General features: G+C 66.7%; 68 protein-coding genes and 2 tRNA genes (2 of these 70 only partly in view). 40 read left to right on the top strand and 30 right to left on the bottom strand.

What is annotated here, in order from left to right; genetic code table 11:
- The 3 genes in view from OH802_RS04050 to pknB are tightly spaced (each overlapping or abutting the next) and all read left to right on the top strand, a layout consistent with a single transcriptional unit that may run on beyond the window.
- Positions 1–278: the 3' end of a peptidoglycan D,D-transpeptidase FtsI family protein gene (locus OH802_RS04050; protein WP_406025351.1), read on the top strand. It extends 1,189 nt beyond the left edge of the window; only the last 278 of its 1,467 coding nucleotides appear in the window; the start codon falls outside the window, past its left edge; the stop codon is at positions 276–278.
- Positions 275–1,819 (top strand): protein kinase domain-containing protein, encoded by a 1,545-nt coding sequence (locus OH802_RS04055; RefSeq protein WP_406025353.1) that lies wholly within the window; start codon positions 275–277, stop codon positions 1,817–1,819. Before OH802_RS04050 ends, OH802_RS04055 begins: the two co-directional genes overlap by 4 nt.
- Positions 1,812–3,620: a Stk1 family PASTA domain-containing Ser/Thr kinase gene (pknB, locus tag OH802_RS04060; protein ID WP_406025355.1), complete on the top strand. Its 1,809-nt coding sequence runs from the start codon at positions 1,812–1,814 to the stop codon at positions 3,618–3,620. The genes OH802_RS04055 and pknB overlap by 8 nt, the downstream gene beginning before the upstream one ends.
- Positions 3,621–3,758: 138 nt before the next feature.
- Here pknB and OH802_RS04065 read toward each other — a convergent pair whose 3' ends face one another.
- The gene (locus tag OH802_RS04065) at positions 3,759–4,487 is read right to left on the bottom strand and encodes a DUF881 domain-containing protein (protein ID WP_406025357.1); all 729 of its coding nucleotides are present in this window, start codon (positions 4,485–4,487) and stop codon (positions 3,759–3,761) included.
- 103 nt (positions 4,488–4,590) lie between these two features.
- Between OH802_RS04065 and OH802_RS04070 the strand changes: the two genes are divergently transcribed.
- Positions 4,591–5,052: a cell division protein CrgA gene (locus OH802_RS04070; protein WP_355232457.1), complete on the top strand. Its 462-nt coding sequence runs from the start codon at positions 4,591–4,593 to the stop codon at positions 5,050–5,052.
- A 144-nt stretch (positions 5,053–5,196) separates the two neighbouring features.
- Here OH802_RS04070 and OH802_RS04075 read toward each other — a convergent pair whose 3' ends face one another.
- From OH802_RS04075 to OH802_RS04100, 6 genes are all read right to left on the bottom strand, one after another.
- Positions 5,197–6,003 carry a rhomboid family intramembrane serine protease gene (locus OH802_RS04075; RefSeq protein ID WP_406025359.1) on the bottom strand — a complete coding sequence of 269 codons (807 nt, stop codon included), beginning with the start codon at positions 6,001–6,003 and terminating at the stop codon, positions 5,197–5,199.
- Between the two features lie 105 nt (positions 6,004–6,108).
- Positions 6,109–6,618 (bottom strand): peptidylprolyl isomerase, encoded by a 510-nt coding sequence (locus tag OH802_RS04080; protein WP_378816232.1) that lies wholly within the window; start codon positions 6,616–6,618, stop codon positions 6,109–6,111.
- Positions 6,619–6,696: 78 nt separating this feature from the next.
- Complete coding sequence (locus tag OH802_RS04085) at positions 6,697–7,029, bottom strand: DUF3817 domain-containing protein (protein ID WP_406025362.1); 333 nt, start codon at positions 7,027–7,029, stop codon at positions 6,697–6,699.
- On the bottom strand, positions 7,026–7,877 hold the full coding sequence (locus tag OH802_RS04090) for an SURF1 family protein (protein ID WP_406025364.1): 852 nt from the start codon (positions 7,875–7,877) through the stop codon (positions 7,026–7,028). The genes OH802_RS04085 and OH802_RS04090 overlap by 4 nt, the downstream gene beginning before the upstream one ends.
- 22 nt (positions 7,878–7,899) lie before the next feature.
- Positions 7,900–8,802, bottom strand: a complete 903-nt coding sequence (locus OH802_RS04095; RefSeq protein WP_406025366.1) for a hypothetical protein — start codon at positions 8,800–8,802, stop codon at positions 7,900–7,902.
- A 95-nt stretch (positions 8,803–8,897) separates the two neighbouring features.
- Positions 8,898–9,935, bottom strand: coding sequence for a TauD/TfdA family dioxygenase (locus tag OH802_RS04100; RefSeq protein ID WP_406025368.1), 1,038 nt, complete (start codon positions 9,933–9,935; stop codon positions 8,898–8,900).
- 286 nt (positions 9,936–10,221) lie between these two features.
- On the opposite strand from OH802_RS04100, the gene OH802_RS04105 reads away from it, so the two are divergent.
- Positions 10,222–10,593, top strand: coding sequence for a hypothetical protein (locus tag OH802_RS04105; RefSeq protein ID WP_406025370.1), 372 nt, complete (start codon positions 10,222–10,224; stop codon positions 10,591–10,593).
- Between the two features lie 3 nt (positions 10,594–10,596).
- Here OH802_RS04105 and OH802_RS04110 read toward each other — a convergent pair whose 3' ends face one another.
- The gene (locus tag OH802_RS04110) at positions 10,597–11,016 is read right to left on the bottom strand and encodes a MarR family winged helix-turn-helix transcriptional regulator (protein ID WP_406025372.1); all 420 of its coding nucleotides are present in this window, start codon (positions 11,014–11,016) and stop codon (positions 10,597–10,599) included.
- A gap of 169 nt (positions 11,017–11,185) precedes the next feature.
- Between OH802_RS04110 and OH802_RS04115 the strand changes: the two genes are divergently transcribed.
- The 4 genes from OH802_RS04115 to OH802_RS04130 are packed head-to-tail and all read left to right on the top strand — an operon-like array spanning position 11,186 to position 13,099.
- A complete protein-coding gene (locus OH802_RS04115; RefSeq protein ID WP_406025374.1) occupies positions 11,186–11,587 on the top strand; it encodes a DUF1304 family protein in 402 nt (133 codons plus the stop codon).
- 33 nt (positions 11,588–11,620) lie between these two features.
- On the top strand, positions 11,621–12,124 hold the full coding sequence (locus OH802_RS04120; protein ID WP_406025376.1) for a hypothetical protein: 504 nt from the start codon (positions 11,621–11,623) through the stop codon (positions 12,122–12,124).
- Between the two features lie 42 nt (positions 12,125–12,166).
- On the top strand, positions 12,167–12,499 hold the full coding sequence (locus tag OH802_RS04125) for a metalloregulator ArsR/SmtB family transcription factor (protein WP_160026093.1): 333 nt from the start codon (positions 12,167–12,169) through the stop codon (positions 12,497–12,499).
- Between the two features lie 3 nt (positions 12,500–12,502).
- The gene (locus OH802_RS04130) at positions 12,503–13,099 is read left to right on the top strand and encodes an SRPBCC domain-containing protein (protein ID WP_406025378.1); all 597 of its coding nucleotides are present in this window, start codon (positions 12,503–12,505) and stop codon (positions 13,097–13,099) included.
- Positions 13,100–13,112: 13 nt separating this feature from the next.
- On the opposite strand, the gene OH802_RS04135 is transcribed toward OH802_RS04130, so the two are convergent.
- The 6 genes from OH802_RS04135 to OH802_RS04160 form a co-directional block, all read right to left on the bottom strand.
- Complete coding sequence (locus OH802_RS04135) at positions 13,113–13,892, bottom strand: protein phosphatase 2C domain-containing protein (RefSeq protein ID WP_406025380.1); 780 nt, start codon at positions 13,890–13,892, stop codon at positions 13,113–13,115.
- A 406-nt stretch (positions 13,893–14,298) separates the two neighbouring features.
- Complete coding sequence (locus tag OH802_RS04140) at positions 14,299–14,475, bottom strand: hypothetical protein (RefSeq protein WP_406025382.1); 177 nt, start codon at positions 14,473–14,475, stop codon at positions 14,299–14,301.
- Positions 14,476–14,703: 228 nt separating this feature from the next.
- Complete coding sequence (locus OH802_RS04145; RefSeq protein ID WP_406025384.1) at positions 14,704–15,285, bottom strand: DUF2314 domain-containing protein; 582 nt, start codon at positions 15,283–15,285, stop codon at positions 14,704–14,706.
- The gene (locus OH802_RS04150; protein ID WP_406025386.1) at positions 15,285–15,599 is read right to left on the bottom strand and encodes a PadR family transcriptional regulator; all 315 of its coding nucleotides are present in this window, start codon (positions 15,597–15,599) and stop codon (positions 15,285–15,287) included. Before OH802_RS04150 ends, OH802_RS04145 begins: the two co-directional genes overlap by 1 nt.
- 106 nt (positions 15,600–15,705) lie before the next feature.
- Positions 15,706–16,326 (bottom strand): hypothetical protein, encoded by a 621-nt coding sequence (locus tag OH802_RS04155; protein WP_406025388.1) that lies wholly within the window; start codon positions 16,324–16,326, stop codon positions 15,706–15,708.
- A 70-nt stretch (positions 16,327–16,396) separates the two neighbouring features.
- Entirely contained in the window at positions 16,397–16,663 is a 267-nt protein-coding gene (locus OH802_RS04160) for a hypothetical protein (protein ID WP_406025390.1), read from the bottom strand.
- Positions 16,664–16,787: 124 nt separating this feature from the next.
- On the opposite strand from OH802_RS04160, the gene OH802_RS04165 reads away from it, so the two are divergent.
- The 16 genes from OH802_RS04165 (at position 16,788) to xerC (ending at position 26,659) form a co-directional block, all read left to right on the top strand.
- Complete coding sequence (locus OH802_RS04165; RefSeq protein ID WP_406025392.1) at positions 16,788–17,645, top strand: helix-turn-helix domain-containing protein; 858 nt, start codon at positions 16,788–16,790, stop codon at positions 17,643–17,645.
- Positions 17,638–17,853 carry a DUF397 domain-containing protein gene (locus tag OH802_RS04170; protein WP_406025394.1) on the top strand — a complete coding sequence of 72 codons (216 nt, stop codon included), beginning with the start codon at positions 17,638–17,640 and terminating at the stop codon, positions 17,851–17,853. Before OH802_RS04165 ends, OH802_RS04170 begins: the two co-directional genes overlap by 8 nt.
- Positions 17,850–19,073 (top strand): MFS transporter, encoded by a 1,224-nt coding sequence (locus OH802_RS04175; RefSeq protein WP_406025396.1) that lies wholly within the window; start codon positions 17,850–17,852, stop codon positions 19,071–19,073. Before OH802_RS04170 ends, OH802_RS04175 begins: the two co-directional genes overlap by 4 nt.
- A gap of 127 nt (positions 19,074–19,200) precedes the next feature.
- Positions 19,201–19,647 carry a plasmid replication, integration and excision activator gene (locus OH802_RS04180; protein WP_406025398.1) on the top strand — a complete coding sequence of 149 codons (447 nt, stop codon included), beginning with the start codon at positions 19,201–19,203 and terminating at the stop codon, positions 19,645–19,647.
- On the top strand, positions 19,647–20,006 hold the full coding sequence (locus OH802_RS04185; protein ID WP_406025400.1) for a hypothetical protein: 360 nt from the start codon (positions 19,647–19,649) through the stop codon (positions 20,004–20,006). Before OH802_RS04180 ends, OH802_RS04185 begins: the two co-directional genes overlap by 1 nt.
- Positions 20,007–20,011: 5 nt before the next feature.
- Positions 20,012–20,188 (top strand): hypothetical protein, encoded by a 177-nt coding sequence (locus tag OH802_RS04190; RefSeq protein ID WP_176883732.1) that lies wholly within the window; start codon positions 20,012–20,014, stop codon positions 20,186–20,188.
- 115 nt (positions 20,189–20,303) lie between these two features.
- On the top strand, positions 20,304–20,582 hold the full coding sequence (locus tag OH802_RS04195; protein WP_406025402.1) for a hypothetical protein: 279 nt from the start codon (positions 20,304–20,306) through the stop codon (positions 20,580–20,582).
- On the top strand, positions 20,582–20,863 hold the full coding sequence (locus OH802_RS04200; protein WP_406025404.1) for a hypothetical protein: 282 nt from the start codon (positions 20,582–20,584) through the stop codon (positions 20,861–20,863). The genes OH802_RS04195 and OH802_RS04200 overlap by 1 nt, the downstream gene beginning before the upstream one ends.
- On the top strand, positions 20,863–21,138 hold the full coding sequence (locus tag OH802_RS04205) for a hypothetical protein (protein ID WP_406025406.1): 276 nt from the start codon (positions 20,863–20,865) through the stop codon (positions 21,136–21,138). The genes OH802_RS04200 and OH802_RS04205 overlap by 1 nt, the downstream gene beginning before the upstream one ends.
- Complete coding sequence (locus OH802_RS04210; RefSeq protein ID WP_406025408.1) at positions 21,138–21,434, top strand: hypothetical protein; 297 nt, start codon at positions 21,138–21,140, stop codon at positions 21,432–21,434. The genes OH802_RS04205 and OH802_RS04210 overlap by 1 nt, the downstream gene beginning before the upstream one ends.
- Positions 21,434–23,146, top strand: a complete 1,713-nt coding sequence (locus OH802_RS04215) for an FtsK/SpoIIIE domain-containing protein (RefSeq protein ID WP_406025410.1) — start codon at positions 21,434–21,436, stop codon at positions 23,144–23,146. Before OH802_RS04210 ends, OH802_RS04215 begins: the two co-directional genes overlap by 1 nt.
- On the top strand, positions 23,143–23,436 hold the full coding sequence (locus OH802_RS04220; RefSeq protein WP_406025412.1) for a WhiB family transcriptional regulator: 294 nt from the start codon (positions 23,143–23,145) through the stop codon (positions 23,434–23,436). Before OH802_RS04215 ends, OH802_RS04220 begins: the two co-directional genes overlap by 4 nt.
- The gene (locus OH802_RS04225) at positions 23,433–23,627 is read left to right on the top strand and encodes a hypothetical protein (protein ID WP_406025414.1); all 195 of its coding nucleotides are present in this window, start codon (positions 23,433–23,435) and stop codon (positions 23,625–23,627) included. Before OH802_RS04220 ends, OH802_RS04225 begins: the two co-directional genes overlap by 4 nt.
- Positions 23,624–25,237 carry a replication initiator gene (locus tag OH802_RS04230; RefSeq protein ID WP_406025416.1) on the top strand — a complete coding sequence of 538 codons (1,614 nt, stop codon included), beginning with the start codon at positions 23,624–23,626 and terminating at the stop codon, positions 25,235–25,237. The genes OH802_RS04225 and OH802_RS04230 overlap by 4 nt, the downstream gene beginning before the upstream one ends.
- 13 nt (positions 25,238–25,250) lie before the next feature.
- Positions 25,251–25,448 (top strand): helix-turn-helix domain-containing protein, encoded by a 198-nt coding sequence (locus OH802_RS04235; protein WP_406025418.1) that lies wholly within the window; start codon positions 25,251–25,253, stop codon positions 25,446–25,448.
- Entirely contained in the window at positions 25,445–26,659 is a 1,215-nt protein-coding gene (gene xerC, locus OH802_RS04240; protein ID WP_406025420.1) for a tyrosine recombinase XerC, read from the top strand. Before OH802_RS04235 ends, xerC begins: the two co-directional genes overlap by 4 nt.
- A gap of 80 nt (positions 26,660–26,739) precedes the next feature.
- On the opposite strand, the gene OH802_RS04245 is transcribed toward xerC, so the two are convergent.
- The 3 genes from OH802_RS04245 to OH802_RS04255 all read right to left on the bottom strand — a co-directional run bounded on the left by OH802_RS04245 (position 26,740) and on the right by OH802_RS04255 (position 27,978).
- A tRNA-Ala gene (locus tag OH802_RS04245) sits at positions 26,740–26,812 on the bottom strand.
- 17 nt (positions 26,813–26,829) lie between these two features.
- Positions 26,830–26,949 (bottom strand): DLW-39 family protein, encoded by a 120-nt coding sequence (locus tag OH802_RS04250; RefSeq protein WP_008355567.1) that lies wholly within the window; start codon positions 26,947–26,949, stop codon positions 26,830–26,832.
- Positions 26,950–27,030: 81 nt separating this feature from the next.
- Positions 27,031–27,978: a hypothetical protein gene (locus tag OH802_RS04255; protein ID WP_406025422.1), complete on the bottom strand. Its 948-nt coding sequence runs from the start codon at positions 27,976–27,978 to the stop codon at positions 27,031–27,033.
- A gap of 72 nt (positions 27,979–28,050) precedes the next feature.
- On the opposite strand from OH802_RS04255, the gene OH802_RS04260 reads away from it, so the two are divergent.
- Entirely contained in the window at positions 28,051–28,980 is a 930-nt protein-coding gene (locus tag OH802_RS04260; protein WP_406025424.1) for an MBL fold metallo-hydrolase, read from the top strand.
- A 767-nt stretch (positions 28,981–29,747) separates the two neighbouring features.
- Positions 29,748–29,957, top strand: a complete 210-nt coding sequence (locus OH802_RS04265) for a hypothetical protein (protein ID WP_406025426.1) — start codon at positions 29,748–29,750, stop codon at positions 29,955–29,957.
- A 128-nt stretch (positions 29,958–30,085) separates the two neighbouring features.
- On the opposite strand, the gene OH802_RS04270 is transcribed toward OH802_RS04265, so the two are convergent.
- Positions 30,086–30,859 (bottom strand): hypothetical protein, encoded by a 774-nt coding sequence (locus OH802_RS04270; protein WP_406025428.1) that lies wholly within the window; start codon positions 30,857–30,859, stop codon positions 30,086–30,088.
- Between the two features lie 268 nt (positions 30,860–31,127).
- Here OH802_RS04270 and OH802_RS04275 point away from each other — a divergent pair, with 268 nt between their 5' ends.
- Entirely contained in the window at positions 31,128–31,826 is a 699-nt protein-coding gene (locus OH802_RS04275) for a DUF3800 domain-containing protein (protein ID WP_406025430.1), read from the top strand.
- Between the two features lie 179 nt (positions 31,827–32,005).
- Here the strand turns inward: OH802_RS04275 and OH802_RS04280 are convergent, their stop codons facing one another.
- From OH802_RS04280 to OH802_RS04290, 3 genes are all read right to left on the bottom strand, one after another.
- Positions 32,006–32,176, bottom strand: a complete 171-nt coding sequence (locus tag OH802_RS04280) for a hypothetical protein (RefSeq protein WP_406025432.1) — start codon at positions 32,174–32,176, stop codon at positions 32,006–32,008.
- 99 nt (positions 32,177–32,275) lie between these two features.
- Entirely contained in the window at positions 32,276–32,926 is a 651-nt protein-coding gene (locus tag OH802_RS04285) for a YdcF family protein (protein WP_406025434.1), read from the bottom strand.
- 17 nt (positions 32,927–32,943) lie between these two features.
- On the bottom strand, positions 32,944–33,711 hold the full coding sequence (locus OH802_RS04290) for a GntR family transcriptional regulator (RefSeq protein WP_406025436.1): 768 nt from the start codon (positions 33,709–33,711) through the stop codon (positions 32,944–32,946).
- A gap of 164 nt (positions 33,712–33,875) precedes the next feature.
- Here OH802_RS04290 and OH802_RS04295 point away from each other — a divergent pair, with 164 nt between their 5' ends.
- From OH802_RS04295 to OH802_RS04325, 7 genes are all read left to right on the top strand, one after another.
- Positions 33,876–34,343 (top strand): plasmid replication, integration and excision activator, encoded by a 468-nt coding sequence (locus OH802_RS04295; protein ID WP_406025438.1) that lies wholly within the window; start codon positions 33,876–33,878, stop codon positions 34,341–34,343.
- 1 nt (position 34,344) lies between these two features.
- The gene (locus OH802_RS04300) at positions 34,345–34,521 is read left to right on the top strand and encodes a hypothetical protein (RefSeq protein WP_406025440.1); all 177 of its coding nucleotides are present in this window, start codon (positions 34,345–34,347) and stop codon (positions 34,519–34,521) included.
- An 88-nt stretch (positions 34,522–34,609) separates the two neighbouring features.
- Positions 34,610–35,911, top strand: a complete 1,302-nt coding sequence (locus tag OH802_RS04305) for an FtsK/SpoIIIE domain-containing protein (protein WP_406025442.1) — start codon at positions 34,610–34,612, stop codon at positions 35,909–35,911.
- Positions 35,908–36,186: a WhiB family transcriptional regulator gene (locus OH802_RS04310; RefSeq protein ID WP_406025444.1), complete on the top strand. Its 279-nt coding sequence runs from the start codon at positions 35,908–35,910 to the stop codon at positions 36,184–36,186. Before OH802_RS04305 ends, OH802_RS04310 begins: the two co-directional genes overlap by 4 nt.
- An 11-nt stretch (positions 36,187–36,197) precedes the next feature.
- A complete protein-coding gene (locus tag OH802_RS04315; protein WP_406029229.1) occupies positions 36,198–37,805 on the top strand; it encodes a replication initiator in 1,608 nt (535 codons plus the stop codon).
- 12 nt (positions 37,806–37,817) lie between these two features.
- Positions 37,818–38,024 (top strand): helix-turn-helix transcriptional regulator, encoded by a 207-nt coding sequence (locus tag OH802_RS04320; protein WP_406025446.1) that lies wholly within the window; start codon positions 37,818–37,820, stop codon positions 38,022–38,024.
- Complete coding sequence (locus OH802_RS04325) at positions 38,021–39,193, top strand: tyrosine-type recombinase/integrase (RefSeq protein WP_406025448.1); 1,173 nt, start codon at positions 38,021–38,023, stop codon at positions 39,191–39,193. Before OH802_RS04320 ends, OH802_RS04325 begins: the two co-directional genes overlap by 4 nt.
- Positions 39,194–39,207: 14 nt before the next feature.
- Here OH802_RS04325 and OH802_RS04330 read toward each other — a convergent pair.
- Positions 39,208–39,284, bottom strand: a tRNA-Ile gene (locus OH802_RS04330).
- A 155-nt stretch (positions 39,285–39,439) separates the two neighbouring features.
- Between OH802_RS04330 and OH802_RS04335 the strand changes: the two genes are divergently transcribed.
- Positions 39,440–40,027: a type IV toxin-antitoxin system AbiEi family antitoxin domain-containing protein gene (locus OH802_RS04335; RefSeq protein ID WP_406025450.1), complete on the top strand. Its 588-nt coding sequence runs from the start codon at positions 39,440–39,442 to the stop codon at positions 40,025–40,027.
- Between the two features lie 65 nt (positions 40,028–40,092).
- Here the strand turns inward: OH802_RS04335 and OH802_RS04340 are convergent, their stop codons facing one another.
- The 5 genes from OH802_RS04340 to recF form a co-directional block, all read right to left on the bottom strand.
- Positions 40,093–40,647 carry a DUF3566 domain-containing protein gene (locus OH802_RS04340; RefSeq protein WP_406025452.1) on the bottom strand — a complete coding sequence of 185 codons (555 nt, stop codon included), beginning with the start codon at positions 40,645–40,647 and terminating at the stop codon, positions 40,093–40,095.
- Positions 40,647–43,346 carry a DNA gyrase subunit A gene (gene gyrA, locus OH802_RS04345; RefSeq protein WP_406025454.1) on the bottom strand — a complete coding sequence of 900 codons (2,700 nt, stop codon included), beginning with the start codon at positions 43,344–43,346 and terminating at the stop codon, positions 40,647–40,649. The genes OH802_RS04340 and gyrA overlap by 1 nt, the downstream gene beginning before the upstream one ends.
- A 49-nt stretch (positions 43,347–43,395) precedes the next feature.
- The gene (gene gyrB / locus OH802_RS04350) at positions 43,396–45,459 is read right to left on the bottom strand and encodes a DNA topoisomerase (ATP-hydrolyzing) subunit B (RefSeq protein WP_406029231.1); all 2,064 of its coding nucleotides are present in this window, start codon (positions 45,457–45,459) and stop codon (positions 43,396–43,398) included.
- A 356-nt stretch (positions 45,460–45,815) separates the two neighbouring features.
- Positions 45,816–46,388 (bottom strand): DUF721 domain-containing protein, encoded by a 573-nt coding sequence (locus tag OH802_RS04355; RefSeq protein ID WP_406025456.1) that lies wholly within the window; start codon positions 46,386–46,388, stop codon positions 45,816–45,818.
- The gene (gene recF / locus OH802_RS04360; RefSeq protein WP_406025458.1) at positions 46,381–47,532 is read right to left on the bottom strand and encodes a DNA replication/repair protein RecF; all 1,152 of its coding nucleotides are present in this window, start codon (positions 47,530–47,532) and stop codon (positions 46,381–46,383) included. The genes OH802_RS04355 and recF overlap by 8 nt, the downstream gene beginning before the upstream one ends.
- 29 nt (positions 47,533–47,561) lie before the next feature.
- Here recF and OH802_RS04365 point away from each other — a divergent pair, with 29 nt between their 5' ends.
- Positions 47,562–47,984 carry an NINE protein gene (locus OH802_RS04365; RefSeq protein ID WP_350665339.1) on the top strand — a complete coding sequence of 141 codons (423 nt, stop codon included), beginning with the start codon at positions 47,562–47,564 and terminating at the stop codon, positions 47,982–47,984.
- Positions 47,959–48,405 carry a DUF2752 domain-containing protein gene (locus OH802_RS04370; protein WP_406025460.1) on the top strand — a complete coding sequence of 149 codons (447 nt, stop codon included), beginning with the start codon at positions 47,959–47,961 and terminating at the stop codon, positions 48,403–48,405. Before OH802_RS04365 ends, OH802_RS04370 begins: the two co-directional genes overlap by 26 nt.
- A gap of 38 nt (positions 48,406–48,443) precedes the next feature.
- On the opposite strand, the gene gnd is transcribed toward OH802_RS04370, so the two are convergent.
- The 3 genes from gnd to dnaA form a co-directional block, all read right to left on the bottom strand.
- Positions 48,444–49,334, bottom strand: a complete 891-nt coding sequence (gene gnd, locus OH802_RS04375; protein WP_355231285.1) for a phosphogluconate dehydrogenase (NAD(+)-dependent, decarboxylating) — start codon at positions 49,332–49,334, stop codon at positions 48,444–48,446.
- A 72-nt stretch (positions 49,335–49,406) separates the two neighbouring features.
- Positions 49,407–50,546 (bottom strand): DNA polymerase III subunit beta, encoded by a 1,140-nt coding sequence (gene dnaN / locus OH802_RS04380; RefSeq protein ID WP_406025463.1) that lies wholly within the window; start codon positions 50,544–50,546, stop codon positions 49,407–49,409.
- 593 nt (positions 50,547–51,139) lie between these two features.
- Positions 51,140–52,885, bottom strand: coding sequence for a chromosomal replication initiator protein DnaA (dnaA, locus tag OH802_RS04385; protein WP_406025465.1), 1,746 nt, complete (start codon positions 52,883–52,885; stop codon positions 51,140–51,142).
- Positions 52,886–53,369: 484 nt separating this feature from the next.
- Here dnaA and rpmH point away from each other — a divergent pair, with 484 nt between their 5' ends.
- Positions 53,370–53,507, top strand: a complete 138-nt coding sequence (rpmH, locus tag OH802_RS04390; RefSeq protein ID WP_091044043.1) for a 50S ribosomal protein L34 — start codon at positions 53,370–53,372, stop codon at positions 53,505–53,507.
- Between the two features lie 25 nt (positions 53,508–53,532).
- On the top strand, positions 53,533–53,653 hold the 5' portion of the coding sequence (rnpA, locus tag OH802_RS04395; protein WP_406025467.1) for a ribonuclease P protein component. The gene runs 233 nt beyond the window's last position; 121 of the gene's 354 nt are visible here — the first part of the coding sequence; its start codon is at positions 53,533–53,535; its stop codon lies beyond the right edge, outside the window.

The raw sequence follows: 53,653 nt of genomic DNA on the forward strand, positions 1-53,653 counted from the left end.
CCGAGATCCTGACCCAGATGATGGTCAGCACCGTCGACAACGGCACCGCCGAGGCGGCCGCGATCGACGGCGTGAGCGTCGCCGGCAAGACCGGCACCGCCCAGACCACGCCGGACAAGCCGCCGTACGCCTGGTTCACCTCGTTCGCCCCGGCGGAGAACCCGTCCATCGCGGTCGCCGTGATGGTCCAGAAGAGCGGCACCGAACGCAGCGAGATCGCCGGCGGACGGCTGGGCGGCCCAATCGCGAAGGCCATGATGGAGGCAGCGATCTCATGAGTCGTTACGTATTCCACGAGCTCATCGGCACCGGCGGGATGGGCGAGGTGTGGCGAGCGACCGACACGACCCTCAACCGCGAGGTCGCGATCAAGCTCCTCAAGCCCGAGCACGCCGAGGACCCGATCGGCCGCTCCCGTTTCGAGTCCGAGGCGAAGCATGCCGCGGCGCTCCATCACCCCAACGTGGTGGCCGTCTACGACGTCGGCGAGATGCCGACCGCCTCCGGCCTGATGCGGCCGTTCCTCGTGATGGAGCTCGTTGACCACAAGCCGCTCTCGGAGCTCATCCGTGACGGGCGGCCCCTGGCCCCCGAGGTCGTACGCGACCTCCTCGGTCAGGCCGGCGACGCACTGGCCGCCGCGCACCGGGCCGGCATCGTGCACCGTGACGTGAAGCCCGCCAACCTCCTGATCACCCCGCAGCGCAAGGTGAAGGTCACTGACTTCGGCATCGCCCGAGCGCAGGCGTCGACCGGCATCACCGGCACCGGCCAGGTGATGGGCACACCTCAGTACCTCAGCCCCGAGCAGGCGCGTGGCGAGAAGGCCACCCCGGCCTCCGACGTCTACTCCCTCGGTGTGGTCGCCTTCGAGTGCCTGGCCGGCTACCGGCCGTTCCAGAAGGAAACCCCGGTCGCGACCGCGATCGCCCACCTGCACGACCCGGTCCCGCCTCTGCCCGACCATGTCCCGGCCGATCTGGCCGCGATCGTGATGCGGAGCCTGCAGAAGGACCCGACCCTCCGCTACGCCGACGCAGCCGCGTTCACCAGCGCGATGATCGGTCACGGCGCAGCCGACCAGGACGCCGATGCCACCACCGTCGTCGCCGCGGCGCCCGGCGACGCGACCGCGACGTCGGTCATGGACCCGGTGCCCTCGCCCACTCAGAACTACGTCGGCATGCAGGGCGCCGCGGGCGGTCCCGAGGGCCCGCCGCCGCCTCGCTACCAGGACCCGTACGACCGTTACGACGAGGACGACGAGCAGAAGCCCTGGTACAAGAAGCCGTTCAACATCATCGTCATCCTGATGCTCGTGGCCGTCATCGTCGCGATCATCTGGATCATCTCGACCCTCGCAGCAGATCCGAAGACCCCGCCGGCCAACGACACGTCCACCACCCCGTCTGCCTCCACCACTCCCACGCCGTCGGAGGAGCCGGAGGAGGAGCCGAAGGCCGTCGAGATCAACGAGGACGACTACGTCGGCCGCAACGTCGATGAGGTGCGCTCCGAGCTGGACGACCTCGGTCTGAAGGTCAAGGTGGCCGTCCAGGACAACGACGGCAGCAACGAGCCCGACACGGTCGCCGGCCTCGACCCGACCCGCAACCTCTACGAGGGCGACCCGATCACCATCCGCTACTACGGTGAGCGCCCCGTGGTCGAGCAGCCTCCTGCCGAGGAGGAGCCCGACGAGGAAGAGAGCGACGAGGAGGAGCCGACCGACGGCGAGTCCTCCGACTGGGGCATCCCGGAGCTCCCCGGCGACGAGACTGGCGGCGGCGGCAACGGCAACGGGGGCGGCAATGGCTGAGGGAGCTCTCCTGGCCGGTCGCTACGAGGTCGGCGAGCTGCTCGGCCGCGGCGGCATGGCGGAGGTCCGCAAGGGCACCGACCACCGGCTCGGCCGTGTGGTCGCGATAAAGCGCCTGCGGGTCGATCTCGCCAGCGACGCGACCTTCCAGGCCCGTTTCCGGCGCGAGGCGCAGTCCTCGGCCAAGCTCAACCACCCCTCGATCGTGTCGGTCTACGACACCGGCGAGGAGAAGTCCGACGACGGCGTCGCCCAGCCCTACATCGTGATGGAGTACGTCGCCGGCCGCACGCTGCGGGACGTACTTCGTGAGGGTCGCAAGATCCTGCCCGAGCGGGCGCTGGAGATCAGCTCCGACGTACTCAACGCTCTCGACTACAGCCACCGCAACGGGATCATCCACCGCGACATCAAGCCGGGCAACGTCATGCTGACGCCGGCCGGTGACGTGAAGGTGATGGACTTCGGCATCGCCCGGGCGCTCAACGACGCCCAGTCCACGATGACCCAGACCGCGGCCGTGGTCGGCACCGCGCAATACCTGAGCCCCGAGCAGGCCCGTGGCGAGCAGGTCGACGCCCGCTCCGACGTCTACTCGGCCGGCTGCCTCCTCTACGAGCTGCTCACCGGCCGTCCGCCGTTCGTCGGCGACTCTCCGGTCTCGGTGGCCTATCAGCACGTACGCGAGCAGGCCCAGCCTCCCTCGGCCCACGATCCGACGCTGACCCGTGAGCTCGACGCGATCGTGATGAAGTCGCTGGCCAAGCGGGTCGAGGATCGCTACCAGTCCGCGCAGGCGATGCGCACCGACATCGAGCGCTACCTCGCCGGGCGTCCGGTCCAGGCGACCGTGCCGCCGAGCATGGACCAGACCCAGGTCGCCCAGAACCGGGCGGTTGGCCCCTATGGCGGCGACCCCACCAACGGCGGCTACTACCCGCCTCAGGACGACCGGCCCCAGGGCCCGCGCCCTTGGGTGCTCGTCCTGCTCGGCCTGGTCATCATCGGCCTCATCGGGTTGGGTGCCTATTACCTGCCTGCGGCCCTCGGCCCGCAGACCACGCCGGCACCCGACGTCACCGGCCTGACCGAGGAGAAGGCGAGGGCCGAACTGAGCACGGCCAAGCTCAAGGGTGAGGTCAAGCGGGAGGCGAGCGACACCGTCGCCGTCGGCGTCGTGATCTCCCAGGACCCGCCCGCCGGCCAGGACGTCGAGGAGGGCAGCACCGTCACCCTGACGGTCTCCACCGGTCCACCAAACCGGGAGATGCCCAACGTGGTCGGGATGCCGCAGAAGACGGCCAAGGACCTGCTCGAGGGCGATCCCTACAGCTTCACGGTGAAGATCGAGACGGAGGAATCCGACGAGGACAAGGGCACTGTGATCGAGTCCGACCCGGTCGACGGCGAGAGCGTCACCACCGGCAAGTCGACCGTCGTGACCCTCACCGTCTCCAAGGGCCCGAACAAGGTCCCCAACGTCGTCGGCAAGACGGCCGAGCAGGCCGAGGAGATCCTCCGCAACGCAGGCTTCAAGCCCGTACGCAAGGACGAGCCCAACACCGACAAGCCCAAGGACACCGTCGTCGAGCAGACACCGGCCAAGGGCACGCCGCTCGCGCAGGACGGCGAGGTGATCATCTTCGTCTCGACGAAGGAGGAGGCCCTGCCGAGCTGTCAGACCCTCGTGCCCGGGACGGACCCGGCCAACCCGTCGGCCTCGGCCACCCAGACCGCCGAGCCGGGCGACCCGCCGACGTGTGACCCGGCGCTCCCGCCGAGCACCCCGGCGGCGCCGTAGGCCCCGCTGGTCGAGCCCGCGAGCGCAAGCGAGCGGTGTCGAGACCAACACAGTCCAGTCGAGCGCGACAGGTGACTGTGTTGGTCTCGACACGCCTCCGCCTAGCGGCTCCGGCGGCTCGACCAGCGGAGCGGCCTCTCAGTCCTCCTGAGGCAGGGGCTTCGCGTATTTCACGTCGAGCAGGCCGTCGTACGCCGGAGCGGTGAGGTACGTCAGCGGCTTGAGGAACCAGCCGATCTGGACGTTGGGGTCGCGGGCGTCGGCCCGGTAGTTCTGCACGTGGTTGTCGCGGTCGATCGCGGCCTGCAGCCGGTCGGGGTCGCCGACCGCCTCGATGACGTACGGCTGGGGGTAGGGGACGCCGTCGAGTTGCACCGTGCTGCCGGAGCACTTGATGCCGGTGGTGGTGATGATCCGCTTGCCGGCGATGGTGATCGCCTCGGCGCCACCGGCCCAGAGCGCGTTGACGACGGCCTGGATGTCCTGCTGGTGCACGACGAGCGAGTTGGGGTCCTCACCCGTGTAGCTCTCCTGGACCTCCGAGGGCGCGTCACCCAGCACGATCTGCATACCGGGACCGCTGTGGTCGGAGGTGCCGGCGGGGTCGGCCAGCCGCGCCGACTGGTGCTGCAGCTTCTTGACGTCCTTGTCGGAGACCCCGCTGGTGAGCTGGTCCACCTCGCTCTGCAGGTCGGCCAGCTGGGCCTCGAGCCGGTTGTAGCGGAACCGCTCGCCGTCGACGAGCGTCGCCAGGTCCTCGTAGCGGCCCGGACGCAGGTCGGTGCCGTCGGCGTTCACGAAGCTCACCGCGAGGAGGCCGCCACAGAGCAGCACCACGATGGGCGTACCAAGCCTCCAGGAGGTCACGCGGGACCAGCGCTTTGGTTTAGAGGTGGGGTTACCCTGGGTTCCGGAGCTCACGACCATTAGGGTATGCGCAGCAATCACATTTGTCTGAGGAGCATCACCCGTGGCCAAGCTCAAGCTCTCGAAGAAGAGTGATCTCGACCTTCCCAAGGAGCCGATCTTCACTCCCCGCTTCGGGGTCGCCCTGCTGCTGATCGCCCTCGGCATCGGCTGGATCGCCTACTACTACATCGGGGTCCGCCCCAACGAGGTCGGTGGCGACTTCACCGGGCCGAAGCCGGTGCAGAAGCTCGAGGGGTGGAACTACCTGATCGGCTTCGTCCTGCTCTTCCTGGGCCTGGCCGTCGCCGCCCACCCGAAGACCCCGCTGGGCCGCGGCCGCGGCGTCGTGGTCGGCATGCTCGGCTGCTTCGTGATCGGCCTGATCTGGATCTGCGTCTTCTACGTCTTCGCCAACGACCACCTGGACAAGATCTGGGTCTTCAACGACCTGGGTCAGAAGAACCTCCTGGTCGGCATCGGCTTCATGGCGGTGGGCTTCACCTTCGCCACGAAGTGGGAGTGACCCTCTCGTTAGACGACGAAAGCGGCGCAAACCTTTGGTTTGCGCCGCTTTGCGTTACACGGATGTAGTTCTCCACAGGGCCATCCACACCTGTGGATTTGTCCACGCGGTGAAAACGCCCCGAAAACACCTACCGCGAAGGCGTCAGAACACCAGGATCCGTACGCCGATCAGGGCAAGCAATGCCAACGTGAAGGCACCCAGGGCAGCCCATTGCAACGGCGCCTTCCGGTCGGCGCGGAGCGAGGTGTAGATCCACGCGACAACGAGACCGCCGACGAAGCCGCCGACGTGCCCCTGCCAGGAGATGCCGTTGCCGAAGAAGGTGATCCCCGCGTTGATCAGGAGCACCGGCAGCAGCGGGGCGAGCGACTGCCCGGCCCTGACGAAGAGCACCACCAGGACGCCCAGCAGGCCGAAGATCGCGCCGGAGGCGCCGACGGTCGAGCCGGCGGGTGCCGACGCCCAGACCACCAGGGCGGAGCCTGCCAGGCCGGAGATCAGGTAGAAGACCAGGAACCGCAGCCGGCCCACGATCGGCTCGAGGAACGAGCCGAGCATGTAGAGCGACAGCATGTTCACGGCCAGGTGGATGATCGAGACGTGGGTGAACATCGACGTCAGCACCTGCCAGACCGCGCCGTCGTCGACTCCTGGCATCCAGGTGTAGCCACTCGCCCGGCAGACATCGTTCGGCACCGCGAACCCACCATCGGGCGTGAGGCAGTAGCCCTGCAGCCGGATCGCGATGAAGTCGGCGATCCTCGACCCGGATCCACCGGTCAGGATGATGCTCAGCCAGACCAGGACGTTGGCGCCGATGAGCGAGAAGGTCACCGGGAGTGCCCGGAACCCGACCCGCGCGCCGGTGAAGCGCTTGGGCTGGCGTACGGACTTGTGACCCTCACGCAAGCACTCGGGGCACTGGAAGCCGACCGAGGCGGGCGTCATGCAGTCAGGGCAGATGGGCCTGCTGCAGCGCTGACAGCGAATATGCGTCTCACGGTCGGGGTGGCGGTAGCAGACCGGCACCCCGACCGGGGTCGAGTCGGACAACTAGACGATCTCGACCGTCTCGATGACGACAGGCTCGACCGGGCGGTCCATCGCACCCGTCTTGGTGCCGGAGATCGAGTCGACGGCCTTCTTCGACTCCTCGTCGGCGACCTCACCGAAGATGGTGTGCTTGAAGTTCAGCCACGGCGCCTGGCCGGTGGTGATGAAGAACTGCGACCCGTTGGTGCCGGGACCGGCGTTGGCCATCGCGAGCAGGTAGGGCTTGTCGAAGGTGAGCTCGGGGTGCGGCTCGTCCTTGAAGGTGTAGCCCGGGCCGCCCGTACCCGTGCCCAGGGGGCAACCGCCCTGGATCATGAACCCCTCGATGACGCGGTGGAAGCCGAGACCGTCGTAGTAGGGAACGCCGGAGCGGCCGGCGTCGTCCGTGTACTCCTTGGTCCCCGTGGCGAGGCCGACGAAGTTGGCGACCGTCTCCGGAGCATGGTTGGGGAACAAGGTGATCGTGATGTCACCGTGATTGGTGTGGAGGATGGCCTTCTGGTCAGCCATGACCTGCCCTTCCGACATTGGGATTGGTACGGGATGTAACTCCTCGATCCTCCCACAGTGTCGGTCGTGGACCTGAGGTCAGGAGGCCGCGTCAGCGAGCTTCGGAGCGATCCGGGCAGCGACGCGGCGCTCGACCCAGAAGATCAGGCCGGGGATCAGGCCGGCGATCATCATCAGCAGGAACTCGGGGATCGTCCAGCGGGCCTTCTGGGTCAGCAGGAAGGCGACGATCACGTAGATGATGAAGATCCAGCCGTGCGCGACCCACAGCGGCGTCATCGCCTCGCCGAAGGACTGCAGGGCGGTGCCCTCGGGGAGCAGATACTTGAACAGCGAGGAGATCGTGCCGACGAGCAGCAGCACACCCACGACGTACGCAAGCACCTTGTAGGTGCCGAACAGCTTGTTCACGCGTCTGAGCGTACGCGCAGATCCTGAGTGGTTTTCTCAGGGTCTTCTTTGTCATCCTCGTCGGGGCGGGGGCGGAGGGTGTCGCGCACGTAGCGCCACCACACGTAGATCCCGAAGACTCCGAACAGCCACCACTCGATGGCGTAGAGGAGGTTGCGCAGCCCCGTCGTGGCCTCCGGCTCGGGCAGCTGCGGGGCAGGCACGTCGGCGACGTCCGTTGCACCGTCGTTGACCGGCATCGAGCTGGCCGGCCAGTTGTTCTCGACCGGCGAGCGCACCATGTAGGCGCTGTAGAGGTCGTAGCTGGTGCGCGAGATCAGGTCGGAGACATCCAGCTGCGGGAAGACGTTGTCGGACTTGCGGTCGTCGGCGACGTCGGTCCAGTCGCTGGGCTGCAGCCAGCCGGTGACGGTGACGTGGCCGCGCGGCGCGGGCGGTGCGCTGCCGACCTCAGGGGTCCAGCCGCGCACCACGTAGACCGCCGACTCGGTGTCTTCGACGAGCACCGGTGTGACGGCCCAGAAGCCGACCTGAGAGCCTCGCTCCATCCCGTCGATGAAGATGGTCTCCTCGGGCATCCAGATCCCGGAGACGGTCACGGGGCGGCCGATCTGCTCCCAAGGGAAGGCGTCGTTGGGTCCGATCAGGTCGGTGAACGCCTTCGGCTTCGCGTGCACCAGCTCCGCGACCTGGTCCTGCTTGTCCTGCTGGCTCGACTCGTACTGCCACACCCCTAGCAAGACCGCGCCGGTCACGAAGATCACCACCAGCGCATGCGCACCCCACAACCTGGGGGAGAAGATCCCAAGTGGATATGCACTGCGCGGGGGACTGGTCTGGGCGGCCATAGCACTCCCAGAGTACGGCCCCTCAGTCGCAGACCGCGAACGGGACGGGTTCGCTGGTGACCAGGGTGGCCGCGGTCACCGGGTTCGTCACCCGGAACCCGATCCGCCCCGTGGCCGGATCGGCGACACCGTTGGTGAAGACCTTCTTGTACGCCGCGGCCCGATCGCCCAGCTTCAACCGGACGAACAGGTCGTCACGGTCCTCGCCGAGACGCAGGGTGGCCAGCCCGCCGCCGAACTCGACCGAGTAGGCCTCGACCGGCGCCAGCCGGGTCTTCTCCTTCGGCCCACCCTCGGCGCAGCCCTTGACGACGTACGTCGAGGTGGCGGGGCCTCCGGCGACGGCGACCATCACCTCCTGCGCCGCCCAGTTCTCCACGTCCGGGCTTGCGGTGTTCTTGGTGATCAGGTGGGTCTCCGGGTGGAACTTCGCGCCCTTCAGCGGGCCAACGCCCGCCTTGATCGCCGGTCCGGGCTTGACCCGGTCGGCGACCTTGATGACGTACCCGTCCTTGCCGCCGCCGGTGAACCTGGCCTCCCAGATGACATCGGCCGCGCCCCACTTGTAGGTGTCGCGCAGACGCTGGTCGACCCCGCGAAGCACACCACCGCTGACCTGGGCGGCCTCCTTGTCGGCCCGGTTCCACAGGTCGCTCTGGTCCGCGGGGCTAGACCGGCTGGTGACGTCGTCGAGCCCGAAGAGCGACTTCACCTCGTCGTAGTCGGTCACCGCCAGCGTCTTCGCGCCCTCCGGCACGAACGTCATGGCTGCCTCGACGGGGCCCATGGTCGCGGCGTACACGGGGTAGGTGTCCTCCGACGCCGCCGCTTCCGGCTTCTTCGGCGCGCTGTCGTCCCCGCAGCCGACCAGCGCAAGGGCCAGCCCAACGGCCAGCACGCACATGCCCCATCGCCTCACGTTCACCCCAACGAGTATTCCCGATCCCTGTCACGGTGTGCGTCACGAAATAGATGGAGGCCGCAGGCGGAACGCGCCTGCGGCCTCCTTGATCCCGAGCGTCAGCGACCAGCGCCTGTGAGCTCAAGGGATGCGGGAAGAGGCTCGAGCACCGGGTCGATGATCCGCGAGGAGGCCTCGGACCGAGCGACCCGACTGCGGCGCAGGTCCTTGACGGTCGTGAGGCGGCGGAGCCAACGGTCGGTGCCGTCGTAGCGAGCCGTGAAGGGCTTACGGCCGTGCAGAGCACGGTGGTTGTCGACGATGAGGATCTCGCCGGGGGCCAGCGCGACGTCCTCGACGTTCGCGGAGAGCTCCATGATGAGCAGCTGGAGCGCCCGGTCGGCCTCGACGTCACCCGGCAGAGCCGCCATGTAGGGCGGGTCGAGCCGGACATCGGGAGCCTGGGGCGAGCCGGAGAGAACAGCGGTCGGCGCGGCGAGCAGCTCGCGCTCGTTGACGCCGGCCTCGCGGAGGTTGCGCAGGTGCTCGTCGTCGGGGTGGATGACGTAGCGCGGCTCGAACAGCGGAGCGTACTCAGGGCCGGTCACGTCGATCGAGCTGATGCCGACCGCGGTGGTCGGGATCATGTCCTCGTTGCGCAGCGAGATCAGCCCGAGGTGATCGCAGCGAAGGTTGCTGAACGCGTCCTCGATGTGCAGGTCGAGCACGACGTCGCTGCTGTGCCCGGTCTGCAGGCTCTCCTGCTTCTGGATCGGGAGGATGTTGTTGACCAGCTGGCCACCCTGCAGCGAGGACCAGGAGACGGCGTCGCCGAGCTGGGCCATGATCAGGGCGAGCCAGAAGTCGGCCATGTGCGGCGCCTGGGCGTCGGGGTGGTTCCAGTGCGGCGGCGTCGGTCCGGCGGTCACCGGGAGCCCGCTGACCACCAGGGCGTCGGTCGCATCGCCGTAGCGGAACGCGCGGATCGCCTTGGCGACGCTGTCGGGAAGCTCGCCGCCGAGGAACGGCGCGGTCTCGAGGAACTCCGAGGAGACCGGGCTCCCGAACCGGGCGAGCAAGGACTGCGACAGCTCGGCTGCGGCCTGCGACTCTGCTGGGGTCATCTCGACCCGGGTGACTACGGACTCTGCGCCCACGACATTGACCTCTCGGACTTTGCGGTGGAGGGGTTCGTCAGAAGCGTTTTCTGGCGCCCGCACCAAAGGGTTTCCTAAGTTCGAGACCACTTTGTTCCGCCGTACGGAATTCAAACGAGTGATAGGTCCAAATATCGAGACGATAGGTATTAGGCCCCTTGCGCAATCGCTGTGAACCTGTTTAGGGAATGTATCTACCTTGCGGTCTACCAGTTACCGGGATTTGCCCGTCTGGCGCGGGTTTGGAAGCCCTACGCAGCCCATCCGGACCTCTATTCTGACCCCCATGACAGCGACGAATCCGCCGGGACCACCTCCGAGGACAACGGCGGGATTCGGCGGCTCGACGGCCGACCAGGTGCTGACCGTCGTCCTGATCTTGCTCGGTGTCGGTGGATGCGCCATGGGGAGTTTCTTCGGCCTGTTCTCCATCATGGCCAGCGACGGATGCTCCGAGACCTGCAACGACACGATGATCAACATCGGCGTCGCGGTGATGGTCTTCACCCCGTGGATCTGCTGGCTGGTCTTCGGCATCTGGGGGATCGTCCGCCTGGCCCGCGGGAAGCTCGCCGTCCTGGTCGTGGTCGCCGGAGGCGTACTCGCGGTCGCCCTCTACGTCCTCGGGCTCTTCCTCCTGCTGGCCACCATCGGCTGAGCATCACTGATACGGATCGACGAGCTCGCGCAGCGAGGTGAGCGCCTCCCGCAGGGCTGACGCCAGGCGGGGGCCGAGGTGGTCGTTCCACTCCTGCTCGACGCTCATCACCACCTCACGAGCGCGGTCAGCGGCATCCTGCCCCGCTGCCGTGAACCTGATCAGGCGCGCCCGGCCGTCGACCGGGTCCGGGACCCGCTCGACGAGCCCCTTGCTCTCCAGCGCCGCGACCAGCACGCTCGCGGTCTGCTTGGTGACCTGGGCCTGCTCGGCCAGGTCGACCAGGCGCGAGCCGTCCTCGGCGATCCGCTGGGCCAGCCGGGCCTGCGCGACGGTGATGTCGTAGCCGGCGTCCCGCATCGCGGAGATGACCCGTTCGTCCATCGCCCGATAGGCGATGAGCATGAGCGTTGCGACGTCCATCGAACCCCTTGACACTGTGCGGCACCCTGGTCAATATAGTCAGTAAGACTGACTATATCGCTCTCCGGTGTCCAGACACAGCCGTCTGTTCACGGGGCTCCGCCGGACGCGTGTTGCTTCCACGATTCTCCACAGCCTCACCCGCCGAGGCCCGTCCCGAGCAGGTCCCATGAACGCAGTCGCGCAGCTCAGTGCCGGCATCTCCGCCCTGATCCTCATCGCCGTCTTTCCCTTCGAGGCATTCTTCATCCACCGCCCCGAGGTCCAGCGGTTCCTCGGGATCGAGCCGAACGGCATCCGCAACGTCCACCTGTGGTCCTTCTGCATCGGCGCCCGCAACGCCCTCGCCGGCGTCGGCACGCTCGCCGGTCTCTGGATGGTGAACTTCGGCGACGAGTCCACCGGTGTCACCGTCGTGGTCGTGACCTCCATCTACATGCTGCTCGCGTCGTTGTTCATGGGGATCGCCGACGCCCTCGGATACTGGCTCCCACGCGGCGGCAGCGTCAGAGGCACCATCGCGTCCGCCGTCCTGCCCGCGGTCGCGCTGATCGCGATCGCAGTTGGATAGCGGGATGCACTCCCGCCCACTACGCTCCGACCCATGGGTGCAGCGGTCATCTCGGGACTCTTCGCGGTGGCACTCGCGTGCCTCGCCTGGATATTCAAGAACGGCAGTCGCCGAGCCCGTCTCCTCAGCCGGATCGAGCGATACATCCAGCTGCTCAAAGACCTTCCCGAGGGACATCCGGCGCGTGTTCACCTGGACGCGGCGCTCGCCGCCGATACCGAGCAGCTGCTTGCCCTGACGGAACGGAAGGCACCCGCGGCTGCTCAGGGCCTCCAGGAGCCTTGGCTCCGCCCCTCTTCGCGGCCGGCCGTGACGCCCGGCTCCGCCTACCCGGGCGGCGCTCCCGACGGAGATGAACGGGACGACATCGACTGGATGGGCGACGAGCAGGAGCGCCGGATCTCACCTCCCGCTTCCCTCACCCAACCGCCCCGGCCCGCTCTGCTGTCCGGACACGGGTCGACCGTTCTGTGGGTGCTCGCGGCCCTGTCCGCCGTTGCGACGGTCGGCCTGGTGGTCAACGATCTGCTGTCCTAACATGCCTTGACAGGCATATTCCCCTCAAGGCATATTTGAGGCGTGCCCACCCGAGACGTCTTCAGCGTGATCGCCGACCCGACCCGTCGGCAGATCCTCGACCTGCTCTGTCAGCGCGAGATGGGGGTGGGTGAGCTGGTGGAGACCCTCGGGCTCGCCCAGCCCAACGTGTCCAAGCACCTGCGGACACTGGGTGAGGCGGATCTGGTTCACGTACGCATCGACGGACCGCGCCGTCACTACCGGCTGCGTCCCGAGCGGCTCCGCGAGCTGGAGGAGTGGCTGGCGCCGTACCGCCGGATGTGGGCCGACCGTCTCGATGCGCTCGAGCGTCACCTGGACCAGCTCGACGACCCTGACCACAAGGAGGACTGAAAGATGACCACGACGACCGGACCCATGGGCGAGGTGCTTCTCGAAGGCGAGCGGAGGGGTCTTCGCTACGTACGCCTGCTCCGCCACTCACCCGAGAAGGTGTGGCGGGCCCTGACTGAGACGGACGGCCTGCGGCACTGGTTCCCGACCGACATCGTCGGTGAGCGTACTGCCGGGGCGCGACTGAGCCTTCCGTTCTGGCCCGAGGGCCTGGAGTTGGCGAGCACCACCGAGGCGATCGAGGAGATGGGCGTCGACCCGGACAGCTACGTCTCGGAAGGGGAGCTGCGGGTCTGGGACCCGCCTCGGACCTTCGAGTTCACCTGGGGGATGGACGGTCGCGAGGACCTGACCGACCTGCTCCGCTTCGACCTCGAGCCCACCGACGACGGCACTCGCCTCACCTTCACGACCTGGCTCGGCAGCCCCACCGGCAACACGGACACCGCCGTCGGTTGGCACGTCTGCCTGGACGAGCTCGCCGACCTCCTCGACACGGGCCCGTCGCCCATGACCGAGGAGGCCTCCGCCCGCGTCGTCCAGCACGTCAAGGACCGCACCGACGAGCTGCGACCGACGTACGCCGCCCTGCTTTCGTAGCCCGACGCAGGCGTCAGGGGATCTCGCTGTCGACGAGGTGACACAGCACGGCGGTCGCATCGTCGTGCCGCTTCCCCCGAAACTCGGCCGTGGCGGCCTCGTCGGCTTCCCGCGTACGCCGCACCAGCTCCTCCGGACCGAGGTCGAGGATGGCGAAGAGCTCGGCCCACGTCCGGCCATGCCTCTCGACGAGCGTCGCGGCACCGTCGGTCAGTACAGCGACGGAATGGACCGAGCGCGAGCCGAGGTCGACGCTGCCGGTGACAGCCTGTCGCGCGGCCTCCGGCTTGGTGCTGGCGACCCAGAACCCCTCAGCGGTGTTGCGAACTGCGCCGAACCCGGCGACCGAGTAGTCGTCGAGGTGGTCGAGCCGGTCGTCCGTGATCGGGAGGATGCTGCCGTCGGTCATCCGGAACACAACCGACGAGTCCGCCAGGACCAGATAGTCCGCGCGCTCGCCACGGAGGCGGAGGAGCGCGACCGTCGAGGACGGACTGTTCGGGTCGTCGAGATCGCAGGTGCCGGCATGAGCCTCGCAGACTCGACGGATCGCACCCTCGAGGATGTTCACCAGGCTGGCGTCGCCAGGAGCGATGAGTCCTTCGGCCAGATGGAGGCCGAGATGACGCACCAGCCACGGCACGTCGTGGATGCATCCGTTCTCGAGCCCGGGGACCGGTGTCGCACCGTCGAGCACGATGACGAAGTCCTGCCCGGCGAGCACGAAGTCTTCGTTGACCTGATGAGTCGGTGAGGTCTCGGTGTAGACCTCGCTGCTGAGACGGATGCTCACTCAGCGGCCTCGAATCCTGGTGGAGCATAGGGGACTCGAACCCCTAACCCCCTGCTTGCAAACGACAATGCCACCGAACAATCGTTCGACTCGCAGGCGGCCGAACGTCCGTGTTCGTCCATCGTTGATGGCGCTGATTGTCGAACGTTGTCAGGCAGTTTGTCAGGCACGAGCGTCTGTCCGTATCGCGGGGGCGGAGCGCAACCCTGTCCGGCACTTGGCCCCCTTGGCGGGGGTCTGGGGGCTTGCCCCCACGCTGCCCAACGTACTAGAGCCTAGAAGCGTCGCGGGGAGTGTCGCCACCGGCAGCAGCGCCCACCTCCCCCTCGTCGCCGGCATCTTGCCGTGCCTGGCGGCCGTCGTGAGGACTTTCGCCGACGTGTCGGGATCCGTACGCGACCTTGCGTCACGACTTCGGGTCATTCCTCCGGGTCGCGTCTGCGTGTATGACGGCGACAACGATGAAGCCACCACCGCACCACTTCATCCAGTCGAATCCAGGGGTCCCGAGGTATGCGCCAAGAAGGATGAGCATGGACCCGGCGAAGACGAGGAGCCAGTCGAGCAGCTGGAAGCGTGGCATGGGCGAGGACATTAGCGGGTCGGAGCTACCGCGGGAGTGTGAATGAGAGCGCTTGGTCTACGGACTGGGCGCTCTTCTCGTTTTGCCCGGTGCCGGCGGGACGGGGGTGCGCGTAGGGACCGGCCGCCAGGCCGCATGCCCGGAGCGCGGGGGTCCCTGGCCCGCCGGCGGCGGGCCAGCGCGCGGAGCGCGCCTTGAGTCAGTAGAGAAAGTTCTCACGATCCCGGGTCACGCTGCGCTGCCGTCTCCGATCTCCTCCGCTGCGTCGGCCAAGATGCAGTCGATGATGTCGTCGATCTGAAACTTCACGGTGTCGCCGTAGGTGAGGTGCACGAAGATCGGGTCGTTGTCGAGCGTGCCGACGAGGTCCTTGCCGTTGCGCTCGGTGATCGTCACCCACATCCGTTCGCCCGGGAATCGCTTCACCGACCACATGAGTTTCGCTCGGTCGCCAGGGCGAAGCATCTCCTTGAGTTCGTCCTCCGGGACGTCGAAGGTGTCAGGGAACTCATTGTGAAAGTCGAGGCCGGATTCAATCGTGGATCGGTGCCAGATCCAGCGGCCGAAGTACCACTGCACGTTCGGAAACAGTCCCTCCCGCAGCGCCACCTCGAACTGCTCGGCGACCCAGAACGGCCTCTCCCATCGCGGCACGGCGTACAGCTCCGCCTGGAGTTCACGCCTGCGTGGGTCGTCTGGGTGGAGGAGTTTCACGATCGCGGCGAGGAAAAGCCCCGGCGCGAATCCGAAGACAAGGAGAGCGACGGCGAGGGCTCCAAGGGACCCGTTCACGCTGAGTAGCTCCGTCATCACGCGCGACCCACGTTCAGCGACGCGAACCGTGGCTCGCGCTGTGCTCGCCGCACGACAGATCCGAGGTTCGCACGTCCCTCGTCTGTAAGGGTGTAATAACGCCGAGGCGGACGCTTTCTTGCCTTCTCCTGTGACTCCCAGTGATCTTCGATCCAGCCACTGGTCATCATCCGATCCAACTGCGGATACAGCACACCGGATCTGACGCCTGACTTCTTCGACAAGGCATAGCCCCAGAGGCGACCGTCGTCCTCCTGATCCATCTCCAGGATGGCGACCGCAACGAGCACGAGCGCATGGGTAAGCTTCATAGGTCTAATACTACATAGGTAGGGCTGGATACGCAGCAGCCGAGGTGGGAGTACGAAATGAGGGACGCGGCGGACGATCACGCGCGCGCAGGCAAGGGGGTTCCTTTCAACCGCGGCGCAGGCCTTGAACAAGGCGCGACACTCGCGCTCGCGGCGAGGTTCGTAGCGGGCGGCTGGTGCCAAACGTCGTGACTGCACTGAGAACCGTGCCGATCGACTCTTCGATCCGGTGCCTGGCCTCATCGACCTCTTCGGTGGTGAGCCGCTCGTCGACATCCGGCCTGGGCTCGGCCTTCCACTCCAACGTGGTGAGGCCGATCAACTGGACTGAGAGAAGCCGGGAGCGACTAACGAAGTCTTTGCTCTGAGAATTGTCAGGCGCCAGGGCACCAACACGGCCCCTCAGCCAGTCCAGACGAACCCGTACGCCAGCGAGTTCGGCAGCGGCCACCTTCACGCTGGCTTGAGGGGCGGTCGTCAGTTCGATCCACCCAGGGCGAATCCTCTCGTCCGTCGCCTGCAAGATCGCCAGCACGCTGAGTTCGTGGGTCAGCGCATCAACTGCCCTGCGGAGGTCGAACGTCATGAGCTCACCCAGAGCGTGGACGTCATCCTCCCAGCGTTGCTCCCGGCGTTTCTTGGCATCGACCCAGGGCACCACGATGGATTGGAGTACGAACGCACCTGATAGGGCGATCAGCGCGCCGCCGAGGGCAGAGGGATCCATGACCGCGGACGCTAGAAGGTTCGTCACGGAATCCAGACCGCCCTGCGTGGGCGTGCCTAATCTTTGGTAGTCACCGCCACCGGTCGTTCCACACGTTGATGTCGCTCTTCGCTGGCCGAATCTCGTTGATGGGAAGCCAGGCGTGTCGGATCTCTGGTGCGGCGTACGTGGTGTCGACCCAGATCACCCAGGCACGCCACCTGCCCTTGTGCTTCTCCCACTTGAGCACGAGGCCGGGCATGGGTGGCGGGTAGTTCCGGCGTTGGCGATGCACCCAGACGTGCAGCCAGTGCCTGGGCTCGGGCCAGGCGTCGTTCTTGGGAGGGTTGGCCGACACGCCTAAAGTATCGAACACATGTTCGATGAACCCAAACGCGCACACACCCCAGGGCGAACGTTCTGTTGCTGGAAGTAGTGAACCGCTAGGCTGGCTATGCACATATGAATCAGGAGGTGAGTCAGTGACGGACGCGGTGCTTGTGCGCTTAGGGGCAGAGCTTCGGCGGTTTCGCGAAGATGCGGGGCTGTCTGGCTCCGAGGTCGCGCGCGCCCTGGGGTGGTCGCAACCGAAGATCTCCCGGGTGGAGACGGGGCGGTTCGCGGCATCGCTCGAAGAGATCGCAACGCTGCTCGATTACTACGGCTCGCCTGAGGAAGTGCGGGCGGAGCTGCTCGCGACCGTTGCGCGTCGTGAGGGCATGGCCGGAGCGTGGGTGGTTCGGGCCGGTGGGACTCGTCGGCGTCAAGGTGAGATTCAGGCGGTTGAACAGCGGGTGGAGCGGTTGCGGCAGTACCAAGCGGTAATCGTCCCCGGCCTCCTGCAGACACGGGCCTACGCTCGGTCGGTGGCTGAGGCGATGGGCTTCGCCGAGTCGGCAGCGATTGCTGAAAGGCGAATGGCCCGGCAAGAGGCATTCAAGTCGAGCACGCCCGGCCGATACGAGGTTGTTCTCGACGCTCGTGCCTTGATGCGCTGGGCGGGCGGTCGTTCGGTAATGATCGAGCAGCTGCAGAGCCTGATTGATACGGACGTGAACCTGGTTGACCTGCGGATTCTTCCGCTTGGGAGCGACGCGGCCGCGATGACGGTCGGCGGTTTCTTGGTTTATGAGTTCAGCAGTGACAAACCCGCGGTGATCATGCTGGAGTCTCAGACGGCGGATACGTACCTGTCTGACGAGGTCGACGTAACCGCCTACGGGTCAGTCTTCGATCGGCTGCAGCAGGACGCTCTCAGCGTTGAGGCGTCGCGGCAGTATCTAGAGCGGTCCCTTCGTGAGTTGCGGAGCGGACGGGAGATAGGAGCACACGATGGATGAGAAGTGGCAGAACGCGAACTGGCGCAAGAGCACCGGTTCGGACTCGGGCGGCTGTGTCGAGGTCGCCATGGTGGACGGCGCTATCGGCGTTCGCGATACCAAGGCCAATGGTGAGGGGCCGGTCCTCGAGTTCAACGAGCACGAGTGGAAGGCGTTCCTCCAGGGCGTCAGCAACGGCGAGTTCACGATGGATGCTCTGAGCCGGTGACAACGTCGGTGGAGGCTCAGCAGTCGACCAATAGTCCGCGCGGGCTGCGTCGACTGCTGGCCTCTACCGGTGTCTCGATGGTCGGCCAGGGAGCGGTGAGCGCTGCCGTCCCGCTTCTAGCGACAACGCTGACCAACGATCCCTTCTGGGTCTCAGTAGTAGCTGCCTCGACGTACGCGGCCTGGTTCGTTGTCGGCTTGCCAGCTGGCGCACTTGTGGATCGCTGGCCCCGACGGCAAGTGATGGTCGCGGCTGACCTGATCCGGGTTGTTCTGCTCGCCGCCCTGGTGGCTGGCGTGGCACTTGATCTGCTCTCGGTCGGAGCACTGGCCGTGATCGTCTTCTTGATCGCCTGCGCTGGATGCTTCTTCGATCCAGCGGCGCAGGCAGGCATCCCGATCCTCGCTGGGCGCGATCCGGCAACACTCGCCCGGGCCAATGGCCGCTTCTGGACCCTGGACATCCTCGGTCGCTCCCTGCTCGGTCCGCCGCTCGGAAGCGCTCTCTTCGCAGTGGCCGTGATGCTGCCGCTCGGCCTGAACGTACTTACGTTCCTCGCGTCGGCGCTGCTCCTAGTTGGTATTCGCGGTCTTGGTGCGCCAGCGAGCGAGCATCCTGCGGAGCCGGTGCTTCAAGCGGTCAAGACTGGTGGTGTCTACCTGATCAAGCACGCTCAACTGCGGATGCTCACGCTCGGGATGGGTACGTACAACCTGGGCTACAACATCGCGTTCGCGACGTTCGTCCTGTTCGCCACCGAGCATCTGGGACTGAAGCCGGGGGCCTTCGGCGTCCTCCTGGCGATGCTCGCCGTTGGTGGTCTCGTCGGCGGATGGCTCGGTCCACGTCTGCACGTGCGCCTCTCCGTCATGGCGACGTACGCCATCTGCTTGGTGGTGCAGTCGGCGGGCTGGCTGCTGATGCTGGCGACTCCGAGCGTGTGGCTCACCGGCACGCTCCTTGTGGCAGTCGGCCTGGTCTCGACTGTTGTAAGCGTTGTCGGCGGAACTGCCCGCCAAAGCCTCACGCCGGACCACCTCCTTGGCCGCATCACAGCCGGAACGCGAGTCGTCGGCATCGGGTCGGCTGCACTCGGATCACTCATTGGCGGAGGAGTGGCACAGGCTGGCGACCTGACGACGCCGCTTGTCGTGGCTGGTGCGTTCTTGCTGGTCGGAGCCGCATTCTTCGCGGTCGCGGCACTCCGCCGGCCGAGCTGACCACCTAGGGCCTTTCGACCCAAATCGCGCTGTCGCGGGATCAACGCTTGACTCGGACTATTCACTCGTGCATAGTCGTGGTTATGCAGTAGTGAATAGGTCGCTACTCGAACAAGGAGATCAAGCAATGGCGATGCCGCAGAAGATGCAGATGACGACCGAGCAGTTCTTCCCCAACGGCGCGTTCGTGGTGGGAGACGTCACCCCGGTGGCCGACTTCGATGCCCCCGCCCCGGCCAAGGGTCAACCCCGGCCGCAGAAGCGAGACCAGGACACCGGCCTGCTGGTCTGGACGGTCCCGGTCCTGGACACGGACCCGAACGCGAAGAAGCACCAGAAGACCGTCAACGTCAAGATCCTCGACAAGGTCCAGCCGGTCCCCCCGCGTAACGACACCGGGCTGCCGATCATCCCGGTCGAGTTCACCGAGCTCGAGGTGGGCTACTACGTCAAGCGAGAGGGCGACTTCTCCCGCATCGAGTGGACCCTCACCGCTCTGGGGATGACCGAGCCCGGCGCGGGTCGCAAGCCTGCCGCCAACGGTGGCGCTGCTGGGTCGAAGGCGGCTGCCTGATGCGATCGCACGAGGCGGCTTGGGTCGCGGAGCTGCTGATCTTGCTCCCCGAGGTCGACCTGATCGACATCCGTGTCGGGACGCATCGCCTGGAGGTCGGTGACGACTACTACGGCCCACTCAAGGCAGTCGAGCTCCAGGTCCACGCCGAGGGCTGGGAGGCCGCCGAGGCATTGTCTAAGTCGCTCAGCCTGCGGGAAGGGAAGGGCCGCACGTTCGAGGCGACCCAGAGCGAGGGCACCTTTCACGAGCGCGCCTGGCAGGGCTGGGTGACCGAGGGCTCGCGGGAGATGCCGTGCTGGGTCCGGGTCATCGGCGCGGAATACATCCCGGCGATCGCAGACCCGTGGGCCGCGTGATCAGCGTGAGCCTCTACCTCGTGTGGATCGGTGACGGGTCCGACCCGGCGCACCTGGCCGGACTCAACGCCGATCTCACCCTGTGCGGCCAGCCCAACGCGGGAAGCCGCTGGTCATGGGACTACCCCGACCTCTCCACCCCAGTGTGCTCCATCTGTCGCGGCAAGGCGGCAGGCCTGTGAACACGCCCCACATTCGCCCGCTGGCCGTCGCGTTTGGGAAGGCGTGGCGGCTGGCGGGTCCAAACCACAACAGCACTGAGAGCAGCAGCAACCACCGAACCGAAGGGAAAGCGTGATGAGGATCAAGAGCAAGGACCTCGATCTCTGGGCCAAGGCCCTGGGGGTCTCCAACGACGCGGAGGCGATGGCGGCGCTGAAGAAGCACAGCGCCAGCATGCTCGTGATCGCGGCCAGCCTCACCCGGATGCGTCAGCACTTCCTCGACGCGGGTGTGCCCGACCGCAACCCGGTGATGGACGAGATCCTCAAGGCCGCCTCCTACACCCTGGACGCCGGTCTTGCGCTGGGTCAGCTGCGCGGAGCGTTCGCCCGTCACGAGCGGGGGACTGCCTGATGGTGACCTCACGCCGCAAGGACCTCGACGCCTGGGCTCAGATCCTCGGCGTCTCCAACGACGCCGACGCGATGCGGGTCCTCTCGGGCCAGTACGGCCGACTCCTCGTCATCGCTGGCGAGCTGAACGCCTTCCAGAACCGCTACACCCGATCCGGGGCCGTGGGTGGCGACGACATCCTCATCGCCCTCAACGACGCTGCCCGCGACATCCTCGACGCCGCCGACGGGCTCCGCCGACTGCGCCGCTCCTTCGAGCGCCACGAGCGGGGTGTCGCCTGATGAGCAGCCACGGCCGTGGGCTTGATGCCTGGGCTGATGCCCTGGGCACCTACACCGATGACGAAGCCATCACTGCCCTGCAGAGCCTGATCCGGCGTCTTGACGTGGCCTCGAACGAGTTCTCCCATGTGATGGGGACGATGCCGGACAACCTCCCGAACGCCGATGCCCTCAACCACTTCGGGGACCAGGCAGTCTCCGGGATGCGGTTCATCCGCGAGGACATGGCTCGGGCGCTGCGTGGGTTCCGCACTCACGAGCGGGGGAACTCCTGATGTGGGGCATCTACGGCGGTGGCGCTGGCCTCCGCACCGATCTGGACGCCTGGGCCGATGCCCTCGGCGTACGCGGTGACGACGCGGCTCTGGGTGCGCTGCGCCGGGTCTCGACCGACCTCAACGAGGTCACCATGCGCCTGGACCTGGTCCACGCCTCCATCGGCGGTGGGTCGTCGATCTACAGCCTGACCATCGCCGAGAAGGTCCGGACCTCGCGCCGTGCGGCCTCTGAGGCCCTGACCGAAGTCGGTCTCGTCATCGCCGCGTTCAAGCGCCACGAAAGGGGTGCGTGATGGGAAATCTCCTCAAGAAGCTCGGACACAAGTTGCTCATGGCCACGGTTTGGGTGCTGTGGTCGATCGTTCGGCGGCCGGGCCTGGTCCTGCCGCTCGCGTTCCTCGGCGGCTTCATCGCCCTGCTGGTCGAGCTGGCCAATCAGGCAGGCTGGGGCTTCGTCGCTCTCGTTGTGCTCGGCTGCCTGGTCTCGGCCGGGGTGCCGCTGGCGGCCTGGTGGCGCTTCGCCTCCACCTCGTTCACCCGGCTCATGGGTCCGGTCGGCCGCCGTGCTGGCCGCCTCGCTCGCAACTGGGCCTCGCGCTGGTTCTGGTACGGCCTGATGTGGACGTTCTGGATGCAGCGCTGCGGCCTGACAACCAAGGATCGCTCCGGCCGGGTCCTGGCCCCGCGGCTGATCAAGGTCGCCTCCACTCCGGCGATGGACCGGCTCCTGGTGCGCCTCCCGGCTGGGATGGCTCCCAGCGTCCTGGTGGGTGCTGACGAGACCATCGCCAACGCCATGAAAGCCAGTGAGGCGCGGGTCCGTGCCCACAAGCCGGGGATGTGCTGGCTGGAGCTGGAGAAGCGCAACCCGCTGATGAAGACGATCCCGGCCATCCCGATCCCCGAGGACGAGACGGCTCTCGACGTGGCACGGCTCGATGGGCTCCACCTCGGTTACACCGACCAGCTGGAGCCCTGGAATCTCAAGATCCGCGGGAACCACGTCTTCGTCGCTGGTGAGACCGGCTCCGGCAAGGGCTCGGTGATCTGGTCCCTGATCCGCGCGCTCGCTCCGTTCGTCCGCGCCGGGCTGGTGCAGCTGTGGGCCATCGACCCCAAGGGCGGGATGGAGCTGGAGTTCGGCAAGGACATGTTCAAGCGCTACGAGCGCGACAACTACGAGGCCATGGCCAAACTCTTCGAAGACGCCGTCGGGGTCATGGATGACCGCACCATCGACCTGCGCGGCGTGGCTCGCTCCTTCACGGTCTCCCGGGAGACGCCGCTGGTGGTCGTCCTGGTCGACGAGCTCGCTGATGTGACCGAGCTGAACGAGGACCGTCAGATCCAGAACCGGATCGAGACCGCCATGGGCCGGCTGCTGACCAAGGGCCGTGCGCCCGGGTTCTCGGTGGTCGCCTGCTCCCAGATCGTCACCAAGGACGTCGTCCGCTGGCGTGACCTGTTCACGATCAAGATCGCGCTCCGGCTCCAGACCGAAGACCAGGTCGACATGGTCCTCGGCGATGGCGCCCACCAAGCGGGTGCCTACTGCGAAGCGATCCCCGAAGACCTCAAGGGCATCGGCTATGTCCGCCTCGAAGGCCACGCCGAACCCGTCCGGGTCCGCGCCGCCTATGTCACCGATGAGGAGATCCAAGACATGAACAAGCACTACCCCGCCGGCGGAATCGCCCTGGTGCCGACCGGCCGACGCGACCAGCACAAGACCGCCGCCGAGTCCACGACTCTCGACCCGCGCGCTGCCGAGTTCAGCAACCTCATCGGGCTCGCTGAGTCCGACCTGGTCCCCGCCGTCGCGACCGCCAAGAACACCCGTCCCGGCGACAACCGGCCCGCCCGTGGCCCCTCGACCTCCACGCCGCGTACGCGGAAGCCTCGCAAGCCCCGCAACCGCTCTGCAGCCTCCACCGACGTCGTTGCCGGTGAGGTCGTCAGTTCCACCGACTCCACCGACTCGAACGCTACGGAGGTGCTGTCATGAGTACCCCGACGTGGATGGCTGACGCTGCGTGCACCACTCGCGAGGCGCAGGCCCTGCCGTGGACCACCGACACCATCGAGGTTCCCGAGGTCATCGTCGACCTGATGCGGTCCACATGCGACAGCTGCGCTGTCCGTTCCGCCTGCAACTCGTACGCCCTCGAAGAGCGGGTTTCTGGTGGCATGTGGGCCGGATCAGACCGCGCTCCTGAGCCCGTCGACCTGCTCGACCTGCTCGACGCCATCCCCATGACGGCCCCCACGGTCGACCCGATGGCGGTGGCGGCATGAGGACGCTCGCTGGTGATCGCGTGGTGCTCAAGGACGTCGCCGACGGCGAGCTGTGGACTGCCGCCTGTGAGGGGTGCGGCTGGACCTACCCCGACAACATCAAGCACCGGACCGCCTACAAGGGCGACGCTGCCGTAGCCGCACGCCGCCACGCCCGCGAGTGCATCGGTGACCAAGGGACCCTGTGGTGACCGTTTCGACCCTCGATGCTCCGGGCATCCACAGTGACGCATCCTCCTCGACCTCGGCGGGCACTGGCTCGTTTCCGGGGTACGGGGAGGATGCGCCGCTGGATCTGTCCGGCCTCACCCCTGCAGGGCTCCAGGCGGTCACCTCCCGACTCCTCGACAAGACCTTCGACGCCTTCGCCGAGACGGCCGCCGCCGTCAAGAACTGCGCCCACCCGATCCGCCTGACCGGCCGGTCACGGACCTTCGAGCGCTCCCAGGTGAGCGAGCTCCGCGCTGCGCTCTACAAGACCTACGGCCCCGGTGAGGTCGTCCTAGGGGATCACGTCGGCTCGTTCTCCTCCGATGAGGCACCCCTCGGCGTGCTCTACCGGCCCTGCGGCAACCGGCGCGCAGACATCTGCCCGTCCTGCTCCCGGACATACGCCCGCGACACCTTCGCCATGATCGACGCCGGTCTGTCCGGTGGCAAGACCGTCTCCGCCACGGTGGCAAACAACCCACTGCTCTTCGCCACGCTGACCGCGCCATCGTTCGGCAGCCACGTCCACCGCCACGACAAGAACGGCGGGCGGTGCCGTCCCCGCGGTCGTGACAAGGGTGCTCGCTGCCCCCACGGTCGACCCATGTCATGCATGGCGCGCCACGATGACACCGACCCGCGGGTTGGCGCGCCATTCTGTCCCGACTGTCACGACTGGACCACCGCCATCGTGTGGCAGTGGTGGGCACCCGAGCTATGGCGACGCACCACCATAGAACTCAAACGCGCCCTGGCCAAGCGCCTCGACGTACCCGAATCGAGGCTCAAGAACGTCGCCTCGATGCAGTTCGTCAAGGTCGCCGAATACCAAACCCGGGGCCTGGTCCACTTCCACGCCCTGCTCCGCCTCGACGGCCCCGACGGCCCCGGATCCCCGGCACCCCTGGACGGGATCGACCTCGCCCGGCTCCTGGCCGAGACCATCGCCAAGGTCACCTTCGAGGCCCCACCAGTCGACCACACCGGCGTCACCCGCCTGCTCTCCTGGGGCAAGCAAGTCGACATCCGCGTTGTCCGTGACGGCGACCGCACCGACGACCCCGACGCCGCTCTGACACCGGGACAGGTCGCCGGGTACCTGGCCAAGTACGCCAGCAAGGACGTCTCCAGCATCCGCCTCGAGGACACGACACGGCCCCACCTGGCGCGGCTGACCTCGACATGTCACGACATCTTCGAGACCTCCGACGCTCTCTACGGCGGGCAGGACAACCCCTACGAGCTGGTCAAGAAGTGGGCTCACATGCTCGGGTTTCGCGGCCACTTCTCCACGAAGTCGCGGCGCTACTCCATCACCCTCGGCCAGCTGCGCCGGGCTCGTGTCCGCTATCAGCATCTCGTCACCGACGCCCGCCGCAACGGGGAGTCCCTGGAGGAGATCTCCACCGCCGAGATGGAAGCCCGGCTCCTGGCCGACGACGAAGACGAAACCACCCTCGTCATCGGCGAATGGGCCTACCAAGGCACCGGATGGACCAACGCCGGAGACGAAGCACTCGCCCTCGCCGCTGCAGCTCGTGCCCGTGAGTACGACCAGTGGAAGGCCCAGACCAAGAACACCAACCGATGAGAGGAACGAAGTGATGAGTGAGACCGTGGTTGTCCCGGTGCTCTATCGGGTCGAGGAAGCCGCTGAAGCAATGCGCATCAGCCGGTCGGTCGTCTACGAGCTGATCCGTTCGGATCGTCTTCGGACGGTCAAGGTCGGTCGTAGTCGCAGGGTTCCGGTTGATGCCTTGGCTGAGTGTGTCGCGCTGCTTTCCGAGGAGGCTGCGGCATGACCGACGGCGGGGGAGAGAAGAAGTCTCGCCGGGCTCGTGGCGATGGTGGCGTGCGATGGGATGAGACCCGGCAGCGCTACATCGCGGAGAAGACGGTTGGTTTCGACGGACGCGGAAAGCGCATCGTCAAGACCGGCACTGGCACCAGTGAGTCGGCAGCCCTGCGCAAGCTGCGCGAACGCATCCGTGAGTACGAGGCTGGCCTGATGCCTGCTGCTCATCGGGTGACGGTGGCTCAGGTCTGTGAGGACTGGCTGAAGTTCGAGCGCTCGGATGTGGGGGAGAAGACGAAGGAGGGCGACAGCGACAAGTACCGGGTGCACATCAAGCCGCACCTGGGCGGGCGTCGTTTGAAGGACCTTCGGCCCGACGAGGTCGACAAGTGGCTACTCAAGTTGTCGTCAGCTCTGTCGACGTCGACCCTGAAGCAGGTTCGTTCTGTGCTTCGACGCTCGATCAATCGTGCCGTTAAGCGTGGTCTTGCTGAGCGCAACGTGGTTGACCTTTGTCCCGCTCCGAAGGGTCGGACTGGTCGTCCGTCGAAGTCGCTGACTCTCCAACAGGCGTCGGACATCTTGGAGAAGACGCGCAAGCATCACATGCATCCCTACATTGCGGTGTCGCTGCTCGTCGGCGTACGCCCCGAGGAGGTTCGGGCGCTGCGGTGGGACCGTGTGCACCTTGACGAGGACACCCCGTATATCGAGGTGTGGCGCTCGGTGCGGGCGGGTGGAGACACGAAGACGAAGAAGTCGAAGCGGACTCTTGCGGTCTCGGGATACGTCGCGGCGATGTTGGAGAGGCAGCGCCAGGCGCAGGCCAAGGTCCGGGCTCGGGTCGGGGACCATTGGCAGGAGAACGACCTGGTGTTTCCGTCACTCGTGGGCACCGAGCAGGACGCTCATAACGTGCGCCGGATGTTTCGCGATGCTCTTCGCCTGGTCCCCGGGATCGATCCCGACGAGTGGGTGCCCTACGAGCTGCGGCACTCCTTCGTCTCCATCCTGTCTGAGCGAGGGATGCCGGTCGAAGAGATATCGCGCCTCATGGGACACAAGGGAACGGCGGTGACGGAATTGGTCTACCGCCACGAGCTGCGGCCGGTTATTGAGTCCGGAGCCAGCGTCATGGACAGCGTCTTTCCACTCTCCGTCGAGGAAGCCGACGAAGACACCGAGGATGAGGAAGATGACGACAATGACGCGGCGTAGTCAGGCAGTTCGTCAGGATCTGGCCCTTTGGCCGCTGACTTCGACTCGGTCGCTTTCGCGTTTTGCCTGGTCAGAGTGGGTGGAGCATAGGGGACTCGAACCCCTAACCCCCTGCTTGCAAAGCAGGTGCGCTACCAATTGCGCCAATGCCCCGGACGGGTGTCCGTCGGTCAGTTCACCTTGTCGGTCGCCGCGGCCCAGTGACCCTTCTCGGGGTTGGACTGGTCGAGCTTCTTCTTGGCGAGGACGATGCCAGCCGCGGCCAGCAGTACGAGGACGATCTTCTTCATGTCTTCTCCTGCAAGTCGTGGTGAGCATTTGCTGCCCGTTAGACCAGGAAAGCGTACCGGCCCGCCATGAAGCGTACGAAATCAACCAGCCTCGGGGTCTGGGGCAAGGCCCAGGGAGGCGATCGGGGTGCAGGTCATGTGGGTGCTCGCCCACATCCGGCCGGTCAGGATCCCGAACCCGTACGCCGAGGGCCGGCTGTAGGGGAAGGCGCCGGACTCGTAGGTGGTGATGAGCTCGCCCGAGACCTCGACTATCGCCTCGGCCATGTTGGGGAACCTGAACTTGCTCCGCACCGCACCCACGCTGCCGTCGGGCTTCCGCTCGCAGATGAAGATCGTGCTCGGCCGGTGCCGGCCGAACGAGGACGAGAAGACGTACTCGTCGCGGCGCACGACGACCCCTTGGACCTTGGGCGGGGTCTTGGCCGAGATGACCGGCTCGGAGAAGTCCCACTCACCGTTCGCCCCCTTCTCATAGGCGAACAGCGTCTGGTTTCCGAAGCCGCCCACGTAGAGGTGGTTTCCACGGATCCGGCAGTAGGAGCCGGCCGCCACCTTCGCCGGCGCCTCGATCGGCTCGACCTCGGCGCCCTTCGCCGCATCCCGGATGGCCGAGAGCGAGTAGCGGTAGAGCCGGCCGGTGCCGCCGCCGGCACCCTTGGAGACCCAGACGTCGTCACCGTCGATCGCGACCCCGCCGGCGTGCCCGGGACCCGCCTTGCCGTTGTGACCCACGAGCAGCACCTCGGCGGCGGTCTTCCCGCTCTTCAGGTCGACCAGCACCAGCGCCGAACCCTTGTCGTGGGAGTAGTAGCTCTGAGCCAGCATGTTGGTGTCCGGGCCGTAGCCCAGCCCCTGCGGCGTCCAGTCGTCGGTGCCACCGGTGGCGAGCGTGTTGGGGATGAGCGGGCCGACGCGACCACCCAGCCGCTGCCCCCACCTCTCGGTGCGCTTCATCCCGCCCTTGACCCACCGGCGAGTACGTCCCGGGATGGAGTCGAGGTCGAACGGAAGGTCGATCTTCGTCATGACGGTGATATTCGCATGCGGTTCCTACCGCGGTCGGATGGCGTACCGTGCCACGGTCGCTAGGTTCTTCGTGTGACGAGCGACCCCGCTGCTTCCCCTGCCACGCCGACAGCTCGAGAGCTGATCGGCGCTCTGACCGGATTCGGGCGCGGCATGCTGCGTCCGCGCCGCCCGGACGAACGACTTCTCTCCTCGATCACCGACGCCGGCCTGCCCCCGGGTGACCGAACGGTGACGGTCAGCACGATGCCTCAGGTCCCGCGTTCGCTGCCCGCCGGTGGCCTCATCGAAGGCGCGGGCCTCCACCGGCGCGTACGCAATGCGATGACCTGCTTCGTGATCACTCATCCCGAGGCGACGTTCGTCGTCGATCCGTCCTACTGCCGCGATGCCCCCGAACGAGCCCTGAGCGAGCTCCCGGCCATGCTGCGACGCCTGGTCACGCCCCCGGCGGACACCATTGCCACCGTCGACTCACTGCAGACGGCGCTGGTCAAGCCGGACTTCGCCCTCCCGACCCACGCACACTGGGACCACGTCTGCGGCCTCCTGGACCTCCCCGGCCTGCCCGTACGCCTGCGGACCACCGAGCGCGACTGGATCCTCGGCCCGGGTCAGCCTCCTGTCGGCGGCGTTCGCCCGGCGCTGACCGATGGCCGACCCGTGGAGACGTACGACCTCGACGGCCCGCCCGTCGCGACCTTCACCGCCTCCCACGACCTGTTCGGCGACAGCTCCGTCCTGCTCGTCGAGCTCGCCGGCCATACTCCGGGCAGCATCGGCGTCCTCGCCCGAACCCCGTCGGGCTGGGTCCTGATCGCCGGCGACGCCGCCTGGCACTACGACCAGGTCGATCTGATCAGGCAGAAGCCGGCCTTCCCCGGAGACCTCGTCGACGAGGACCGCGACGCCGCCTTCGCCACCCTCCACCGCCTGCACCTGGCTCGCCACCTGATGCGGGTCGTCCCCACCCACGACCACGACGCGTCCAGCCGGCTCTAAAACCAAGAAACCCCTCGTCATCGGCCGATTTCCTGGAGCGGGGGTCGTCTCGATATCGCGGATTGGACACAGCCGCGTGCATCTGTGGCACGTGACTGGTTACCGTGTTCGACACCAACGGAACAGTCAGGGTGACTCCTCCTACGTGGAGAGCGACACCACGAAGTGTGCCGTTGGTGCCGTGGTCTCGGGTACCGACTCGGGGCCGCGGTCTAGTTATCGAGCCTTCGACGGGTGTGCTCGGAGGGCCGGAGAACGACAGCCCCGAAAACGAGGAAGAGGCTCCCGAAGGAGCCTCTGACCTGGTGAAACTGCTGTGCGCTTAGGAGGACTTGAACCTCCGACCCCCACATTATCAGTCAGATTCTCGACGGTGGCCGTGCGCTTCTGCCTCTGCTGCTACGCGGTCCAGCGTCATGGTTCGGCATGGCTCAACAGGTGCCGATTCGATGCGGCGGGGGCATCCTGGGGGCACGTGCGCTTAGTCCGTATCGCGGGGGCGGAGCGTCACCCATTCCGGCATCTGGCCCCCTCGGCGGGGGTCTGGGGGCTTGCCCCCACGCTGCCCAACACCATCGATCATAGAAGCGTCGCGGGGAGTGTCCCCACCGGCAGCCGCCCCCACCTCCCCCTCGTCATCGGCCCACTCCCTGGACCCCCGACCACCTGGGTCTCGCCGGCATCGACGGCATGGCTCGGGGCCGTGCGACGTGAGAACTTTTCCGACTTTCGGTTTAGGACCGGTCGCGTCGGGGTAAGAGGCAGGTATGAGGAAGCCTGTGGTCGAGTTCCCACCGGAGCTGCTGGACGATCCGTCGCTGCCGTTACCGGAGCGGGTGGACCGGATGACGGCTCGGAGCGATCTGGAGTGGGAGGCGTGGCAAGAGGCGTACGGGAACGTGCTCGAGCTGCCGTTCGGGATGCCGGTGTTGCCGGTCGAGGCGGATGAGCCGGGCTGGTCGACGCCTGGAGAGTGAGCGCTTGGTCTACGGACTGGGCGCTCTTCTTCATTTGCGCGGCACGTAGGGGGACCGGCCGCCAGGCCGCACGCCCCCGGAGGCCGCGCTCGCGGCCGGAGGCCGCCTTGAGTCAGTAGAGAAAGTTCTCACGAGGAGGGCGGATCCGGCCAGGGCTTGGCCGTGTTGGGCCGAATCTCCTCGGGGTTCTCTGTGTGCTGCACGACGGTGTCCACAAACGAACTAAATGCATCCGCCTGAACCACGGTTACATCCGTGCCCTCCCAGGACTGACTGACGCGTTTGCCGACATCCGGGGTGACCCTGGGCAGATGTACGCCGACGCTGGGCACTTCGGCGAGATGTATCTCGCCTTCGGCGTCGATCCGGCACGTGACCAACGGGCTGGATGTAACGACGATTGCGTGCCCGAACGTAGTCATGTCTCCGTCCGTTCCGTGTCCGCCGCCAGCCTGCCACCTCTCACCGTGGGGATATGCAGCTCGCATCGCGTTGGCGGCCTGATGCACAGCCTCGTAAGCGTGGTCCTTCGCCTGCTTATCCTCATTGCGCTTTTCAACGATCGCGTAGGCATTCACACCACCGCTGCGCGCGTTGAAGACTGCATTGGCGAGGGCTCTGCACAACTTGCAGGCACGATCTGCAGCGCGACCTGAGATGCCGACCTGCCCTTCGTACGGAGCAGCGCCGCCGAAGAACGCGATCCAGGGGGCGTCAGTCCTCTTGCACTCGATGATCAGCTGCAGCGCATGCTCGGCACGACTGGACGTGTCGTCGTCAAAGAAGAGCGTCGCGGAGACATCTCCTTCGCGTTCCTTGCTCGTCTGCGGATCGATGTAGTGGTAACTCTGCTCAAGGAAGGTGTACCGATGCCGTTTGTACACGACTCGCGCTACTTCCATCTCAAGGGTGTACCCGTTTCGATCGAGGTACTTCCGAACATCATTGAGGAGGTCGCGGCTAGCTGGCACGCTCAGTAGTCAAGCCGTTCGGAGATGGGTTCGCGAGCCTTTTGGCTCACAAGGCGGGCCCCATGCGCCGTTCGCCGCTCCAAGCGTGCATTCTGCTCCCAGCCGACCAGGGCGACGCCGTGCTGCGTTCTCGTCCCTGCTGCCACGAGAGCGGCTAGCGTTCAGGCATAGCACTTGAGATGTACGGAGATTCCCCACTGTGCTGCTGACATACGTCGATGAGTCTTACTCCAAGGATTGGTACTACATCGCTGGATTGGCCGTGCGCCACACGCACGTCCGCTCTCTTGATATGGCACTAAACGCGGTGGTCGCCCGCGCGGTCGACCAATTTGGGGTCGGACACGCCCGTGCGGAACTCCACGGCCACCCTCTCTTTCATGGCGAGGGGGACTGGAGCGGGGTCATGCCTCGGCAGCGGATCGCCATCTACGGATGGGCGTTTGACGCGATCGCGTCTCACGACGTCTGTCTGTTCCTCAGGGGTGTGAACTCGAAGCGCCTCCGGGAGCGATACAGGCACCCCGACGACCCGCACGACGTCTGTCTGCAGCACCTACTCGAGCAGGTCAACAAGTGCGCCCGCAGAACCAATGAAGCGGCTCTCGTCATCTGCGACGAACTCCATGAGCACGATCGAAGGCGCAACAACCTGCGGGATTTCAAGGACTACGGAACTCCTGGGTACCTGAGCTCAACCCTGCCCCGAATCGTCGACACCATTCATTTCGCGCCGTCACACCACAGCCGCCTAATCCAAGCTGCAGACCTCGTCGCCTTTCTGCACCATCGGCGGTCCACTCACACAGAGGTTGACCCACGCGCATCAAAGGCGAACGATCAACTCTGGGCACGCATCAAGCCGGTGATCGAGAATGAGCACACGTGGCACCCCTAGACGCACGAAGGCCCCGCGACTCTGGCGGGGCCTAAGGCTGGGCGGGAGGTTGCACATGAGCAACGTCCACATTGCGTACGCTACCTGAGACGAGCGCCACTCTCTAGGAAATCCGACAGGCAAATTTGTTAAGGATCTCACACCCAATCGTTTGGTTGAGATCTCGGTCAAATTGCCGCCTACCGGTAGCGGTCATTCCACACGTTGATGTCGCTCTTCGCTGGCCGAATCTCGTTGATGGGCAGCCACGCGTGCCGGATCTCTGGCGCGGCGTACGTGGTGTCGACCCAGATCACCCAGGCCCGCCACCGGCCCTTGTGTTTCTCCCACTTGAGCACGAGGCCGGGCATGGGTGGCGGATAGTTCCTCCGTTGGCGATGCACCCAGACGTGTAGCCAGTGCCTGGGCTCGGGCCAGGCGTCGTTCTTAGGAGGGTTGGCCGACACGCCTCATCGTATCGAACGTGCGTTCGATTCAAGCAGTCGGCTGGTGTACCCAGCAGCCACGAGCCGTTCGTACGCCGCATACGCCTCGTCGTCGATCTCCTGCGGAGCGGCGAAGCCCATATCGGCGTAGACCCAGAGCCGTTGCGTGTCTCCGACGAGCATGTCGAGCACGCGACGAGTGCTCCCGATGCTGGCGATGTAGTCAGGCAGCTCCTGCACACGTGCGGAGCAGATCACCTCGAGCTCGGGCCAGATCTTGCGTGCCGTGGCGTACGCCCGACGCTGTTGGTAGGGCCGACTGATCAGGGTTGCGGTACGAGGCGTGATGCCCTCGTCCTCGAGCAGGGCACGCGTGAACGCCAGGTTCTCGCCGGTATTGGTTGCTCGCGCCTCGATCCTGAGGGCCGAGGCGGGAACCCCGAGTTCCTCAGCCCGTTCCGCGAACTCGACGGCTTCACCTCGAGGGAAGTCGTTCACGGTAGTAGGGGCGTTCGCACCAGTGAAGACGATCAGCGGGAACCGCTCTTGGCGGTAGAGATCCGCAGCGTGCTCGGCCACGCCGATGTCATGACCGCCCAGGCCGATCGCGACGTCAGTGTCGCGTGGCTCGTGGTGCATCTGGTGGAACTCCCAAAGGGTCTGGGCGTCCTCCATGAGCGTAGGCATGCCAATCAGTCTGGCATGTCGAATGTGTAACTCCAGGAGAACCTCGAGGCGGCGTACGCCCCGTCGGCGTACTCAACGGCGTACCCATCCTTAGTGCGAGTGATCCTCTCCAGCCGCATGACGGGTTCGCCCGCAGGGAGTTCCATCACTTCGATCTCCTCGGGCGTGGGCATACGCGCATAGAAGGTCTCTGTGACCGAGTGGGGCTCCAAACCTTGGAGAGTGAGCACAGCGAATCCGCCTCCTTGCCCGGCCGGTCCAGGCGTTGGGTCCGTGATCGGGGTGCCCTCTACATCCTCAACTCGGTAGTAGCTCGTGAGCCACGTGGTCGGCTTGCCGTCCTGGCGGACGATCCTTGACCGCGCGTAGACAGACCCCTCCGGATCCACGTCGAGCACCTCGGCAGCACGTGCCGGCGGCTTCACGAGGTCAACTGTCTGGGTCTGGTCGCCTCGCTCGTAGGGCTGCCCACTCGCCTCGCGGTCTGCGATGAACGCCGGGCTGCTGCCGTACTTCCACTTGCTCTTCGCGTACCTCTCCGCGCCCAGGCGCTTCATCGGAGGACGCTCACGCACGACGGTTCCCCGCCGACGTACCGGGGTAACCAGACCTTCGGCCTCCAGGAGACCGACAGCGTTGCGAACGGTTTTGATGTTGACCCCGTACTGCTCGGCCACGTCGGTCTGCTTGGGCAGCGTCGAGCCCGCAGGGAACTCGCCTCGCTCGATCCCTGCTCGCAGTTCGGCCGCTAGTTCGCGGTAGCCGAGGGCCATCTGTCGCTCTCTCTTCTGCTCGGTGACGCCGTCCTTTAAGGGTAGCGCTAAACGCCGCCTGACCTCGAGATTCAGAATAGGGCTGGTTTTAATGTGATAGGAGTGCTACCTTCGTCAATAGAACCCCCTCTATTCGGGAGGGGAACTCACGAAGGAGCAACACCATGGCGATGAAGCAGCGTTTCGCAGTCCAGCACGGCGACGTGTTCCCCCAGGGAGCGTTCCTCAAGGGCGAGGTCGAGCCAGTCCTCGACTTCCAGGCCGGGAAGCGGGCCGATGGGTCGATGCCTCAGCAGCTCGACAAGGACACCGGCCTCCCGGTCTGGCAGGTCGTGATCCTCGACGCCGACGACACGGCCGGGAAGAAGGACACCGCGATCACGGTCAAGTTCGCCGCCAAGCACCAGCCCGTGCCCCCGGCCAACGACACCCCGTTCCCCTGGACCCCGGTGGAGTTCGTCGGGCTCACCGCACTGCCCTACGTCGAGTACACGGGCGGGAAGAACAAGGAGGGCCAGGACCGGACCCGGATCACCTGGTCCTACCGCGCCGAGTCGATGATCAAGCCCGGCGACAACGCCGCACGCAAGCCCGCTGCTGGCGCTGCTCCTGGCTCGAAGGCGGCTGCCTGAGATGAGCCTCTACCTGGTGTGGATCGGTGACGGGTCAGATCCGGCGCACCTTGCCGGACTCAACGCCGACTTCACCCTGTGCGGCCAGCCCAACGCTGGCAGCCGCTGGTCGTGGGACTACCCCGACCTCTCCACTCCGGTGTGCCCCATCTGTCGCGGCAAGGCGGCAGGTCTGTGAGCACACCCCACATTCGCCCGCTGGCCGTCGCGTTTGGGAAGGCGCGGCGGCTGGCGGGATCCAGCAGCACGAACGGAAGGAGTAACCGATGAACGAGACGATCCTCTACAGCCTCGGCGGCCTGGTCGCCCTGGCGGTGGCGGTCCTGGTCGTGATCAAGCCGACCCGCCCCAGCACCCTCGCCGCCCTGGGCTGGCTGGCCTCCATCGCCCGCCGCTCCTGGTGGTGGCTGGTCTTCCGGATCACCTGGAAGGGCGTCGCCCGTGAGGCCGGTCTGTCGAAGCGCCGGACCAAGCGCGTTAAGAAGATGGGCGTAGGTGAGGAGTCCATCGAGAAGTGGCGCGACCCTCGCCTCAAGAGAGTGAAGACCTCCGCGCACTCGGTGACCCTCAAGGTGCGGACCCGCCGTGGCCAGGCCCTGGCCGACCTGGAGGCCTTCGCCCCGAAGTTGGCCGCGACCTACAGTGCGGATGCGTACCGGGTCTACCCGCCCAAGCGTCGGACCGGCTCGACGGTGATGTTCGAGCTGGTGATGCGGGACCTGATCAAGACCCCCAGCACGGCCGGGATGCCGGAGCCCCGGATGCAGACCGAGTCTGTGCGGCTCGGCCGTCGCCAGTCAGGCAAGCCCTTCGACCTGCAGATCGAGCAGCGGCACACGCTCGTGGTGGGTGCTTCCGGCGCCGGTAAGGGCTCGTTCCTGTGGGGCATGGTCGGCTCGCTGGCTCCGGCTATCGCGGTCGATGCGGTGCGGGCTTACGGGATCGACCTCAAGGGCGGCATGGAGCTGACGATGGGTGCCCCGTTGTTCACCAAGATTGCCGTCAAGGGTGAGCAGGCCGTAGCGATGCTGGAGGAGTTCGTCTCCATCGCGGATGCCCGCACCGAGGAAATGCGGGGCGTCTCGCGCAACCACAAGCCCGGCCCGGGGGAGCCGCTCTACCTGCTCGTCATCGATGAGTTGGCCTCGCTCACGGCATACGCCGATCAGAACGTGAAGAAGGAGGCCGAGCGTCTGCTCAAGCGGCTTCTCTCCATCGGCCGCGCGGTCGGTGTCGTCGTCGTGGCCTTCGTGCAGGACCCGCGTAAGGAGGTCATCGACATGCGCGGTCTCTTCACCCAAACCATCGCGCTGCGGCTGCGGTCCGCGATGGAAACCAACATGGTCCTGGGTGACGGGATGGCCCCGTTCGCCCCGGCACACCGCATCCTCAAGGGCGCGCAGGGCACGGCGTGGATCATCGATGAGGACGGCTCGACCGACCGCGTCCGCGCCGACTACTGGTCCGATGAACTCATCCGCCGCGTGGCCTCGCTCTACCCGGCCGACCCCACCGCCGCTCCTGGTGCGATCGCTCCGGAGCCTCCCGTTCTCGGTGGTGCGGCATGAGCACCCCGGCCTGGATGGATCACGCCTTGTGCACGACCCGAGAGAACCGGGGTCTGCCCTGGACAACCGACGCGATCGAAACCCCCACGGTCCTGGTTGAGCTGATGCAGGAGACCTGCGAGGCCTGCCCGGTCCTGCTCGCCTGCGAGGCCTACGCCACCCGCAATGACGTGACCGGTGGTTGGTGGGGCGGCGTCGACCGTGCCCCTGCCCCTGAGGATCTGCTCGACCTCCTCGATGTCGTCCCCGCGGCTCCACTCAGGGGTGCAGCGTGACCGTCTCGACCATGGATGCACCGGGCATCCACAGTGACGCATCGTCCTCGACCTCGGGCTCGTTCCCTGGGTACGGGGAGGATGCGCCGCTGGATCTGTCCGGACTCACCCCGGCCGCTTTCAATGCCGTTGGTGCCCGGCTCCTTGACGGCTCTTTCGACGCCTGGGCCGACACCGCAGCAGCGGTGAAGTACTGCGCTCACCCCATCCGACTCACTGGATCCTCTGAGACCTTCGACGCCCGTAGCGGGGAGCTTGTCGGCACGTTCTCGTCCGCGAATGCCCCGCTCGGGGTGCTCTACCGTCCATGCGGCAACCGCCGCGCCGACGTGTGCCCGGCCTGCTCGAGGACCTACGCCCGCGACACGTACGCGATGATCAACGCTGGCTTGGTCGGCGGCAAGACGATCCCTGCCACGGTGGCAGACAACCCGCTCCTGTTTGTCACTTTCACTGCCCCCTCCTTCGGCCACGTCCACGGACCCCGGCCCAAGAACGGGCAACCGGTTGGCGGCCGCTGTCGGCCACGCTCCGCCAGGGCTGGACAGCCCCTGACCTGCGAACACGGCCGCCCTCTGGGTTGCATGTCAGTCCACGGCCCCGACGACTCCGCCAATGGCGCGCCACTCTGCGCCGAGTGTCACGACACTGACAGCGCGATCGTGTGGCAGTGGCACGCCCCGGAGCTGTGGCGACGCACCACCATCGCGCTCCGGCGTGCCCTGGCGCAGCAGCTCGGTGTCACCGAGACCCGACGCAAGGCCACCAAGAAGACCCCGGTACCTCCGCCATGCCTGGCCGATGTCGCCTCGGTCCAATTCGCCAAGGTCGCCGAATACCAATCCCGGGGACTCGTGCACTTCCACGCCCTCATCCGGCTTGATGGCCCCGACGGTCCCGGATCTCCGGCACCCCTCGACGGCCGCACCCTGGGCCGGCTCCTGGAGCACGCGGCCGGCGACGTCCACCTCGAGGCTCCGCCGGTCGACGACAACGACACTGCACGGGGCCTGTGCTGGGGCAAACAACTCGACGTCCGCGTCGTTCGCGACACCAACCGCACCGACGACCCCGACGGTCCCCTCACCCCCGGCCAGGTCGCCGGATACCTCGCCAAGTACGCCACCAAAGACGCCAACTCGATCCGCGCTGACCGACCCGTCGAGCACATCGCCGATTTCGCCTCGAGGTGTCGACGGCTCGACGCCAGGGCACGCGCTCACTACGGCCCCCACATCGACGCCACCGGCACCCCCGCCAACCCCTACCGGCTGCTCGGGAAGTGGGCTCACATGCTCGGGTTCCGGGGCCACTTCTCCACCAAGTCCCGGCGCTACTCCGTCACCCTGGGCCAACTTCGCAGGGCACGTGCCAAGTATCGCGATCTCGTCGCCACCGCTGAGCAGGACGAAGACGCACGCAAAGCCCTGCTCGACCTCGAGGAGCTCGAGGCGCGGCTCCTTGCCGACGACACCGAAACCACCCTCGTCATCGGCAAGTGGACCTACCAAGGCACCGGGTGGACCAACCCCGGCGACGAAACCCTCGCCCTCGCGGCCGCTGCACGAGCGCGTGAGTACGACCAGTGGAAAGCCCAGACCAAGAACACCAACCGATGAAGGGAAGCAGCGATGAGCGATCAGCAGAGCGGCCTCGAGCCGCTGATGACCATTGACGAGGTGTCCGAGTTCCTGCGGGTCCCGGTCATCACAATCAAGTGGCTCCGTCAGGAAGGCCGGTTCGCTCCGGCTGTGAAGATCGGGCGTCGCCTCTCCTGGCAACGCTCTGCCGTCCTGGCCTGGGTCGCTGAGCAGCAGGAGCAGGAGGTCGCCGCATGAGCGTGCAGCGCTACACCACCAAGAGCGGCAAGGTCCGCTATCGGGCTCGGGTGAAGCATCACGGACGGGAGGTCGCTACCTCGGTCTTCGACCGCAAACGCGATGCTGAGGCCTGGGAGGACGACCAGAAGCGACGCCTTCGCCTGGGGGAGTGGCACGATCCTCGCCGGGGTCAGATCGCGCTCTCGGTGGTCGCCGTCGACTGGCTGGAGTCCCGCAACAGCCTCAAGCGCAAGACGCTCGCTCTCGAAGCAGCGGCCTGGCGCAACCACATCGAGCCGAAGTTCGGCAAGGTCCCGGTCGCCTCGATCACCTCGGCCGACATTGCCACCTGGGTCGGCCGGATGATCGCTGCCGGTGCTGCACAGTCCACCGTCGCTCGTCACCTGGCGGTCTTCCGGGGCCTGCTCGCCTTCGCTGTGCAGGACGGCCGGATCACCAAGAACCCGGCTGAGCGGGTGGCAGCACCCACCTCGGGCAAGGTCCGGCGTGAGGGCCAGTTCCTGACCGGTAAGGAGGTGCTGGCCTTGGCTGCGGCTTGCTCGACCGTGTCCGAGGACGATCCCGACGATGCCCTCGACTATGGCGACCTCGTCAAGGTCCTGGCCTACCTCGGGCCGCGTTGGGGTGAACTCGCTGGGCTCCAGGTCCGAGATCGCCTGAGGGTCCCTGGTCATGGCGTACGCCTGCAACGGGCTGTGCTGTCGAGCATGGAGACCGGCTCGCTCTATGTCGACACGCTCAAGAGCAAGCGGGCTCGGACTGCCCCGCTCGTCGACGAGCTCGTGCCGATCTTCGACCGCTGGTGTGCGGGCAAGGATCCCGATGACTGGATCTTCCACGCCCCTCGCGGTGGCCCGCTGTCTGAGCGGAACTGGAAGCGCTCGGTCGGCTGGGCTGAGGCAATCAAGGAGATCGAGCGTCCCGCCCTTCGGGTTCACGATCTGCGGCACACCTGCGCCTCGCTCTGGCTGGCTGCCGGTGCTGACCCGAAGGTGCTCCAGCGCATCCTGGGGCATGCCTCCGCAGCCATGACGATGGACCTCTACGGCCACCTGGTCGATGACAACCTCTGGTCCTCCGCTGAGAGGCTCGGGGGCACCCTGGGGGCATCTGATGAGAATGACACCCCCGAAAACGAGGAAGAGGCCCCCGATGGGAGCCTCTGACCTGCGGAAACGAGTGGTGCGCTTAGGAGGACTTGAACCTCCGACCCCCACATTATCAGTGTGGTGCTCTAACCGTCTGAGCTATAAGCGCAGGCGCCAACTGGAGGGTGGAAGCCCCTACCAGCAGGCGAGAGGAAACATTACCCGGCCGCTGCCCGGGGCACCAAAACGATGAGACCCCATCGACTCTGGGGAGGTCTGTCCGAACCAGGCTCGGACAGACTTCCCCAGGGTTGGGGTGCCTACATGTCCGACTCGGGGGACCTGCAGGCGACCTTCGCGCGCGAGGATGCGGCCCGGATGCTGGATGCTCAGCGACGCATGCAGGACGGTGTGGCGAGCTATCCCCAGCTCACCGCCGGCGGCCTCAGCCGGATCGACATCGAGAGGGCCGTACGCCGCAACGAGCTCCGCCGGGTGCACCCGCGCGTGTACGTCAACCACAGCGGGCCGCTGACCTGGGAGCAGCGGGCATGGGCCGCGGTGCTGTACGCCCGCCTCAAGGTCGAGGACAACGCCCTCGCGATGGCGAACGAAGCCAGGTCCGAGATCGACGCGATCGCGCGGGTTGCCGAGGTGGCAAGCCGGTCCTATGTCACCGCGGCCACGCTCCAGGCGTCACTGGATCGCGCGCACTCCCTACGTCGCCGCAAGCTCATCCAGGGGTTGGTGGACGACCTCGCGACCGGCACCCACTCGGTGCTCGAGCACGATGGTGCGCTCGGCCACGGATCCTGGCGCGACCAGGCCCGTGACGCCGACCGTACGTTGGACGATCTCGCCGAGCTCGGGACGATGAAGAGCTGCGGCCAAACCTGCCCCCTGAACGAATGAACCTGGGGAGGGTCATCCGAACGGTGTTCGGACAACTCTCCCCAGGTTGCGGGTTCGAGCTGGGCTCAGTTCTCGGTGAGCTCTACTTCCACGCCGCCCAGAAGCGCGGCGGCCATGTTGTAGAGGAACGCGGCGAGGGTGGCGACGGCGGTCATCAGGACGATGTTGACGACCGAGACGACCATGGTGAAGCCCATGATGCGGGGGAGGCCGAGGTAGTCCTGCACGTTCCAGCCGGCGCTGGAGTCACCGACGACGTCCTGGACCGCCTGGTTGATCGAGTCCCACACACCGGCGGCACCGAGCACCGACCAGATCACGAAGACGGCGACGATCACCACGACGCTGAGCGCGATCGAGAGCAGGAAGGCCATCTTCATGACCGACCACGGGTCGATGCGGCTCAGGCTCAGGCGGGCCCGGCGAGCCGAGCCGCTGACCGCATCCCGCTCCGCACCGGCGGGGCCGGAGGTGCGGGCGGTCGAGGCGACCGCCGAGGTGGTACGCCTAGCCGCGTTGGCGACCGTGTCCGTGATCCGATGGGTCACCGGCTGCGCGGTCTCGTTCCGCTCGGTCATCGCGACTCCCCCAGTCGTGCGGTCGGCGGTGCGGTCCGTCATCAGGATTCATCTTCCGTCGTGGTCTCGGACGACGCTCCGTGCTCGTCGTCTCCCCCGATTGTTACATCATCCGCAACCTCTGTCCCGGTGACGATCTCATCGTCGACCTCGCGGGCCTCGACGGAGCGTGCGACGACGGCGACCGAGTCACCCTTCTTGGGCGACACGAACTTGACGCCCTGGGTGGAGCGACCGGTTGCCCTGAAGTCGGCGTTGATCGGGCTGCGTACGACCTGACCGGTCGCGGTGATCGAGAGGATCTCGTCGCCGTCGACCACGATGAACGCACCGACCAGACCGCCGCGGTCGGCGTTGGCCAGGGCCATCGTCTTGATGCCCAGACCGCCGCGGGACTGCAGCCGGTATTCGGAGATCTTCGTGCGCTTCGCGAAACCACCGTCGGTGATGGTGAAGACGAACTGCTCCTTGACCTCGTCCGGCGACTCGGCACCGGAGACAGGAGCCGCGACGTCCGCGGTGTCCTCGTTGGCCTCGGAGAGCCCGGCCGCGATCTCGGCCGCGACGTGCTCGGCCCGGATGACCGACATCGACAGCAGCGAGTCGCTCTCCCGGAACTTCATGCCGGTGACACCCGAGGTCGCCCGGCCCATCGGCCGAAGCTGGTTGTCGTCGGCGCGGAACCGGATCGCCTGGCCCTTGCGGGAGACCAGCAGGATGTCGTCCTCGGAGTTGACCAGCTCGGCGCCGATCAGCTCGTCGTCGTCCTCGCGGAAGTTGATCGCGATGACGCCGGCCTGACGAGGCGAGTTGTAGTCCCCGAGCCGCGTCTTCTTGATCAGACCGGAGCGGGTGGCCAGCACTAGGTAGGGCGCCTGCTCGTAGTCGCGGATCGCGAGCACCTGGGCGATCGACTCGTCCGGCTGGAACGAGAGCAGCCCGGCCACGTGACCGCCCTTGGCGTCACGCGCCGCCTCGGGCAGGTTGTATGCCTTGATCCGGTAGACCCGGCCGGCGGTGGTGAAGAAGAGCAGCCAGTGGTGGTTGGTGGTCGAGATGAAGTGCTCGACCACGTCGTCGCCGCGCAGGGTGGCGCCGCGTACGCCCTTTCCACCGCGCTTCTGGGTGCGGTACTCACCGGCGAGGGTGCGCTTGGCGTAGCCACCGCGGGTGATCGAGACGACCAGCTCCTCATCGGGGATGAGGTCCTCCATGGAGAGGTCGCCGTCGGCCGCGATGATCTGGGTGCGGCGGTCGTCGCCGTACTTCGCGACGATCTCGTCGAGCTCGTCGCCGACGATCTGACGCTGGCGGGCGACGTTGGCGAGGATGTCCTCGAGGTCGGCGATGATGACCTCGAGCTCGGCCAGACGGTCGACGATCTTCTGCCGCTCCAGCGCCGCGAGGCGACGCAGCTGCATGTCGAGGATCGCGTTGGCCTGGACCTCGTCGATCTCGAGCAGCCGGATCAGGCCCTGGCGGGCGTCGTCGACCTCGGGGGAGGAGCGGATCAGCGCGATCACGGCGTCGAGCTGGTCGAGCGCCTTGACCAGGCCGCGCCAGATGTGGGCGTCCTCCTCGGCCTTGCGCAGCCGGAACGCCGTACGCCTCCGGATGACGTCGATCTGGTGCTCGACCCAGTTGGAGATGAACTGGTCGAGGGCCAGGGTGCGCGGCACCCCGTCGACCAGCGCCAGCATGTTGGCGGAGAAGTTGGTCTGCAGCTCGGTGTGCTTGAGCAGGTTGTTGAGTACGACACGGGCGACCGCATCGCGCTTGAGCACGACCACGAGCTGCTGCCCGGTGCGGGAGGAGGTGTTGTCCTTGACGTCCGCGATGCCCTGCACCTTGCCGGTGTCGGCCAGGTCGGCGATCTTCTGGGCGAGGTTGTCCGGGTTCACCATGTAGGGGAGCTCGGTGATCACCAGGTTGGTGCGGCCCTTGGCGTCCTCGTCGACCTCGATGACCGCACGCTGGGTGATCGAGCCGCGGCCGGTGCGGTAGGCCTGCTCGATGCCCTCGCGGCCGACGATCAGCGCGCCGTTGGGGAAGTCGGGGCCCTTGATCCGCTCGAGCAGCGCGTCCTGGAGCTCCTCGCGCGTCGCGTCGGGGTGCTCGAGCGACCACTTGGCGCCAGAAGCGACCTCACGCAGGTTGTGCGGCGGGATGTTGGTCGCCATGCCGACCGCGATGCCGGCCGAGCCGTTGACCAGCAGGTTCGGGAACCGCGCCGGCAGGATTGCCGGCTCCTGGGAGCGGCCGTCGTAGTTGGGCCCGAAGTCGACTGTGTCCTCGGTGATGTCGCGGACCATCTCCAGCGCCAGCGGCGCCATCCGGCACTCGGTGTAACGCATCGCCGCAGCCGGGTCGTTGCCGGGCGAACCGAAGTTGCCCTGGCCGTGGATCAGCGGGTTGCGCATCACCCACGGCTGCGCCAGCCGGACCAGGGTGTCGTAGATCGCGGTGTCACCGTGGGGGTGGTAGTTACCCATTACCTCACCGACGACACGGGCGCACTTGGAGAACCCGCGGTCGGGACGGTAGCCACCGTCGTACATCGCGTAGAGGACGCGCCTGTGGACGGGCTTGAGCCCGTCACGTACGTCAGGCAGCGCCCGACCCACGATGACGGCCATCGCGTAGTCGATGTAGCTCGACTGCATCGAGGCCTGGAGTTCGACGGTCTCGATCCGGCCGCCGGCAGCGGTCTGCCAGGAGCCTTCCGGAGGAGTCTCGGTCACGATTTCACTTTCTGCGTGCGTCTATCGGTATCTAGGGCCTCGGCGAGACTCAGATATCGAGGAATCGGACGTCCTTGGCGTTGCGCTGGATGAAGGAGCGTCGCTCGGCGACGTCCTCACCCATGAGGATGGAGAAGATCTCGTCGGCGTGGGCGGCGTCCTCGAGGGTCACCTGCAGCAGCAGCCGCTGCGAGGGGTCCATCGTGGTCTCCCACAGCTCGTCGGCGTTCATCTCGCCCAGACCCTTGTAGCGCTGGACCGGGTTCTCCTTGGGCAGCTTCTTGCCCTGCTCGATGCCGTCGCGCATGAGGGCGTCGCGCTCGGAGTCGGAGTAGACGAACTCGTGCTCGGCCGGCTTGTTCCAGCGCAGGCGGTAGAGCGGCGGCTGGGCGAGGTAGACGTAGCCCTGCTCGATCAGCGGCTTCATGAACCGGAACAGCAGCGTCAGCAGCAGCGTGTTGATGTGGTGGCCGTCGACGTCGGCGTCGGCCATCATCACGATCTTGTGGTAGCGCAGCCGGTTGATGTCGAAGTCGTCGTGCACGCCGGTGCCCAGCGCGGAGATGATCGACTGGACCTCCTGGTTGGCCAGCACCTTGTCGATCCGGGCCTTCTCGACGTTGAGGATCTTGCCTCGGATCGGGAGGATCGCCTGGATGCGCGGGTCGCGGCCGGACTTGGCCGAACCACCCGCGGAGTCACCCTCGACGACGAAGATCTCGCACTCTTCGGGGTTGGTCGACTGGCAGTCGGCGAGCTTGCCGGGCAGGCCGCCACCGCCGCCGATGCCCTTGCGGTTGCGGGCCAGGTCACGGGCCTTGCGGGCCGCGATCCGGGCCGAGGCCGCGGCCATCGACTTGCGGATGACCTCCTTGCCCTCGGCCGGGTTCTCCTCCAGCCAGGCGCCGAGCCGGTCGTTGACCGCGCCCTGCACGAAGCCCTTGACCTCGGTGTTGCCGAGCTTGTCCTTGGTCTGGCCCTCGAACTGCGGCTCGCTGATCTTGACCGAGATGATCGCGGTGAGACCCTCACGGATGTCGTCACCGGTGAGCCGGTCCTCCTTCTTCTTGATCAGGCCCCACTCCTCGCCCCAACGGTTGATCAGGGTGGTGAGCGCGGCGCGGAAGCCCTCTTCGTGGGTGCCGCCGCCGGGGGTGTTGACCGTGTTGGCGAAGGTGTGGACCGACTCGTTGTAGGAGGACGCCTGCCACTGCATGGCGATCTCGACGCTCATCGGGTTGGACGCCTTCTCGTCCGTCTCGGTCTCGAAGGCGATGATGCTGGATACCGGGGTCTTGCGCTTGTTGAGGTGGTCGACGTAGTCGGCCAGACCGCGCTCGTAGTAGAAGGACTGCTCCAGCACCCGCTCACCGTTGCCGGAGCTGTGCAGCTCGTCGGCGCTGTCGGTGTCGGACTCGATCGTGCCGTCCTCGACGGCCTCGGCGAGGGCGGAGGCCTCCGGACGCTCGTCGCGCAGCTCGATCCGCAGCCCCTTGTTGAGGAACGCGGTCTCGCGGAAGTGGCTCGAGATGGTCTCGAGGTTGTAGTCGGTCGACTCGAAGATGTCGCTCGAGGCGTTCCAGGAGATGGTGGTGCCGGTGCGCTCGCCCTCCTCGAGCTCGCGCACCTCACGCAGGTCGTAGTCGGGTACGCCGCTGGTGAACTCCTGCTCCCACAGGCGGCCCCGGTTCTTGATCTCCATGTGGAGGTTGGTCGAGAGCGCGTTCACCACGGAGGAGCCGACGCCGTGCAGACCGCCGGAGACCTTGTAGCCGCCACCACCGAACTTGCCGCCGGCGTGCAGCACGGTCAGCGCCAGTGTCGCGGCGGGGATCTCCTGGCCGGCCGCGGTGTCGGTCGGGATGCCTCGGCCGTTGTCGGAGACGCTCACCCAGCCGTCCTCACGCAGCGTCACCTTGATGGTGTCGCAGTAGCCGGCGAGCGCCTCGTCGACCGCGTTGTCCACGATCTCCCAGATCAGGTGGTGCAGGCCGCGGGCACCGGTCGAGCCGATGTACATACCCGGTCGTTTGCGGACCGCTTCGAGTCCTTCGAGGACCTGGATGGCAGACGCGTCGTATTCGACTCCGTCTGTGGTCTTGTCGTCCGGCATAGGAGTCGTCTGGTCGGCAGCGGTCACCGGTGCGATCCACCTGTCATTTCGGTCCGGATTCGGACATGGTGTCGGTCGGGCATGCAACGGGCCGATCAGCGCCGGGAAGGTGAAACCTTGGACGATCGACCCAATCCCTATATTACCCCGTAGAACCCCGGATTCCACGCACGCCGCCGTTCCTGAGGGGGAACTGTGATCGAAATGAGCGTCTGTACGTCTCCTGACGGTGTCTCTGCGCCCCCAGCAGGGGGCTCGGTGAGTCCCTATACGTCCTCGGGGCGCTTAGAGCGGCAGATCGCGGCTCACGCGCTGAGCCTCGAACACGTGTTCACGCTCTGCTCTCGGCTGGGCTCTCAGCCGTAGGTGTCGCGGGGCCCGCGGCCATCTCGTACGCCTCGGGGACCCTTCTTCCACGAGGGCAGATGCGGGCCGAGCACCTCGATGACGAGGACGGTTCCGTGACCGAGCTCCTCGTTGAGACGCTTCACCAGGGTGGGTGCCAGCAGCTTGAGCTGGGTGGCCCAGGCGGTGGAATCGGTGCGTACGGAGAGCTTGCCGTCGGCGTACGACTCCGGGGTGGTGTGGTCGGCGATCTCCTCGCCGACGATGTCGGGCCAGCGGGCCATCACGCCATGGACGCGCAGCGAGGTGTCCCAGCCGTGGTCGTTGACCATCCGGCTCACCACCGATTCGATCATCTGGGGGTCGCGGTCATCAGGCCGCGCGCCGGAGACCGTGCCGCGTCGGGTGGCGTTGTCCGGCGTACGCCGCTTCTTGCGCATCCCTGCCTTGGGTGCGGGCATCTTCGCGGTGGCTCGGGTCAGGGAACGGGCCAGGTCGAGGCCGTCGGCGCGCTTCTCCGGTTCCTCTTCTTCTGGGGTGGTGGTCTCGACAGGCTCGACCACCTCGGGGTCCTCGTCACTCATCGCGGGTCACCTCGCCTGCCTTGACGTGGTAGCGCGCACCGGCGAGAGCAGCAGGTACGTCCTCGGGGACCGCCGCGGTGACCAGGACCTGCTCGGCGTCGGCAACCAGCTCGGCCAGCTGGACCCGGCGCTGGCTGTCGAGCTCGGCGAAGACGTCGTCGAGGATCAGGATCGGGTCGTCGCCGTCGGCCCGGAGCAGGTCGTACGCCGCCAACCGGAGCGCCAGCGCGAAGGACCAGGACTCGCCATGGCTGGCGTAGCCCTTGACCGGGAGGCGCTCGGCGCCGGCTCCGTGGCCGAGGAACAGCAGCAGATCGTCGCGGTGGGGGCCGACCAGGCTGATCCCCCGGTCGAGCTCGTCCTTCTGTCGTCTGGCGAGCTCGGACAGGATCGCCTGGCGGAGGGTCTCCACGCTCGGGGTGGTCTCGACAGGCTCGACCACCGATTTATAGGTGATCTCGGCGTCGTCGCGGCTCGCGCCGCGGGCGACCGTCTCATAGGACTTGCCGACGTACGGCCTCAGCGCTTCCACCAGGGCGAGCCGCTGGGCGAGGATCTCGGCGCCGATGGCGGCGAGGTGGTCGTCCCAGACGGCCAAGGTGGCGAGCGCACCCTCGCGGGCGGAGCCGCGCGCGAGGCCGGCGGTCTTCAGCAGCGAGTTGCGCTGCTTGAGGACGCGGTCGTAGTCGCTGCGTACGCCTGCCAGACGGGGTGCGCGCAGGATCATCAGGTCGTCGAGGAAGCGCCGCCGGTCGGAGGGGTCCCCCTTGACGAGGGTCAGGTCCTCGGGGGAGAAGACGACGGTGCGGACCAGGCCGACCAGGTCGCGGGTGCGGGGGAGCGGGCTCTTGTTGATCCGGGCCTTGTTGGCGCGGCCGGCGTTGATCTCGACCTCGAGCGTCGCGGTGCGACCGTCGCGTACGACGGCGGCGCGCACGACCGCCTGCTCGGCGCCGGCCCGGACCAGCGGCGCATCGGTGGCGACCCGGTGGGACTGCAGGCGGGAGAGGTAGTCGATCGCCTCGACCAGGTTGGTCTTGCCCTGGCCGTTTCTCCCGACGAAGGCGGTCACGCCCGCCTCGAGCGGGACCTCGACGCTCGGATAGGAGCGGAAGTCGTGGAGAGAGAGGTGTGAGACGTACATCGGGTTTCCTCTCTCGTTAAGGTGCCTGCATGACCCAGTCTCCCAACCCTTACGGCCCGCCTCCAGGGCAACCCGCCTATAGCGAGCCGGCCGGGCCTTTCTATCTGTCGGTGATGGGCCAGGTCCACGGGCCGTACCCGGTCCAGCAGCTCGCCCAGATGGCCGCCGCGGGCCAGATCAAGGCGGACACCCCGGCCAGCCTCGGCACCGACCAGCAGTGGTTTCCCGTGAAACAGATCCCGGGCGTCTTCTCGAGCCGCGAGTGGCTCGTCACCCTGCTGCTCTCGATCTTCCTGGGGTCGCTCGGCGTCGACAGGTTCTACGTCGGACAGATCGGCCTCGGCGTCCTCAAGCTGATCACCTGTGGTGGCTTCGGAATCTGGACGATCATCGACATCATCCTCGTCATCGTGCGAAAGTTCCCGGATGCCGACGGCAAACCCCTCGCCTGACCTGCATCAGCGCATCGCGGCGGTGAGCTCCACGGAGGTCACCGCCGCCATCGGCGTCTGCGGGATCGTGATCGCGTCGCTCCTGCCGGCCGGCGGCATCGAGGACGGCCCGGTGCTCTGCCCGTTCCGTGCTCTCACCGGGCTTCCCTGCCCCGGCTGCGGTCTGACCCGGTCGTGGGTCTACATGATGCACGGAGACATCGGCTCGTCGCTGGCGAGCAACTGGTTCGGACCGGTGCTCATCCTGGCGATCATCGTCCTGGCCGTCGTCTCTGTGCGCGCCCGGCTGAGCCGGAGACGCCCCGCCGACCTCGACAAGCTGGTGCGAAGCCCGATCATCCTCGGCTTCTTCGCCCTCTTCGTCGCCTACGGCGCCGTACGCCTGATCCTCACCATGACCGGAGCAATCCCCGCCATCTAGGTGGTCGAGCCTGTCGAGACCACCCGCGCAGCGGAAGCTCAGGCCTCCGACTCAGAGATCACCGCGTGCCCACCGAACCCGTTGCGCATCGCGGCGATCGCCTTCATGGCGTGGTCGTCCTCCTGCCGCGACACGAACCGCGCGAACAGCGAGGCCGAGATCGCCGGCATCGGGACGGCGTTCTCGATCGCTGCCTCGACGGTCCAGCGACCCTCGCCCGAGTCGTCGGCGTAGCCCTTGATCTTGTCGAGGTGCTCGTCGGCGCGCAGCTGGTCGACGAGAAGATCGAGAAGCCAGGAACGTACGACGGTGCCGGTGCGCCACGAGGCGAAGATCTCGGGGACGTTGTCGACGATGTCGACCTTGTCGAGAAGCTCCCAGCCCTCGGCGTAGGCCTGCATCATCGCGTACTCGATGCCGTTGTGGACCATCTTGGAGAAGTGGCCGGCGCCGGGCGTGACGCCGCAGTGGACCAGGCCGTCCTCTGTGCCAGTCGGCTTGAGCGCCTCGAAGGCCGGCATCACCTTGGCGGCGTCCTCGTCGGAGCCGCCGTACATCAGCGCGTAGCCGTTCTGCAGACCCCAGACGCCGCCGGAGACACCGCAGTCGACGAAGCCGATGCCGTTCTCGGCGAGGCTCGCGGCGTTCTTGGCGTCATCGGTGTACTTCGAGTTGCCGCCGTCGACCACCAGGTCGCCCTCGCCGAGGAGCTCCTTGAGCTCGGCGATCGTGGAACGCGTCGGGTCGCCGGCCGGCACCATCACCCAGACCACCTTGGGACTGGGCAGTGCCTCGACCAGCTCCGCCAAGCTCGCCACGTCGGCGAGATCGGGGTTGCGGTCGTATCCGACGACGGTGTGACCAGCCTCCCGCAGCCGGGTGCGCATGTTGCCACCCATCTTGCCGAGGCCGACGAGTCCGATGTGCATGCGAGGTTCCTTCAGATCCGGTGGTCGAGCTTGTCGAGACCACCCTACGAGCGAGGTGTGAGCGGGAGATGGTCAGGAGAGCAGGCGACGCGGCATCAGCAGGTAGCGGAACCCCGGCTCCTCGCCACCCTCGGCCGGCTTGCCGCTGATCACCACGGGCTTCGGAGCCTGGGTGAAGGCGAGCTCGACGACCTGCTCGTCGATGGCCTGCAGCCCGTCGAGGAGGAACTGCGGGTTGAACCCGGTGGTCAGCCCCTCGCCCTCCATGGTCGCCTCGATCGACTCGGACGCCTGGGCCTCGTCGCCGGAGCCGGCGTCGAGCGTGAGCACGCCGTCCTCGAAGACCATCTGGACCGCGGTGTTGCGCTCGGCGACCAGGGCCACGCGCTTGACCGACTCGATCAGGGAGGCCTTGTCGACCAGCGCGGTGGTGAGGTGCTCGGCCGGGAAGAGGCTGCGCACCTTCGGGAACTCACCGTCGAGCAGGCGCGTGGTGGTGCGACGTACGCCACCCGCGGCCGCGCCCTCGAAGCCGATGATGCCCTCGCCGGTGCCGGTGGTGGACAGCGCGAGGGTGACCTCGCTGCCGCTGGTCAGCGACTTGGCGGTGTCACCGAGGACCTTCGCCGGCACCAGGGCCGCCAGGCTCTCGTCGGGAGTCGCCGGGTTCCACTCGAGCTCGCGGTGCGAGAGCCGGAAGCGGTCCGTGGCGAGCAGCGAGATCGTGGATCCCTCGATCTCGAGCCGCACGCCGGTCAGCACCGGGAGCATGTCGTCGCGACCGGCGGCGGTCACGGCCTGGGCCACGGCGTGGGCGAACAGCTCCGACTTCACCGTGCCGGCGGCGGTCGGCATCTCCGGCAGGGTCGGGTAGTCCTCGACCGGCATGGTCTGGAGGCTGAACCGCGCGCTCCCGCAGGTGAGCGAGACGCGGGCACCATCGGTGACCATCTCGACCGGCTTGGCCGGAAGGCTGCGGCAGATGTCGGCGAGCAGCTTGCCCGAGACCAGTGCCTTGCCCTCGTCGGCGACCTCGGCCGACAGGGTCGCCCGCGCGGAGGTCTCGTAGTCGAATGTCGAGAGCACCAGGCCCTCGTGACCCGCCTCGATCAGCAGACCTGAGAGCACCGGGGTGCTGGGGCGGACCGGAAGGCTGCGGGCAGCCCAGGCGACGGCATCCGCGAACACGTCGCGGTCGACGCGGAACTTCACGATGACCTGTCCTTCTTCTAACTCGACATCGGGGCGGTTGAGGACATGCGGTCCGGGGAAGGGAGACGACACCGGTTCCGGAACGCCCCCGCGTTGACATGACCTGGAGTACGCATCCTGCCACGGACCGCCGACAACCGGTAAGCGCTCAGCAGTGTCGGGTCTGCACAGGCGTCCTTGTGGACTCCGCTCGCCGAGTGGGTTGTCCCCAGGGAAGGGCGTTCGTGGAATTTCACGGAGGATCCATGGATCTAAATAGTTTCGTACGTCGTAAGAGCATCTGTGGGAAATGTGGATGAGCGGCGTCTTCCCTGGTCATGCCCGGAAATGTGATTCCACAGGGGATGTGGACGCCATGCTGAAATGACGCACGTCACTGTGGGCTGTGGAGAGTTGTGGGCCCGTTCGAGTGTTTTGTGCACAGGCCATCCCCTTTTCCATCCCATTTGAACCGCCGGTTCTCCACAGGTTCCACCCAGCCTGTGGGCTGTGGACAACCTGGGAAATCTCGTCCTGTGGGTTTTAGAAATCCCAAAACGCGAAACGGCCGCCGGCCCGGAAGGGGCGGCGGCCGCGTACGACTGCTGGTTCGGTCAGGCCTGGCGGGCCTGCATCTTGACGCGGTTGGTGAGCTCGGAGACCTGGTTGAAGACGGCCCGGCGCTCGGCGAGCAGCTGGTTGATCTTGCGTTCGGCGTACATGACGGTGGTGTGGTCGCGGCCGCCGAAGTGCTTGCCGATCTTGGGCAGGGAGTCCTCGGTGAGCTCCCGACACAGATACATGGCGATCTGGCGGGCCATGACGAGGTGACGCCCGCGGGAGGGCCCCGTGAGCTCGTCGATCGACAGCCCGAAGTAGGCCGCAGTCTGGGCGATGATCAGGCCGGCGGTGATCTCGGGCTCGCCACCCTCGGGGATCAGGTCCTTGAGCACGATCTCGGCCAGGGTCAGGTCGACGTCCTGCCGGTTGAGGTTGGCGAACGCCGTCACCCGGATCAGCGCACCCTCGAGCTCACGGATGTTGGTCTGGATCTTGCTCGCGATGAACTCGAGCACGTCCGGCGGCGCGGTGAGCCGCTCCATGGCGGCCTTCTTCCGAAGGATCGCGATGCGGGTCTCGATGTCAGGCGGCTGGACGTCGGTGATCAGACCCCACTCGAACCGGTTGCGCAGCCGGTCCTCCAGCGCCTCGAGCCGCTTGGGCGGCCGGTCGGAGGTGAGGACGATCTGCTTGTTGGCGTTGTGGAGCGTGTTGAAGGTGTGGAAGAACTCCTCCTGCGTCTGGGTCTTCCCCTCCAAGAACTGGATGTCGTCGATCAGCAGGACGTCTACATCGCGGTAGCGCCGTTTGAACCGGTCCTGCCGGTCGTCGCGGATCGCGTTGATGAACTCGTTGGTGAACTCCTCCGAGCTGACGTAGCGCACCTTCGCCCCGGAGTAGAGACTCCGCACGTAGTGGCCGATCGCGTGCAGCAGGTGGGTCTTGCCCAGACCCGACTCTCCATAGACGAGCAGCGGGTTGTAGGCCTTGCCCGGCGCCTCGCTGACCGCGACCGCGGCCGCGTGCGGGAATCGGTTGGAGGACCCGATGACGAACGTCTCGAAGGTGTACTTCGGGTTCAGGCGGGTCTCGAGGACGTTGTGGCTCGGCTCGCTCGGCCGCGTGGGCGGACCAGGGACGAGCGGCCGCGGCGGAACCGGCTCCTCGACGGGGGCCACCGGAGGCGCCGGGGGATTTGTCGACATGTCGCCATACCTAGGACGTACGTCGTCGTGAGCCGCGGGCGGAGCCGGCTGCTGAGTGGGCGGCGGAGCGATGGGAGCCTGCGGCGCCGAGTACGCCGCGGGCGCGCCCGGGTCCTCGTGCGGCGCGGTCGCCGGCGGGATGCCGGGGATCAGGCCGGGCGAGTTCGGCGGGTAGACCGACTGGTGCGGGAACGCCGACTGGTTCGGGGCTGCGCTGTTCGAGAATGGCGACTGCTGCTGCAGGGCAGCGGCTGCGGCAGCGTCCGCGGCGGCGATCTCCCGCTCGGAGATCATGATCGCCTGAGTGTCGGGATCCGGCGTGACGTCGAGATCGGGGTTCACGGTGACCGCGATGCGGATCTCCCGATGGAAGATCTCGCCCAGCGACCTCTCGAGGGACCCACGCAGGCGGCCCTCGATCTGGTTGCGGGTGAAGTCGTTGGGGACCTCGACGATCGCGGTCGACCCGTGCAGAGTGAGGGGCTCACTGTCCCGGAGCCAGGCCCGCTGGTTCGGCGGAAGCTCGGCGACCACCTTCGTCCATGCGGACTGGAGATCTGGCTGTGGTTCTGGCGCGAGGCCGGAGTGCTCCACAGGTTCCTGCCTTCCCTGATGGCTCGGGTGGGTGGTCTTTATTGATGCAGCCTGGATTCATGCAGCGGTCCGGTCTACATCCTCCACAGACTTTTCCACAAGCTGTGGAGCATCCCCGAATGTAGGCATCGGAGACCAACCGAGACACGTCGCCGTCCTCGAGAATCCGACCGTTTCGGCAGGTCAGGCGGGAAAACTAGTTCCCTGCGTGGCATCCCCCCGAATGCGGCCGATGCTCCTGACGATGTGCAGGGAAACCTCGGTAGAGGACGAAACTACCGGCTGGCGAGGGTCATGGGCAACCCGTCCTCCACAGGGGGAGGGCAAATCACAGGTCTGTGATAGGGCGCGAGTTTGACCGTGGTTTCGCCGTCCACGTACCGTTACTAGGTCGCCCGTTCCACGGGTGCGTGATTCTTGGTCCTAGTAAGCAGGACAGCCGGAAGAGCGACCGGCCACCACACCACACACTAAGGAAGCACCCGTGAGCAAGCGTACTTACCAGCCGAACAACCGCCGCCGTCACAAGACGCACGGTTTCCGCCTGCGCATGCGCACCCGTGCCGGCCGCGCGATCCTCGCTGCGCGCCGCGGCAAGGGTCGCAAGAGCCTGACCGTCTGAGGCCGCGGCCTCAGCCACCACGCGCGTGTTGCCACGTCGCCACCGACTGGTCGATTCGTCGGGCTTCAAAGAAGCAGTACGACGAGGCAAGCGCGCGGGCTCGAAGAGCCTGGTGGTCCACCTGCTCGTCCCCGGCACCGGCCCAG

Source organism: Nocardioides sp. NBC_00850, from assembly GCF_045207335.1.
In the GTDB taxonomy this organism is placed as follows: domain Bacteria; phylum Actinomycetota; class Actinomycetes; order Propionibacteriales; family Nocardioidaceae; genus Nocardioides.

Coding starts and splice junctions, on each gene's coding strand:
- OH802_RS04055 (WP_406025353.1), top strand. CDS start 275: ATGAGTCGTTACGTATTCCACGAGCTCATCGGCACCGGCGGGATGGGC.
- pknB (WP_406025355.1), top strand. CDS start 1,812: ATGGCTGAGGGAGCTCTCCTGGCCGGTCGCTACGAGGTCGGCGAGCTG.
- OH802_RS04075 (WP_406025359.1), bottom strand. CDS start 6,003: ATGACGCCCGCCTCGGTCGGCTTCCAGTGCCCCGAGTGCTTGCGTGAG.
- OH802_RS04080 (WP_378816232.1), bottom strand. CDS start 6,618: ATGGCTGACCAGAAGGCCATCCTCCACACCAATCACGGTGACATCACG.
- OH802_RS04090 (WP_406025364.1), bottom strand. CDS start 7,877: ATGGCCGCCCAGACCAGTCCCCCGCGCAGTGCATATCCACTTGGGATC.
- OH802_RS04105 (WP_406025370.1), top strand. CDS start 10,222: ATGACAGCGACGAATCCGCCGGGACCACCTCCGAGGACAACGGCGGGA.
- OH802_RS04110 (WP_406025372.1), bottom strand. CDS start 11,016: ATGGACGTCGCAACGCTCATGCTCATCGCCTATCGGGCGATGGACGAA.
- OH802_RS04115 (WP_406025374.1), top strand. CDS start 11,186: ATGAACGCAGTCGCGCAGCTCAGTGCCGGCATCTCCGCCCTGATCCTC.
- OH802_RS04120 (WP_406025376.1), top strand. CDS start 11,621: ATGGGTGCAGCGGTCATCTCGGGACTCTTCGCGGTGGCACTCGCGTGC.
- OH802_RS04130 (WP_406025378.1), top strand. CDS start 12,503: ATGACCACGACGACCGGACCCATGGGCGAGGTGCTTCTCGAAGGCGAG.
- OH802_RS04140 (WP_406025382.1), bottom strand. CDS start 14,475: ATGCCACGCTTCCAGCTGCTCGACTGGCTCCTCGTCTTCGCCGGGTCC.
- OH802_RS04145 (WP_406025384.1), bottom strand. CDS start 15,285: ATGACGGAGCTACTCAGCGTGAACGGGTCCCTTGGAGCCCTCGCCGTC.
- OH802_RS04150 (WP_406025386.1), bottom strand. CDS start 15,599: ATGAAGCTTACCCATGCGCTCGTGCTCGTTGCGGTCGCCATCCTGGAG.
- OH802_RS04155 (WP_406025388.1), bottom strand. CDS start 16,326: ATGGATCCCTCTGCCCTCGGCGGCGCGCTGATCGCCCTATCAGGTGCG.
- OH802_RS04170 (WP_406025394.1), top strand. CDS start 17,638: ATGGATGAGAAGTGGCAGAACGCGAACTGGCGCAAGAGCACCGGTTCG.
- OH802_RS04180 (WP_406025398.1), top strand. CDS start 19,201: ATGGCGATGCCGCAGAAGATGCAGATGACGACCGAGCAGTTCTTCCCC.
- OH802_RS04185 (WP_406025400.1), top strand. CDS start 19,647: ATGCGATCGCACGAGGCGGCTTGGGTCGCGGAGCTGCTGATCTTGCTC.
- OH802_RS04195 (WP_406025402.1), top strand. CDS start 20,304: ATGAGGATCAAGAGCAAGGACCTCGATCTCTGGGCCAAGGCCCTGGGG.
- OH802_RS04200 (WP_406025404.1), top strand. CDS start 20,582: ATGGTGACCTCACGCCGCAAGGACCTCGACGCCTGGGCTCAGATCCTC.
- OH802_RS04205 (WP_406025406.1), top strand. CDS start 20,863: ATGAGCAGCCACGGCCGTGGGCTTGATGCCTGGGCTGATGCCCTGGGC.
- OH802_RS04210 (WP_406025408.1), top strand. CDS start 21,138: ATGTGGGGCATCTACGGCGGTGGCGCTGGCCTCCGCACCGATCTGGAC.
- OH802_RS04215 (WP_406025410.1), top strand. CDS start 21,434: ATGGGAAATCTCCTCAAGAAGCTCGGACACAAGTTGCTCATGGCCACG.
- OH802_RS04220 (WP_406025412.1), top strand. CDS start 23,143: ATGAGTACCCCGACGTGGATGGCTGACGCTGCGTGCACCACTCGCGAG.
- OH802_RS04225 (WP_406025414.1), top strand. CDS start 23,433: ATGAGGACGCTCGCTGGTGATCGCGTGGTGCTCAAGGACGTCGCCGAC.
- OH802_RS04235 (WP_406025418.1), top strand. CDS start 25,251: ATGAGTGAGACCGTGGTTGTCCCGGTGCTCTATCGGGTCGAGGAAGCC.
- xerC (WP_406025420.1), top strand. CDS start 25,445: ATGACCGACGGCGGGGGAGAGAAGAAGTCTCGCCGGGCTCGTGGCGAT.
- OH802_RS04250 (WP_008355567.1), bottom strand. CDS start 26,949: ATGAAGAAGATCGTCCTCGTACTGCTGGCCGCGGCTGGCATCGTCCTC.
- OH802_RS04255 (WP_406025422.1), bottom strand. CDS start 27,978: ATGACGAAGATCGACCTTCCGTTCGACCTCGACTCCATCCCGGGACGT.
- OH802_RS04265 (WP_406025426.1), top strand. CDS start 29,748: ATGAGGAAGCCTGTGGTCGAGTTCCCACCGGAGCTGCTGGACGATCCG.
- OH802_RS04270 (WP_406025428.1), bottom strand. CDS start 30,859: ATGGAAGTAGCGCGAGTCGTGTACAAACGGCATCGGTACACCTTCCTT.
- OH802_RS04280 (WP_406025432.1), bottom strand. CDS start 32,176: ATGCCCGGCCTCGTGCTCAAGTGGGAGAAACACAAGGGCCGGTGGCGG.
- OH802_RS04285 (WP_406025434.1), bottom strand. CDS start 32,926: ATGGAGGACGCCCAGACCCTTTGGGAGTTCCACCAGATGCACCACGAG.
- OH802_RS04290 (WP_406025436.1), bottom strand. CDS start 33,711: ATGGCCCTCGGCTACCGCGAACTAGCGGCCGAACTGCGAGCAGGGATC.
- OH802_RS04295 (WP_406025438.1), top strand. CDS start 33,876: ATGGCGATGAAGCAGCGTTTCGCAGTCCAGCACGGCGACGTGTTCCCC.
- OH802_RS04300 (WP_406025440.1), top strand. CDS start 34,345: ATGAGCCTCTACCTGGTGTGGATCGGTGACGGGTCAGATCCGGCGCAC.
- OH802_RS04305 (WP_406025442.1), top strand. CDS start 34,610: ATGAACGAGACGATCCTCTACAGCCTCGGCGGCCTGGTCGCCCTGGCG.
- OH802_RS04310 (WP_406025444.1), top strand. CDS start 35,908: ATGAGCACCCCGGCCTGGATGGATCACGCCTTGTGCACGACCCGAGAG.
- OH802_RS04315 (WP_406029229.1), top strand. CDS start 36,198: ATGGATGCACCGGGCATCCACAGTGACGCATCGTCCTCGACCTCGGGC.
- OH802_RS04320 (WP_406025446.1), top strand. CDS start 37,818: ATGAGCGATCAGCAGAGCGGCCTCGAGCCGCTGATGACCATTGACGAG.
- OH802_RS04325 (WP_406025448.1), top strand. CDS start 38,021: ATGAGCGTGCAGCGCTACACCACCAAGAGCGGCAAGGTCCGCTATCGG.
- OH802_RS04335 (WP_406025450.1), top strand. CDS start 39,440: ATGTCCGACTCGGGGGACCTGCAGGCGACCTTCGCGCGCGAGGATGCG.
- OH802_RS04340 (WP_406025452.1), bottom strand. CDS start 40,647: ATGACGGACCGCACCGCCGACCGCACGACTGGGGGAGTCGCGATGACC.
- gyrB (WP_406029231.1), bottom strand. CDS start 45,459: ATGCCGGACGACAAGACCACAGACGGAGTCGAATACGACGCGTCTGCC.
- OH802_RS04355 (WP_406025456.1), bottom strand. CDS start 46,388: ATGAGTGACGAGGACCCCGAGGTGGTCGAGCCTGTCGAGACCACCACC.
- recF (WP_406025458.1), bottom strand. CDS start 47,532: ATGTACGTCTCACACCTCTCTCTCCACGACTTCCGCTCCTATCCGAGC.
- OH802_RS04365 (WP_350665339.1), top strand. CDS start 47,562: ATGACCCAGTCTCCCAACCCTTACGGCCCGCCTCCAGGGCAACCCGCC.
- OH802_RS04370 (WP_406025460.1), top strand. CDS start 47,959: ATGCCGACGGCAAACCCCTCGCCTGACCTGCATCAGCGCATCGCGGCG.
- gnd (WP_355231285.1), bottom strand. CDS start 49,334: ATGCACATCGGACTCGTCGGCCTCGGCAAGATGGGTGGCAACATGCGC.